This window comes from Streptomyces sp. I05A-00742, from assembly GCF_013055795.1.
GTDB lineage: Bacteria > Actinomycetota > Actinomycetes > Streptomycetales > Streptomycetaceae > Streptomyces.
On sequence record NZ_JABETO010000005.1, the window covers coordinates 114,369 to 169,324 of the forward strand.

Here is a 54,956-nt window from a genome sequence, read left to right on the forward strand (position 1 = left end):
AACGACCGCGGCACCCAGTACCGCTCCGCCGTCTACACCCACTCCCCCGACCAGCTCCGCGAGGCCGAGGCGTCCCGTGACGCCTACCAGCGCGTACTCCGCGGCTCGGGCTACGGCGACATCACCACGGAGATCGCTCCGGCGGGGCCGTTCCACTGGGCCGAGGATTACCACCAGCAGTACCTCGACAAGAACCCCGACGGGTACTGCGGGATCGGGGGGACGGGCGTGAGCTGCCCGATCGGCATCGCCGGTACGCCGGCCCCGGATGCCTGAGGAACCGCGCACCACCCGGTACCGGCTCTTCCGGACGGCCTGGGGCATCCGGATCGACCTGACGGCCTCGGCCGTCACCACCGCCGCACCACCGGCTCACGGTGAGCGGGTCGCGGACGGGGTGTGGCTCGACGCCGCCCCCGTCCTCACCCACCCGCCCACGGACGGCCGGGGCAACCGGCTCTCCCCCGACGAGGCGGCCTGGCTCCACCACGGCCTGTCCCTGGCAGCTCCGTTCCTCCCACCGGACCGCCACACCCTCGTCACGGTCCACCACGTCCGGTTCCCCGAGACGGACTACCAACCGGAGGGCCTGGCAGCGGCCCTGCTCCTCTGGGCCGAGCAGGAATTCGAGCTGCCGGCCCATCCGATCACGGTCACTTTCGACCGCTCCGCCAACCGCTACGTGTACGAAGGGGACTTGACCGCACGGCCGGGGGCCGCTCCGGGCAGCAGCGTGTAGCGGCCGGGTGGGTACGGTCCTCGTATGCCCGGCGCGCGCAGGTGGGTTGCCTAGTCCTTCGCCGTTCCGAACACGTTTCTGCCGCAGGCGCCATGTGCGAGACCGAGGACCGCCGAAGCCTGCTTCCCGGTGAGCTGAAGTTCCTGCTTGGTCTTTATGGCCTGGTCGACGAAGTCCTGCCCGCTGGCGAGGCAGAGCGCGTTGCCATGGGCGAGAAGCGTGTCGTCACTGATGCGGTCCAGCTCCGGCTGGCGTTTCCGGACTGCCCTGAGATAGAGCTTGGCCGACAGCCCCGTCAGGCCGCGCAATTCCGCAGGGGCCGCCGACGGGTTCCCGGACGGGGCAGCCGAGGCGGAAGCGGGCGCGGACGCCGATGCCGCCGAGGAGCCCGAGCCACTGTCATCGGACCCGCCGCACGCCGAGGCGCCGAAAGCGGCGGCCGTAAGACAGACGGCGAGCAGGGGCAGGCGTTTGCGCATGAATCTCCCTTGGTACGCGAGTGAACCGACGGATTCTCGCCCGTACCAACCAGCGTGCGCCATTCACCCCTGGTAATAGGCGCGCCCTCCTGACCGCTCGCCACGCCTGCACCAATTCCCCCTAGCGATCGTCATCCCAGGTAAGGCCGCTCCCGGTGCTCCAGGAAGTGACGGATGCGCAGTTGCTGTGTGTGGTGCATGGGGAGTTCGGCGATCTCGTCGGGGTGGACGAACCGCAGTTCGGTGGACTCGTCCGAGATCGCCGGCTCCCCGCCCGTCACACGCGCGATGATTCAGGTCGAGGAGTGGTGGTGTCGGCATGTGACCCGCCGCAATCTCTATCGGCATTGGGACGCCTGTCGGCGTGCGGGGATCGCTTCTCGGTCGGCCGACGACTTGACCTGGCTGATGCTGGCCTTCAAGGAGCTCGATCGCATCGAGCAGCGTAAGAAGAGGGCGTCACGCCGATGGACCGGGTGGAGGTTGCCGGAGCAAGGGCCGACCGCCTCCGCCCATGCCAACACCGAGGCCATCAGGGAGGAGTGAATGAGGAGGCACTCTTCCCCGTGCCGTATGTACCCTTCGGTGTGGACCTCATGATGCGACCCCTCAGGACCGCCGACAGCGCCGCCCTCGCCGATCTGCGTGAGCGGGTCCAGATCGCGGACGACACGGGCATGCACCTCGATGAGGAGGATGTCCGCGAGGAACTCGCCGACGCGAAGCTCGACATGGAGCGGGATACGGTCGGGGTTTGGCAGGACGCACGCCTGGTGGCGTACGCGGTGGTCCACAACCCGGACAGAGTGCGGGATGTAGTGCGCTTCGAGACCGGTGCCGCTGTCGATCCCGCATGGCGGCGTCGGGGGATCGGGACGGAGTTGGTCCGCTGGATGCGGGCGCGGGCACGGGTGGTGTGTGCGGAGCAACACGGCAAGGTGGATGGCGAGTTGCTGCTGTCCGGGGTGGCCACGAATGCCGGTCTGGCGGCGCTGGCGGAGAGCACGGGGTTTGTTCCCTGTGAGCACTGGTTCGATATGTCGTACGACTTGAGCGTCGGTACGGTGCGGGGCTCCGTCCCCCCTCCTCAGGGCCTGCGGCTGGTGCCCTTCGATGAGGAGCACGACGAGGCGACCCGGCTTGCTCACAACGAAGCATTCAGGGACCACTTGGATTTCGCCGAGGCCGATGAGGCGGAGTGGCACTCCTGGGGAACCGGAACTCGCTCGTTCCGGAAGGAGTTGTCTGCCCTTCTGCTCGACGCCGATGGCCGTGTGGTGGCCTACCTCCTCGCCGAAGAGTCCGCCGCCGATACCGCCGCCACCGGGCAGCGGTCGTGCACCGTGGCATTCCTCGGCACATTGCCGGCCCAGCGGGGGCGTGGAGCGGCCCGTGCCTTGCTGATCCACACTCTTGATGAGGCGCGGCGCCGTGGATATGAGCGGGCGGAGCTCGTCGTGGACACCACCAATGCCACCAACGCACTGGACCTTTACCGGAATGTGGGCTTCACGGTGGATCGGGAGTTCGTCACCTATGCCGGCCCGCTCGGCTGACTGCCGGACCTGCTGAGCGGCTACCCGGGAGAGCGATGGGCCGATCCCTTCAACGGCCCTCGCCGGGCGGTGTGCCGCAGCTCGGGCCGCCTGAGCCGTCGAACTGCACCGAGCTGAAGAAGTCCCGGTAGGCGGGGAAGAAGTTGCCCTTGCCGGTAGGGCCGGGCGAGGTGACGACTGTGCAGCCGGTGTAGTTCGCGTCCGACCAGAGGTAAATGGTGGAAGCGGTCCGGTTCCAGTCCGACTTGGCGCGGTCGTTCATGCCGAGTGCCGTGAGGTCCGGCGTGCTGCCTCGCAGCGTGATCATGTCGCCGGTGCCGTCGAGGCCGGAGAACATGCAGTAGTAGCCGCTGGGGCATCGGTCGTATCCGTCGGCCGCACGGGCCGTGGAGGCCGGCACCGCGACGGCCGTCGCAGCCGCCGCCGCCATGAGAAGCGCACGCGTTCTGTTCCTCATCTGCTGATGCTCCTTGATCTGATGCCTTATGGCTTGTGCCCAGTTGAAGAGCGCGGCTCATCCACGGCGCGAATTCATCCACGGCGCGGCTCATCCACGGCGCGGCTCTCAGCCGAACGTCACGCCGTGCGGGACATTGGAGCCGAAGGTCGCCGACGTGCCTCGTTCCATCACCAGGAGGGGACCCTCGCAGCCTTGTTCCGAGAACAGGGTGGCACGCCGGTCCGTGCTGTTGGTCGCGCTCTGTGCCCCGCTGATCAGGAGGAAGCACTCGCCGTCCTGGGGATTGTGCAGGGTGAAGTCGTCACCGTTCACGTTGATGTAGGTGAAGTCGCCGGTGGCGGCCCGGGCGTCGGGGGAGAGGCCCAGGGACAGGGTGAGCGCGGCGCCCAGGACAGCGGCTGTCCGCAGTGTCTTGCCGAGTGGTTGCATGGGGTTCCCCCTCCGTAGGTGCCCCACCACAGTCGGGCCTTTCGAAGAGCGTGTTAAGAGGCCGGATCCGATACCACCCGAACGAGGGAGGACGGCCAACTATCCCCCGGCCAGGCGGTTCACCGCCGCCACGACGGAGCCGACCCCGTCCTCCTCCCGGAGCCGCGCGGCCAGCGCGCGGGCGCGCGTCCGGTAGGAGGGGTCGGTGGTGGCCCGGACGAGGGCGTCGGTGAGGGCGGAGGCGGTGAGGCGGCGGAGGGGGACGGGGCCGGGGGATACGCCGAGGGCGGTCAGGCGGGCCGCCCAGAAGCCGGCGTCGAACTGGACGGGGACGGGGACGGCGGGGACGCCGGCGCGCAATGCGGCGGCCGTGGTGCCCGCGCCGGCGTGGTGCACGACGGCGGCCAGGTGCGGGAACAGCACCGCGTGCGGGAGCTCGTCGACGGTGAGCACGTCGTCGCCCTCGGCCTCCAGCCCGGTCCAGCCCCGCTGGACGATGCCCCGCGTCCCGGCGGCGCGCAGGGCACGGACGAACGTCGCGGTCAGGCGCTCGGGTTGGGGAAGGGTGGCACTGCCCATTCCCACGAAGACGGGCGGGGGGCCTGCCGCCAGGAAGTCCCGGACCCGTGGAGGGAGTTCGGTCCCCGGCGGGTCGTACGGCCACCAGTAGCCGTCGACGGTGAGTCCGGGGCGCCAGTCCGCCGGGCGCGGCACCACGAGGGGGCTGAAGCCGTGGTGCACGGGCCAGCACGCGCGTTCCCGGGCCCGGCGGGCCGCGCGCGAGCCGAGGGGCGGCAGTCCGAGGCGGGTACGGACGGTGCGGGAGGCGTCGGCGAAGATGCCGTCCACGGCCGCGGTCACGGCCCGGCCGGCCAGCCGGTTCGCGGTGGCGCCCCAGGAGCCGGCGGCGATGACGGGCGGGGCGAACGCGCCGGTGGGGGCGAGTGGTTGCAGGTGGACGCCGCGGCTGGGCAGGGACAGACCGACGCCGATGGTGTGCCCCAGGGCGGCGAGCGAACTCGACAGCAGCAGCACATCGGCTTTCTCGGCGGCCCGCAGCAGGTCGTCGGTCATCCGCGCGACGGCGTCCCTGGCCAGCTCCACCACCTGGGCCAGCTTTCCGACGCCGGTCGCGCTCCTCTGGAGCGCCCGGCCCCGCTCGGTGGCCATCTCGGCCCGCGGGTCCACCGGCAGCGCGTGGAAACCGAGCCCCGCGGCGGCGGCCAACGGTGCGAAGCGGGCGTGCGTGACGAGCGTGACCTCGTGTCCCGCCCGTGCCAGACCGTGCCCAAGGCCCGTGTAGGGCGCCACGTCACCACGCGAACCAGCGGTCATCAAGGCCACTCGCATGGCGCGCAGTATGCCGTGCGCGACGGCCCCCGTCTCCACGGCCCGGAGCCATCCCCTGATCGCCACCCGTTCGGCGCATACCGGCCAACACCGGCCGGCACCGGCCGACACCGTCCGAGCAGCGGGGAAAGCAGCACGCGGCGCGCGCCACACCCGCACACGGAATGGCCGAGCATCCACGCCAACTACCCTTATTTACGGCCTCATTTGGATGCGCCAGCAATACAACTCTTCGCTCGGCACGGATAGTTGAGCCGCCACATCCGTTCCGCGCCGGCCCGTGAGCTTCCCCACGGCGCCGCCCTCTGGGTCATCGTCATAGCAGTGAGCTAGCGTCACAGGCACCCCATCCGGTCAAGTCAAGTCCCCCAGATCGGGCCGGATATGAAGACGGGGAAGAAGGCGGCGAACGTTCCGATCGGCTGCAACCAACACCGGAACGCCCGCATGCCTTCTTCCCCGGCATACCACGCAAGGAGTATACGTGAAGCGCACAACGCTCCGCTCAGCGGGCATCACCGCGCTCGCCGCCGTCACCATCGGCGTCGCCGCCCCCACCGCGCTCGCCGCGACCGAGGACAACCGGCGGACGGTCGTCGCCGGCATCGACGACCCCACCCCGGAGGATCTGCACGTCATTACCCCGGAGGAGGCCCAGGAGGCCGCCCAGTCGCTGCTCGACAGCGATGAAGCGGAGGTCCAGGAGCTGCTCCAGTCCCTCGACACCGAGGAACTCGCCGACCTGCAGGCCGTCGCCGAGGGCCAGTCGGCCCAGGCGCTCCAGGTGAACTGGGGGAAGATCTGGAAGGTCCTGAAGAAGATCGGCGGCTTCGCCAAGGCCGTCAAGGGCTCCTACTCCAAGTTCAAGAAGTGGTACAACGGCCTGCCCTGGTGGAGCAAGGCACTGATCAGGACGGCGACCGTCGGCGTCCAGCTCTACGACGTCTACTGGCACTTCCACAACGTCGGCGTCGCTCCGGAAAAGGAAGCGGCGGCCAAGAGCTGAGTGAACGGGGCGGCCGAGGGCACTTCCCCCACGGCCCCCGACCGCCCCCCACGCCCCCGACCGCCCCAGCGACCCCCGGCACCGCACCGCACGACCCATAACAGCAACCACAGGGACACGGAGGAGAGCCATGACGTCCCCGGAAGCCGACGACAAGGCGAGCGAAGGCACCTGGGCCCTCGCGCTCCTGGCCCTGGTCCCCACCATCTGCCTGACGTTCCTCACCGACCTGGCCACGTTCTGGTACGTCACGGCCTGGGTCTTCTGGGGCCTCTCCGCGCTCCTGCTCGCGGCCGGCTGGGCGGAGGTGGTCCGCCACGGGGCCCGCGGCGCCACCGGCTGGACCATGTGCACGTTCGCCCACGGCATCCTCGCCTGGCAGGCGGCGCACCTGGTCACCTGAACCGGCGGCGGGTGGCGGGCGGGACTCCCCTTCACACTGTCCCGCCCGCCACCCGTCCGCCCCCTTCGCCCGCCCGAACCATCACCGGGCGGGCGAAGGACCTGACGAGCCGGAGGATCAGATACGGGCGAAGAGCCGGACTTCCGGCGAAGTGGGCCATTGACGAACGATGAAGAAGTCCGGAACGGTCGACGAAGCCGCCCCCACGTGCTGCGAACTCGAACTCCCGTTCCGTAATCTGAGCCGAGTGCTTCATCACGACGCGACCAGCCCACCGTTGAGTCATCGGCTGACCCCGGGGGACCGCCTGCGCATCGCCCGCCGGGCACGCAGGCTGTCCGCCGCCCAGTTGGCGCAGAAGGTTGCCATCTCCCCCAGCTATGTCCAGAAGTTGGAGTCGGGGAAGCGGAAGCCGTCGCCCGCCCTCGTCCTGGCGCTGGCGAAGGCGCTGCACCTGGGGCCGGAAGCCCTCACCGGGAAGCCGTACTACGGAGAACCGGAATCCGACGACGGTGTGCACGCCGTGATTCCAGAACTGCGCCGCGTCCTGCTGTGCTACGACACCCCCGACGGTCTGGACATCGCGCCCCGCCCGCTGCCGGTGCTCGCCTCGGAGGTCGACCAGGTGACGGCCCTGCGACGCGACGCCCGTTACGTCCCGATGGGACCTCTGTTGGCGGCAGTCATCACGGAGTTGACCCATATCGCACTCGATGCCGACGGGAAGAACCGGCACGAGGCATTCCGCCATCTGGCCCGCGCCTACCGGGCGGTGAACTCCCTGGCACACAAAACGGGCCATCACGACCTGTCGCACACAGCGCTCGAACGAGTGCGGTGGGCCGCGGACCTGTCCGGCGACCCACTGATGCGGATCACCGCCGGTTATCTGGTCGCCGGGGCGATGCTCCGCCACAACGCCTACGCCCCGGCGAGGCGTCAACTCACCTCCCTGCGCGCCGAACTGGAACGACTGCGTCCGGACCACTCGCCGAAGAGCGCGGTCGACGCCCTCGCCGTCGACGGAGCGGTGCTGCTGAAGCTCGCGGTGCTGGAGGCACGCGAGAACAGCCCCGAACGGGCGCACGCCCGGCTGCGGGAGGCGGACGAGGTGGCGCGGGCGGCCGGCGGCCACGACTCCCCCGCGTACGAGATGTCGTTCGGACCGACGAACGTCCGCATCCACGAGCTGCACACGCTGATCGTCACGGGCGACACCGAACGGGCCCTGGCGCGGCTGGCCGAGTGGTCGCCGGCCCCCGGCGGGGAGTGGACTCCCCCCGCGGCCACGGCGGGTGAGCGGTCGAGCCACCACTGCATCGACGTGGCCTCGGCGAAGCTCGCCGCGGGCGACAGGTCCGGGGCGTTCTCCGCCCTCAAGCGGGCGCGCAAGGTCGCGCCGAACCACACGCGGTTCCACCCGTCCGTCCGGGAGACCACCGCGGCCCTGTTGCGAATGGATGCAAATCCCCCCAATGAACTTGCCTCGTTCGCGAGTTGGGCGGGAATTGGGGCGTTCTAAGTTCCACGTCAAGAGGCCCCGCCGGAGGACACGCGGACAATCTGTCCGCACGCGGATACCTGCCAGGTGGAATGGTCTCCCACAGTTGTGGTGAGGAGACCATTCCATGTCCAGCGCCAATCCGGCGGCTCGTCCCCTCCCACCGCGCTGGATGCCCATCGGCGATGGCCCTCACCTGTGCTCGGCCGGGGAATGGTGGGACGCCGTGCGCGCGGTGGAGGTGATCGGCCGACGTGCGATCGGGATCCTCCGGGAGACCGGTGAGCCGGTCGGACCGGTGATCCTGGACCCCGAAGGGCCGGAGCCCCGTATGTACTTCCTCGTACCGGTGGGCACCGCGGCCCGCTGGGAGGAGCCCGGAACCGTGCCGCTCGGGCAGCGGTGCCACGTCCTCGTACCGTCCGCCGACGCCACCACGCCTCCCGGACTGCACTGGCACGTCCTTCCCGCCGCCCCCCGCTCCCCGCTGCGCCCGGACGCGCTGCGGCGGGCGCTCGGCCGGGCGCGCAGGGAACGGCAGGAGCTCGCGGAGGAAGTGGATTCCTGATGGCGCTGAGCTCACGTGGCACGCCGGGCCGGGGTGAGGTGCGGCTGCGCTTCGACCCCGCCGGCCTGGACGCCGACCTGCGGATGGTGCTGCTGGACCTGCCGGCGGGACGCTGGCTGTCGATGCGGGACCTGCTCGCGCGGACGGACCGCTCCCTCGGCTGGGGCCAGTGGGTCGCCCGCACCCAGGTGCTGGGGGCGGCGGCCGCCGGGACCGACGTGGTGCGGGCGTGGCGCGCGGAGGAACCGGACAGCGCCGACGCGTCGGTGATGCACGCGCGGGTGGCGGTGGAACGGACGGCACGCGCCCACCGCATGGGCCACCCGGACGTCCTGGGGCTGTGGGAAGAGGCGATCGAGGCCTGCCGCGTCGCGGCGTACACGGCCCCGGCGGATCCCGTGCCCTGGGTGTGTCTGCTGGCCCTGGCTCAGCTGGACGAGCGCCAGGAGGTCCCCGAGCACCGGCTGCCGTCCCCCGACCCCCTGCTGGCCACCGGCCCGTGGGACGTGCTGGGGCAGGTGGAGCGGCGCGACCCGGGGAACCGTGAGGCGTACCACCGCATGATGGCGCTGATGGCCTCACGGGCCGACGGCTCCTGGGGGCAGGCGCACCAGTTCGTCCGCTGGGCGCTCGACCGGGCCCCGCGCGGTTCGGCGCTGCTGGTCCTCCCCCTGTACGTCCGCGTCGGGCTCTGGCGCGACCAGCACGGCCCGGGCCGGGAGCTGGACATGTACTGGGCCGGTGACTACGCGGTGCAGGACGCCGAACGCGCCCTGCACGACTGGTTCGACGTGGTGGAACCGGCCGGGCACCCGTCCCTCTCCGTGCTCGACCTGAGCCATCTGGCCCACGCCTTATGGGCGGCCCACCGGTTCGACGCCGCCGCCCGGGTGTTCACGGCGATGGGCCCGTCCGCCGCCACCCGCCCCTGGGTGTACCGCGCGGACGACCCCCGCCGGCCGGCCGAGGACGCCGCGACGGAGTGGATCGTCCGGGCCCGCGCCCAGTGCGGTGCCCCCGTCCACGGTGATCCGCGCGGGGGCCCGCGCCGCTGAGCGGCGCGACCCGGCTCCGCCGGCCTCGAACCGGCCGGCCTCGAAATCCCTTTGTCCGCACGACGTTCCGTGGATCGCCGCGCCACGCGTCCCCACGGCCTTCCCGTTCGGCCACGACCCATCCTGTTCAGCGCTTCGGAGGTAGTCCTGTGTCCTATACGTCGAGATCACGAGCAGGAATGGGGCCGGACCGTGTCGCACAGCCCGACGAGGGCGAGCGGCTGCGGGACCTCGGCTACCAGCCGGTGCTGGCGCGGCGCATGGGCGGTTTCGGCAACTTCGCCATCAGCTTCAGCATCATCTCGGTGCTGTCCGGCTGCATGACCCTCTACGGGTTCGGGCTGTCCACCGGCGGTCCGTCGGTGATGATGTGGGGCTGGGCCGGCGTCGGCCTGATGGTGCTCTTCATCGGCATGGCGCTGGCCGAGGTCACCAGCGCCTATCCCACCTCGGGGGCCATGTTCTACATGGCCAACCGGCTCGGCGGGCGCCGCTGGGGCTACTACACCGGCTGGGTCAACCTGCTGGGTCTGCTCGGCAGCATCGCGGGCAGCGGCTACGGCGCGGCCCAGTTCATCGGCGCGCTGCTGCAGTTGCAGTTCGACTACGAGCCGACGCCCGAGTCGACCCTGCTGATCTTCGGCGTCATCCTCCTCGTCTTCGGGGTGCTGAACCTCTTCGGCGTGCGGATGGTGTCGTTCCTCAACTCGGTCAGCGTCTGGTGGCACCTGCTCGGTGTGGCCATCATCGTCCTGGTGCTGTGGATCGCGCCGGACAGCCACCAGTCGCCCTCGTTCGTCTTCACCCACTTCGTGAACAACACCGGCTGGGACAACCCGCTGTACGTGACGGCGCTCGGGCTGCTGCTGGCCCAGTACACGTTCACCGGCTACGACGCGTCGGCGCACCTCACGGAGGAGACCGCCAACGCCTCGACGGCCGCCCCCCGCGGCATGGTGCGCTCGATCTGGGTCTCGTGGATCGCGGGCTTCATCCTGCTGGCCGGTCTGACCTTCGCCATCTCGGACTACGCCGCCACGACGGAGGCGGCGGTGCCGCCCGCGCAGATCTTCATCGACGCCCTGGGCAACGACGGCGCGACGTTCCTGCTGCTGATCGTCATCGGTGCCCAGCTGTTCTGCGCCAACGCGGGCATCGCGTCGGCCAGCCGGATGACGTTCGCGTTCAGCCGCGACGGCGCGCTGCCGGGCTCCCGGCTGTGGCGCCGGGTCAGCAGCAAGACGCAGACCCCGTACCCGGCGGTGTGGCTGGCGGTCATCGGCCCCTTCGTCCTCGCCCTGCCGTCGCTGTACTCCACCACCGCCTACACCGCCGTGACGGCCATCAACGTCATCGGCATCACGCCGTCCTACGTCATCCCCGTCTTCCTGCGGCTGCGCCACCCCGAGCGGTTCACCCCGGGGCCCTGGAACCTGGGCCGGTGGAGCCGTCCCGTCGGCTGGATAGCCGTCATCTGGGTGGCGTTCGCCACCGTGCTGTTCTGCCTGCCGCAGACCAGCCCGGTCACCGTCGAGTCCATGAACTACGCCGCCGTCGCGCTGGTCGCCGCGCTGCTGCTGGCCACCGCGTGGTACCCGTTCGCGCGCAGCTCCCTCACGACGCCGACCTACGACACCTCGGCCCGCGGCACCCAGCTGATGGAGGACATCGTCTGATGACCCGCTCCACCGCGGGGGACAGCCACCCCCCGACCCCGCAGCACGGCCGGCTCACCCTCGACGCCCTGCGCGAGGAGATCCACCAGGGCCGCGTCCGGACCGTGGCCCTGGCCCTCGTCGACATGCAGGGACGGCTCAAGGGCAAGCGCTACGACGCCGGTCACTTCCTCCACTCGGTCGTCGACAAGGGCTCGGACATGTGCGCCTACGTGCTCGCGACCGACGTCGACATGCGCCCGCTGCCCGGGTACGCCCTGGCCTCCTGGGACACCGGCTACGGCGACCTGCACGTGAGCGCCGACCCGGACGCCGTCCGGGTGCTCCCCTGGTGGCCGGGGACCGCGCTGATCCACACCGACGCGACCATCGACGGCCGGCCCGTCCCGGTGGCCCCCCGGGAGATGCTGCGCCGGCAGCTCGCCCGGCTCGCGGACCGCGGTCTGACCGCCAAGACCGGGCTGGAGACGGAGTTCGTCCTCTACCGGGGGCCCTACGACCGGGCCCTGGACGGTCGGCGCGGCCTGCGGCCCGTCACCTCCCGCAACCTTGACCTCTCCCTCGACCACGACAGTCGCACGGACCGGTTCCTGCGGCGGCTCCAGTCGGCGCTCGGCGGCGCGGGCCTGCCGGTCGAGGCCGTCAAGACCGAGGCCGGGCCCGGCCAGGTGGAGATCACCTTCCCCTACGGGGAGCCGCTGTCGGCGTGCGACGGGCACACGCTCTTCAAGCACGCCGTGCGGCACGTGGGGACCCGGGCCGGGCTGGCGCCCACGTTCATGGCGGTCCCGGACCCCGGGGTGGGCAGCGGCCTCCACCTCCACCTGTCCCTGTGGTCCGACGACGAGCCGGTGCTGCCGGACCCGGACGGCAAGCCGTCCGCCCTGGCCCGGCACGCCGTCGCGGGGCTGCTGACCGTCCTCCCCGAACTGGCGCCCCTGTACGCGCCGAACGTCAACTCCTACCGCAGGTACGCGTCCGAGAGCTTCGCCCCGACCGGCTTCACCTGGGGCTTCGACAACCGGACCTGTGCCGTCCGCGTCGTCGGCCGCGGTCGCGGCCTGCACCTGGAGATCCGGCTGCCGGGCGCCGACGCGAACCCGTACCTGGCTCTCACCGCCGCCCTGGCGGCCATCGAGCACGGCATCGACCACACGCTCGAACCGCCGCCCGCCGCAGAGGGCAGCGCCTACGCGCAGGACGCCCCGCCGGTCCCGGCCACCCTGGCCGAGGCCCTGGACGCGTTCCGCAAGGGGGCCCTGGGCCGGAAGTTGCTCGCCGACGGCGTCGTCGAGCACTACGCCCGCGCCGCCGAGGTCGAACTGGAGGCGCTGGGCGACGCGGTGGACGCGGAGGCGGTCACCGAGGCCGAGCTGCACCGGTGGTTCGAAAGCGCCTAGGGTTCCGCTGAGGAACCCCGTCCCCGGCAGGTGGCGGGGCGGCGCGGCGGGAGGGACGACGGCGTGGCGGTGACGCCCTGGGAGGGGTTCCGGTACGGCCCGTGGCCGGGCACCGCCGTCGTCCCGCAGGCCCCGCCGGACGAGGAGACGCGCGCGGGCCAGGACCTGCCGCGCACGCTGCTGCCGGTGCCCGGCGAAGGGGTGGACAGCGGCCGGTGTTCGATCCGGCCGCTGTCCACCACCGCCCGGGCATGCGGCTGAGCGAACCGCAGTTCGCCGACCCCCGCACCCGCGAGGCGTGGTACGCGGCGCGGCGGAGGTCGTCGCCGCCCACCTCGGGGACCGGCTGGGCGACCCGTACACGGCGGCGGACCGGCTGGCGGCGGCGCCCGGGCGGTGATCCCGGGCGGCCGTTCCCCGGTCCGGCTCGTCCGGCGGCGGGAGCGGCCCGGGCGCGCCGTCCGGGGTGCCGTACCCGCCGTTGCTCCGTGCCGTGACCGTCCGTCACGTTCCGCTCGTCGCGTTCCCCACCCGGGCGCGCGCCGACGACCGGGTCGCGCGCCGCCAACTGCCGCCGCAAGCCCGGACGTCAGCCCGCCGGACGCCCCAGCCGCGCCGCGTCGGCCGCCTCCGTGCCCCGCGCCCAGCCCTCCGCGTCACGGCCGCGCAGCCGGTGCGAGGTGGTCTCGGGGAAGAGCCGGCCGGCCGTCTCGCCGACGGCGACGTCGCGGGCGGCGAGCACGGGCAGGACTTCCGGGCGGGTCTCCCGGGCGGTCACGTCCCGGGCGGCGGCAGAGAGCCGGTCGCCGATCCGGGCGGCGTAGGCGATCAGGAAGGACTCGCGGAAGTCCCGGGTGCGGCGCCCGCGCCCGCCGCGGTGGTAGGCGTCGGCGGCCCGGAGCATGGCGGCGTCCGCCTGGACCAGGAGGGAGGTGTACATCAGCTCGACCAGCTCCAGGTCGGCGTCGAAGCCGACGACGGTGGAGAAGCCGTACTCGCCCGACCACACCGCGTGGCAGTGGTTGGCCCCGGCGACGGCGCTCAGGAGGAGGGCCTTCGCGGACTCGTACGGGCCCTCGACCCCGAGCCTGCGGGCTCCCGGTCCCGCACCGGAGGGTCCGTCACCGGAAGGCCCGGCTCCGGCGGCCGCGAGCAGCGCGTCGTCGAGCGAGTGGCGCGCCATGAGCTCCTGCGCCTTGGCGGAGAACGCCTCGGCCTCGTCGGGGAAGTCCGTCGACTCGGCCTTGGCGAGCAGCGCCCGGATCCGGGCGAGCGTCTTCGGCTCGACGGCGGCGGTACGGCCGCCCGGGCCGGCGGGTGCGGCGGCGCCGGGGAGCGGGCCGACGGCGCCGATGTACGGCAGGGAGGCGACGATGCGCAGGGCGTCGAGCGCGAGGGCGACGGTCTCGAAGCGGCTGAGGCGCTCGCGTCGCGCGAAGGCGTCCAGGTACGCGCCGTCGTCCGGCCACCACACCGCGGCGTCCAGCTCGCGGAGCTGCCCGGCCCAGTGCGGGTCGAGCGTCCGGGCGTCGTAGCGGCGGGCCTCCGCCGCCACGGCGTCGAGGACGAAGCGGAGTGCGGCGGGCGACGCGTCCCGGCGGACCGGCCGGACGACGTCGGCGGGCTGCCAGCCGCGCTCCCACGCGCTCCGGAGCTCGGCGGCGGCCACGGCCAGCAGCGCCCGTCCGACGGCTTCCGGTCCTTCGGGCGCGGCGGCGAGGGCGGAGGCGTCGGCGTAGGCGGCGTCCTCGACGTCGGCCCCGCCGGGGCCGGCTTCCGCGGCGAGCGCGCGGAGGCGGCGCACGGCCGCCTCGACGGCCTGCCGAAGCGCGGTCTCCTCGGGCCGCTCACGGCCGCTGCTGCGCTTGCCCACGGGGGTCTTCCTCGTTCTCGTCCGGCCGTGCCGGTGGTTCTCCGGCCGTGCCGGTGGTTCTCCGGCCGTGCCGGTGCCGGTGGTGCGACGCCGCCGGGCGGCGGCCGCGGTCGCGGCCGCCGCCCGGCGGAAGGGGGTCGTGACGACAGGCTCGGACGGGGATCAGGCGCCGGTCGCGCTGCCCTTGATCCAGTCCTGCCAGCTCATGTTCCAGCCGTTGAGGCCGTTGTCCGGGGAGATGGTCTTGTCGTCGGAGTTCTTCACCACGACGACGTCACCGATCTGGGAGTTCTTGAAGAACCAGGCGCCCGGGGTGTTCGGGTCGTCGGCGCCCTGCTTGTCCTGCAGACCGACGCAGCCGTGGCTGGTGTTCTCACTGCCGAAGATGCCGCGGCCCCAGTAGTTGCCGTGGATGAACGTGCCCGACGTGGACAGCCGCATCGCGTGCGGGACGTCCTTGATGTCGTACTCGCCCTTGCCGTCGGCCTTGGAGAAGCCCACCGTGGAGCCGTCCATACGGGTCTCGACGAACTTCTCCGAGATCACCATCCGGCCGTTGTAGGTGGGGTTGGAGGGGCTGCCCGCCGAGATCGGGATGGTCTTGATGACCTTGCCGTCGCGCACCACGGTCATCTGGTGGGTCTTGGCGTCCACCGTGGAGACCTGCGAGTAGCCGACGTGGAACTTGACCGTCTTCTTCTGGATGCCCTTGATGCCCGGGGCGGCCATGACGTTGTCCAGGTCCATCTTGAGGGTGACCTCGGAGTTGGCCTTCCAGTAGTCCTGCGGACGGAAGTCCAGGCGCTGGTCGTTGAACCAGTGGCCGACGACCTGCTGGCCGCTGCTGGACGTCACGTTGATGTGGGACTGGACGGCCTTGCGGTCCTTGATCGGCTTGTCGAAGTTGATCGAGACCGGCATGCCGACGCCGACCTTCTGCCCGTCCTCCGGGGTGAAGGAGCCGATGAAGCTGTTGTCCGGCGAGACCGTGGAGAACGAGGAGTGCTCCGTGGCCCGGCGGTCCTTGTCGTCCTTCGCCTCGGCGACGATCTTGTACTTGGAGGACCGCTCCAGATTGTTCTTGAGCTTCCAGCTCTTCTTGTCCGCCGAGAGGGAACCCTCGACCGGGCGACCCTTCGCGTCCGTCATCTTGACGCTCGTGAGTTCACCGTCGCTGACGGTGACCTCGACGGCATCCGCGCTGACGCCCGCGTTCGCCGTACCACCCTTGGGCGTGATCTTGATCTGTGCCTTGGAGGCGTCCTTCGCGGCCGCGGCATCGACGTTCTGCTGCGTCTTCTCCTTGCCGGAGCCGCCGCCCTTGCCGTCGTCGCCGCCTCCGCCGCAGGCGGCGAGGGTGAGCACACCACCGAGCACGGCGGCCGCGGCCACCAGGCCCTTGCGGCACTTGCCGTCCTTCATCACACGCATCTCCATCGCTCTGGACCCCGAAATCCCCGAACCGGGCCATGGGAGCAGCTCTCCGCCCCCGGCCTCCCCCGGCAGTACCGGGGCGTACCGCGCATGCCCCATCGGTCCCGGCTACTGCTAGGGAACGCCTGACCCGATTCGCCCGTTCCACCCTTGCGGAAAGTGTGGGGAAGACCACGCCAGTAAAGACCCTCGGGGCGCCTGCGCCCAAGCCGGGGTCCCGGTGAATCCGCGACGGCGGGGGCCGGGGCGGTGCCACGCCTTCCCCACCGCCCGTGCGTATCACTAACATCTGTTCGGCCGGGGCCCGTGCGGAGCCGGCAAGGAACGCCGGCCCCTGATCTCCGCCGCTGCCGAGGGGATGCTCCGTGACCGCTCGCCGCCCGCTGCTGACCGCTGTCGCCGCCGGGGTGCTGCTGTGCGCGGGCTGGCTGGTGCCGGCCGCGAACGCGACGACCGGGCACCCCGAACCGTCCGCACGCCCCACCGGCGTCGCGGCCCACCGGGCGGACCCGCAGGGCGCCGGGCAGGCGCGCGGCGGCGGACAGCGGCTCGCGGACTCCGGCAGCGTGGACACCACGCCGTACGTCTACGGCGGTCTCGCCTTTATGACGGCCGGAGGGGCCCTGGTCACCGGCGCCGTCCGGCGGTCGCGGACGGCGGGGCGCTGACCGGGCCCTTCGGGCTCAGCCCAGCGGACCCGTCACCGGCTCCACGGCCGCCACGAGCCGCCCGGACCGGACGAACGCCTCGGCCGCCGCCAGATCGGGAGCGAGGAACCGGTCCTCCCCCGGCCCCTCCACGCCCGCCTCGCGCACCGCGCGCAGCACCGCCGCCGTGGCCGGGGACGGCGTCAGACCGGTCCGCAGCTCGACGGCGCGGGTGGCGGCCACCAGCTCCACGGCGATCACCCGGGTGAGGGCCCCCAGGGCGGTCCGCAGCTTGCGCGCCGCCGACCAGCCCATGGAGACGTGGTCCTCCTGCATCGCCGAGGACGGGATCGAGTCGACCGACGCGGGGACGGCCAGCCGCTTCATCTCGCTGACCAGGGCCGCCTGCGTGTACTGGGCGATCATGAGGCCGGAGTCGACCCCGGGGTCGGCCGCCAGGAACGGCGGCAGGCCGTGCGAACGGTTCTTGTCGAGCAGCCGGTCGGTGCGCCGCTCCGCGATGGAGGCCAGGTCGGCGGCGGCGATCGCCAGGAAGTCGAGGACGTACGCGACGGGCGCGCCGTGGAAGTTGCCGTTGGACTCGACGCGGCCGTCGGGGAGCACGACGGGGTTGTCGACGGCCGCCGCCAGCTCCCGGTCGGCGACCAGCCGGGCGTGCGCGAGGGTGTCGCGGCCCGCGCCGGCCACCTGGGGCGCGCAGCGGATCGAGTACGCGTCCTGGACGCGCGGCGCGTCGTCCTGATGGTGTCCGGTCATCCCCGAACCGCCCAGCACCCGCAGCATGTTGTCGGCGCTGGTGCCCTGCCCGGGGTGCGGGCGGATGGTGTGCAGCTCGGGGGCGAGGACCTTCTCGGAGCCGAGCAGGGCTTCCAGGGAGAGCGCGGCGGTGATGTCCGCGGAGGTGATGAGGCGGGAGAGGTCGGCGCAGGCCATGACGAGCATGCCGAGCATGCCGTCGGTCCCGTTGAGGAGGGCCAGCCCCTCCTTCTCCCGGAGCTCGACGGGCTCGATGCCGTGCGCGGCGAGCAGCTGGGCGGCCGGGGCGACGACGCCGTCCGGGCCCTCCGCCTCGCCCTCGCCCATGAGCGTGAGCGCGCAGTGCGAGAGCGGCGCCAGGTCGCCGGAGCAGCCGAGCGACCCGTATTCGTGGACGACGGGGGTGATCCCGGCGTTGAGCAGCGCGGCCATGGTCTCGATCACCAGCGGGCGGACGCCCGTGCGCCCGGAGGCGAGGGTCTTGAGGCGCAGGAACATCAGCGCGCGGACGACCTCCCGCTCCACCCGCGGGCCCATGCCGGCGGCGTGCGAGCGCACGATGTTGCGCTGGAGCTGTGCACGCAGCTCGGGGCTGATGTGGCGGACGGCGAGGGCGCCGAAGCCGGTGGAGACGCCGTAGACGGGGTCCGGCTTGGCGGCCAGGTCCTCCACGATCTGCCGGGACGCGGCGACGGCGGCCAGGGCCTCGGGGGACACGACGACGCGCGCGTCGTGGCGCGCCACGGCGATCACGTCGTCCGCGGTCGTTCCGGAGGTTCCCACCACCACGTCGGTGACTGCGCGCATCTGCATATCCATATTCAGGCACCCTAGAGACTGAATCGCCTTCTGTCACTAGGTGGATGACATGTGGCCGTTCCGTCGGCTTCGCCGGCTGTCCAGTCCAACGCCGACGGGGGCCGGGGCATGCCGCACCGCCTCCACAGGGTCCGAGCAGGGCTCCTACGGCCGTCGCCCGCGGATCCTGCGCCGCTCGGTGCGCGGCGGCTCCGGCGGGCGGTCGGCGAGGCGGACGACCGGGTCCTCGCGGCCGCCGTCACGCCCCGCGACGACCGGTTTCTCGGCGCCGGCGGCCTTCGCGCGGTACTGCGCCGCGTCGGCGAGGCGGAACAGCCGGCGGGCCGTACGGACCGGTCCGATGGGGTCGCCCGTGGAGGCGATGCCGCAGGCGACGCCCTCGCCGAGCTCCAACCGGCGGGCGCGCAGGCACAGTTCCTCGGCCGCCCGGACCACCTCGTCGGCCGGCGGGCCGACGGTCAGCAGGCAGAACTCGTCGCCGCCCAGGCGGGCCGCGAGCGCCCCGGGCAGCCGGGCCCCGCACAGGGACAGGAGCGAGCCGAACCGCTCCAGCAGCCGGTCGCCCTGGGCGTGGCCGAGGGTGTCGTTGACCCGCTTGAGTCCGTTGAGGTCGCAGACGACCAGGCTGACGACGGTGCCGTCCGCGAGATGCCGCTCGACCGCCTCGTCCAGCCGCGCGTCGACCGCGCGGCGGTTGCCCAGACCGGTCAGCGGATCGGTGTAGGCGAGCCTGCGGGCCTCCTCCAGGCGCTCGTTCTGCACGATGCCGGCCGCGGTGACGGCGGCCAGGACGGTGGCGAAGTCGGCGTCCGCGCGGCCGAAGACCGGCGCTCCCAGGGGCCGCGCCACGTACAGCTCGCCCCAGGCCCGGCCGTGCAGCACGATGGGGGCGATCACACAGCTGCCCCGGTGCCGGCGGCGCAGCACCTCGATCCGGTGGGGCGCCGGGGAGGAGTCCCCCGCCGATGCCGGCCGCTCCAGGCTCTCCACCCAGGCGTGCGGCCGGCCGCCCACCCACTCCTCGTGCAGGAACTCGGCGACCTCGGGGAAGTTGTGCACGGGGTACGACTCGTCGGCGGGGAACCGTTCCTCGTCGGAACCGCGCTCCCCCGCGTTCACCAGGACCCGCAGCCGGCCACGCTCGCGCTCCCAGACCGAGACCGCGGCGAAACAGCCGTGCAGGGCGCGCAGGGCGCCCTCCGCGGCGGCGGCCACCCCGTCGAGGGGGGAATGCGCCGCCGCCATCGCCTGTGCCAGCTCCACCACGGCGGACAGGCGGTCGTCACGATCCGCGTCACCAGCCACCCGAGCCCTCACATTCCACCGCTGTGCGCAGCCCTCGCAATCCAGCGTAGGAATGGTGCGCTCGTTCCGCCTCGCGGGGATCCCTCACAGGCCGCGTCGTCCCGCTTCCCTCCCGCGTCCCCCGGTCGTCCGGCGTCCGTCACTCCCCCGGCCAGTCCGGGGTCCGCTTCTCGTTGAACGCCGCGACGCCCTCCGCGCGGTCCCCGGAGAAGGCCACGGTGCGCCAGGCGGCGTCCTCGACCTCCAGCCCGGCCCGCAGGTCCAGGCCGTGCCCCAGCCGCAGGGCGCGCTTGGCCGCGCGCAGGCCGACGGGCGAGTGGGCGGCGATCCGGGCGGCGAGGGCCAGCGCCTCGTCGCGGTCCTGCCCCGCCGGCACCAGCCGGTCCACGAGGCCCAACTCCCGTGCCTCGGCGGCCGGAACACGGCGCGCGCTGAAGATCAGCTCGGCGGCGCGGGCGGCGCCGACCCGGCGCGGCAGCAGCTGGGTGCCGCCCCCGCCGGGGATCACGCCGACCGACACTTCGGGGAGGCCGACCACGGCGGTCTCGTCCGCCACGATGATGTCGCAGGACAGCGCGAGTTCGAACCCGCCGCCGAGGGCGAAGCCGTGCACGGCGGCGATGGCCGGCACGGGCAGGTCCAGGACGCCGGTGTAGGCGGCGCGGGCGTGCGGGCGCTGGCGCGACAGGTCGGCGTCGGTGAAGGAGTTGCGCTCCTTGAGGTCGGCGCCCACACAGAAGGCCCGCTCGTGCGTGGAGGTCAGGACGACGGCGCGGACGGCCCGGTCGGCGGCGAGCGCGGCGGTCGCCTCCGCGATCGAGCGGCCCAGCTCCGTGGACACCGCGTTCATGGCCTTCGGCCGGTCGAGCACGAGCTCGGCGACATGGCCGTCCTCATGCGTGCGGACGGCGACCCACTCACCAAAGCGCTGTTCGCTCACGCGATCTCACCCTCTCCTCGGCTGTGGCCCCGATCATGCACCGACCGCCGTGGCGCGTGCCATACCCGGAGGGGGTTGCCCGGCAGGTCCGGACCTGGTCCGGACCTGCCGGGACGCGGTCCGCCGTCAGTCCCCCGCCGGGCCGACCCGGCAGGCGACGTGGCCCCAGCCCTGCGGGTTCTTGGCGATGGGCTCGCCCGCCGCGTAGGACTTGCCGCAGGAACACCGGCCGGGGAACTTCGCCTTGAGCGCCCCGCGCCCGCCCTTCGCGGACTTCCCGGCGGCGGCCGCGCCCTCCCCCGCCCCGCCGGCCCGCCGCGGCTTCGGCGGCGCGGCGCGGGTCAGGTCCGGCACGGGGAGGTCCAGGTCGCCGTGGGCGGTGCCCGCGGCCCGCTGGGAGACCGCGGCGTCGCTCGCGGCCTGGTCGGCGATCGCGTTCAGCGGGTCGCCGCCCACCTGGTGCGCCGGAACGTAGCGGAACTCGACCGCGCGGCCGGCCAGCAGCCCGTCGATGCTCCGGACCAGGTCCTGGTTGGCGACCGGCTTCCCGGCGGCGGTCTTCCAGCCGTTCCGCTTCCACCCCGGGAGCCACTTGGTCACGGCGTTCATCGCGTACTGCGAGTCCAGGCGGACCTCGACCGGGACCTCCGGGTCGGTGGCCTCCAGCAGCCGCTCCAACGCCGTGAGCTCCGCGATGTTGTTGGTCGCCCGGCCCAGCGGACCGGCCTCCCACCGCTCCGGCCGCCCCTCGGAGCCGGCCACCACCCACGCCCAGGCGGCCGGCCCGGGATTCCCCTTCGAAGCGCCGTCACAAGCGGCGATGATGCGATCGAGCATGCCTCCGATGATGTCAGGCACGGACCGGTGCCGGGACCGGACCGGTGCTCCACGCCCCCGAGAAGCCACCCGCGCCACGTCACCCCGCCACCGGAACCGCCTCCACCTCCGCCCCCGCCTGGTCGAACGGCTGCCACACCCCGCGCCCGGCCAGGAACGACCGCACCGCGTCCGCGGGTTCCGCCGCGGCCCGCCCCGGCCTCCAGAGCCGTACGGCCGCGGCGTCCGGTATGCCGTCGTGGACCGTGCCGTCGAGGCCCGTGAAGCCCCCGCCGGCCGCCGGGAGCCCGGCGGTCCAGATGCCGTCCGGCCCCTCGTGCTCCCAGACCAGCCCCCGGGCCACGACGCCCGTGACCGGGTGGTCCCGGTAGTAACGGGCCCACTCCGCGTACGTCCACGTGCGGTCCTCGCCCAACAGGGCGCGCAGTCGCAGCCGTTCCTCCCCGAACGTCTTCTCGATCCCCTGGGCGTGGAGCCGCGCCGCGTCCACGTTGTGCTCCAGATACCTCTCCTTGAAGCCGCGCGGCGAGCGGAACGGGCCGACGGTACGGGTCGTGGCGCCGTCGCCTCCGATGTCGGTCCAGTCCACGGTGACGCGGCCGGTCGCACCGAGGGAGATCAGCGCCTCGTACGGGACGTTGACCCACACCGCGCCCCGGCCGCGCGGAGCGAGCAGCACCGTGCCGTCGGGCCCGAGACCGTGCGCCGGAACGGTCCGTTCGGCCAGCCGGTGCGGCGGGACGCCGAGCCGCGTGGCGGTCTTCTTGACCGCCCTCACCAGGGCCCTGTGGCAGTGCGAGTGCCCGGGCACCTCCCGGTGCAGCGTCCAGAGCGCGTCCATGGCGGAGAGGTCGCCGAGCGCTGTGAAGGCCGCGCCCGCGAGCTCGTCGTCGCGCAGGTGGAAACCGTCCAGCGCGGCCGAGTTCTTGCGGCCCACCGCCATCAGCTCCCCGGCGAGCGCCTGTATCTCCTCCGGCCCGGCGCCCTTGCCACCCAGGTATCCGGCCGCCAGCGTGAAGCCGACGGCCAGATCGCGGGTGGGCGTGGAACTCAGCCACTCCAGGGGGGCATGGGGGTCGGTCCGGTCGTGGAGCGAGCCGCCCGCGGCCAGTTCGCGGACCGCGTCGCACACCAGGGCGCGGGCGCCGGGCGCCTTCAGCAGCGCCTTGGTCCGCCGCTTCCACGGGCCGTCGGTCTTGCAGCGCCAGGTCCAGAACTCGCCGCAGGCGGCGAGGTGGTGCACCAGATCGGTCAGCTCCGGGGGCAGCCCGGCCACCCGGGGCCGCATACGGCGCGCCCAGGCGTTGCCGGGCTCCAGCAGGTCCTCAGCTCGTACCTTCACACGGCAGATTCTGGCAGCGCCCACTGACAACGGCCCCCGAGCGGCCTGCGGGACGGACGCGGCCGCCGGCTACTTCCCGTCCCGCCGCGCCAGCAGCCACGGCTCCACCACGCCCAGCCCGCGCACCGGACGCTGCCACATCGGCTGCAGCGCGAACCGGTACCCGGCCGCGCCCTCGCCGTCCGCGCCGGACGCCACCTCCGCCTCGGACTTGGGCGCGTCCCCGTGGCGCATGAGCTCCTGCGCCAGGGCGCCGTCGACCAGCACCGAGTCCTTCGGCGCTATCGACGTCAGCCGGCTCGCCAGGTTCACCGTCGTCCCGAAGACGTCGCCCATGCGCGTCGTCACCGTGCCGAAGGCGATACCCACCCGCAGCTCGGGCATGGTCTCGTCGTGGGTGAGGGTCTCGATCAGCCGCAGGCCGATCTCCGCGGCCGTCCCCGCGTCGTCGGCCGCGTACAGGACCTCGTCGCCGAGGGTCTTGATGAGCCGGCCGCCGTGCGCGGCGACCAGGTCCGCGGCCGTGGTCTCGAACGCCTCGACGAGTTCGCCGAGCTCCTCCTCCTCCAGCCGCCGGGTCAGCCGGGTGAAGCCGACCAGGTCGGCGAAGCCGACGGCCAGCCTGCGGTCGACCATCTCCGCGTCGTCCTGGGCCTGGACGACCCGGCCCGTCGCGGCGGCGAGCTGGCGCCGCCAGACGTAGACGAGGAACTCCTCCAGCTCGGGCAGGAGCAGCTCGACCAGCGGATAGGTGATCTCCGCCCGGGTGAGACCCGGCTCCTGAGGCTCGGTCAGGCCCTCCAGGAAGGAGTCGATCTGCCAGTCGGCGAGCCGGGCCGTGGTCTGGCCGGTGGAACGGGCCACCTGGACGGCCATCGGCTCACTCAGCAGCCCCGCCTCGACCAGACCGGCCAGCCGGCGCAGGGCGAGGACGTCCGCCTCGGTGAGCGCCTTGGCCTGGCCGATGTCGGCGAAGCCCATGGCGCGCCAGAAGCGGGCGGCCAGGTCCATGGAGACGCCCGCGGCACGGGCGGCCTGGAAGGGGGTGTACCGCCGCTCGGCGCCGAGGATCAGCGCCTCCAGCCGGAGGGCGAGCGGGTCGCCGCCCTCTTCCCCGGCGGAGTCGATCTCCGCGGGCCCTTCGGTCCGCGCGTTCCCCGTCCGGTCCGGGGCGCCGGCCCCTTGCGCGGCCCGCTCTTCCCCGTCAGCACCCTCAGCCCCCGCGGCCTCAACGGCACGGGAGGTTCCCCCACCGTCGGCGGTCACCGCCCGCCCCCTGTCCGATCCGTGCGCACTGCCCTGCCGATCGCCGCTCGCTCGCTTTCCGGGCACAACGATACGGCAGGTGTGCCCTAGCTCACTCTTCCGACGACGCCGGACGCAGATGGACGATGTCGCCGGCGTCCACCGGCTGCTGCACCCCGTCGGCCGTGGCGAGCACCAGCCGGCCGTCCCCGTCCACCGCCACGGCCTCCCCGACCAGTGCCCGGTCACCGGGCAGTTCGGCCCGTACCGTGCGGCCCAGCGTGGCGCAGCCGGCCGTGTACGCCTCATGGAGCCGGCAGGCCGCCGAGTCGCCGCCGACGCCGCGCCAGGTGGTGTACCAGTCCTCCAGGGACCTCAGCACGGCGCGCAGCAGCGGGTCGCGGTCGAGCCGCCCGGCGCCGGCGAGGGCCAGGGAACCGGCGGTGGGCACGGGGAGTTCGGCGGCGCGCAGCGAGACGTTGACGCCGATGCCGACGACGACCGAGTCGCCGGCCCGTTCGGCGAGGATGCCGCCGGTCTTGCGCTCCACGCCGTCGACTGTGACCAGGAGGTCGTTGGGCCACTTCAGGGACGTGTCGACGCCGGCGGCCCGGGCCAGGGCGGAGGCGGTGGCGACGCCCGCCAGCAGCGGCAGCCAGCCCCAGCGGTCGGCCGGTACGTCCGGGCCCGGGGTGAGCCGGACGGAGAAGAACAGGCCCGAGCGGGGCGGCGCCGACCAGGTGCGGTCCAGCCGACCGCGCGCCGCGGACTGCTCCTCGGCGACCAGCACCGCGCCCTCGGGCCCGTCGGCCGCGGCGAGGTCGGTGTTGGTGGAGCCGGTGTTCGCGACCACGTCGAGGGAGGTCCACAGCCCGTCGGGGCGCACCAGCGCGCGCCGCAGCGCGGGGGCGTTCAGCGGGGGCCGGTCCAGGTCGGACCAGCGGCTTCCGGAGGTGTCGGGCGGTGTCATGCCGCCAGCCTAGAAGCCCCGCGGGTGTGGCCAACGCCGCACTGCCGGAACGCATCCGCGCCGATACGCTACGACCCGGTAGCCCTTGATCCGGCCCTCGCACACCGCCGGTTCACGGACGTCCCGTGCACGCCGTCGCCCACCCTTTCCCACTCCCACGCATCCCGGACCACCGACCACCTCAGGACACACAGGAGCCGCAGCCCGATGTCCGAGTCAGCCGCCCAGTCCGCCGATCGCCGTGCCGACGCCGAGAGCGTCGGCAGGGCCGACAGCATCGATATCCACACCACCGCGGGCAAGCTCGCCGATCTCCGGCGCAGGATCGACGAGGCGACGCACGCCGGTTCCGCGAGGGCGGTGGAGAAGCAGCACGCCAAGGGCAAGCTGACCGCCCGGGAGCGGGTCGAGCTGCTGCTGGACGAGGGGTCGTTCGTCGAACTCGACGAGTTCGCCCGCCACCGGTCCACCAACTTCGGCATCGAGAAGAACCGGCCGTACGGGGACGGCGTCGTCACCGGCTACGGCACGGTCGACGGCCGGACGGTCTGCGTGTACTCGCAGGACTTCACCATCTTCGGCGGTTCGCTGGGCGAGGTCTACGGCGAGAAGATCGTCAAGGTGATGGACTTCGCCCTGAAGACCGGCTGCCCGGTCGTCGGCATCAACGACGGCGGCGGCGCCCGGATCCAGGAGGGCGTGGTGGCCCTCGGCCTGTTCGCCGAGATCTTCCGCCGCAATGTGCACGGCTCCGGGGTCATCCCGCAGATCTCCCTGATCGTCGGCCCCTGCGCGGGCGGCGCGGTCTACTCCCCCGCGATCACCGACTTCACGGTGATGGTCGACCAGACCTCGCACATGTTCATCACGGGACCGGACGTCATCAAGACCGTCACCGGTGAGGACGTCGGCTTCGAGGAGCTCGGCGGCGCGCGGACGCACAACACGACCTCGGGCGTGGCCCACCACATGGCGGGCGACGAGAAGGAGGCCATCGAGTACGTCAAGGCGCTGCTCTCCTACCTGCCGTCGAACAACCTCTCCGAGCCGCCCTCCTTCCCGGACGAGGCCGACCTGGGGGTCTCGGACACCGACCGCGAGCTGGACACGCTGATCCCGGACTCGGCGAACCAGCCGTACGACATGCACACGGCCATCGAGCACGTGCTGGACGACGGCGAGTTCCTGGAGACCCAGGCCCTGTTCGCGCCGAACATCATCACCGGCTTCGGCCGGGTCGAGGGCCGGCCGGTGGGCATCGTCGCCAACCAGCCGATGCAGTTCGCCGGCTGCCTGGACATCAACGCCAGTGAGAAGGCCGCCCGTTTCGTCCGCACCTGCGACGCGTTCAACGTCCCGGTGCTCACCTTCGTGGACGTCCCGGGCTTCCTGCCCGGCACCGACCAGGAGTACAACGGCATCATCCGGCGCGGCGCCAAGCTGATCTACGCCTACGCGGAGGCCACCGTCCCGCTGATCACGGTGATCACCCGCAAGGCGTTCGGCGGGGCGTACGACGTGATGGGCTCCAAGCACCTGGGCGCCGACCTGAACCTGGCCTGGCCGACGGCCCAGATCGCCGTCATGGGCGCCCAGGGCGCGGTCAACATCCTGCACCGCCGGGCGCTGGCCGCCGCGGAGTCGGACGAGGAGCGTGAGGAGCTGCGCGCCCGGTTGATCGCCGACTACGAGGACACGCTGCTCAACCCGTACACGGCCGCCGAGCGCGGCTACGTGGACGCGGTGATCATGCCGTCCGACACCCGCCGCCACATCGTCCAGGGCCTGCGCACGCTGCGTGACAAGCGCGAGGTGTTGCCGCCCAAGAAGCACGGGAACATCCCGCTGTAGCGATCGGCTGTACGAAGGGGGCCGCCGGCGCTGAACAGCGCGGACAGCGCGGCCGGCGCGTGAAGCGTGAAGGGAGCTTCAGGTGATCAAGGTGCTACGCGGCAATCCCACGCCCGAGGAGCTGGCCGCCGCACTGGCGGTGGTCCAGGCCCGTGCGGCGGCCGGGGCGGGCGCCGCCGCGCCCGACGAGGAGGTCCGCCCCGAGTGGGCCAGCCCGGCCCGGCTGACCCGGGCCCGGCGCGCGCCGGCCCCCGGACCGCGGTCCTGGCGTACGTCCTACTGGCCCGCCTGAGCCGTCGAGACGCGCCTCACACCACGGCCTGAGTACCCGTACTCAGGCCGGAAGGGCGCGTCGGCCGCACCATGAGGGCGTGCTGTGGTCCGACCCGTCCGACAAACCCCCCGACGAGCTGCGCGAGGCCCAGGCCATGCTGCGGCGGGCCGGGATCTTGCTGGCCGTCGGCATGGTGGTGCTGTTTCTGGTCCTCGGCGTGCACTGAGGAAGCCCCATAGGAGGAAACCCCAGAAGCCACAGCTTTCACACAGGTTTGTTCCGGTCGCAACCAAAACCGCCCGGTTCCGCATCCTCCTCCGGGGGATCACCGCGAACCGGGGAGTGGTCACGCCATGAACAAGCCCGTACGACACATAGCGCTCTTCACCGGCCTCCTGGTGCTGGCGCTGCTCGTCCGGAGCACCTGGGTCCAGTTCGTCCAGGCCGACGAGCTCGCCCATCACGACAAGAACCGCCGGGTGAAGATGGCCGCCTACGCCCAGCCGCGCGGCGACATCATCGTCGGCGGCAAACCCGTCACCGGCTCCGCGCCGACGACGGGGAGCGACCTGAAGTACAAACGCACGTACAAGGACGGGGCGATGTACGCCCCGGTGACCGGCTACTCGTCGCAGATCTACGCCAACAGCCACCTGGAGTACGTCTACGACCGCTTCCTCTCCGGCACCGACGACCGGCTGTCCCTCCGGAACCCCGCCGACCTGCTGACCGGGAAGCGGGCCGAGGGGGGCGACGTGGTCACCACCATCGACCCGAAGGCCCAGAAGGCCGCCTACGAGGGCCTGGCCAAGTACAAGGGCGCCGCCGTGGCCATCGAGCCCTCCACCGGCAAGATCCTCGCCATGGCCTCCACGCCGTCCTACGACCCCTCGGTCTTCTCCGGGGAGAGCAACAAGGGCAGCAAGGCGTGGCAGGCGCTGGAGAAGGACAAGGACAAGCCGCTCTCCAACCGGGCGATCAAGGAGCTGTACCCGGCGGGCTCCACCTTCAAGATCCTCACCGCCGCGGCCGCCCTGGACCACGGGCTCTACCACGACATCGACACCCCGACCGACTCGCCGTACCCGTGGAACCTGCCGGACACGGTGACGCCGATGAAGAACGAGAACGAGAGCGCGCCCTGCCGCAACGCCTCGCTCAAGGTCGCGATGCAGTACTCGTGCAACAACGTCTTCGCCAAGATCGCCGCCGAGCTGGGCAAGGACAAGATGCGCGAGACGGCCGAGAAGTTCGGCTTCAACCAGGACCTCTACATGCCGGTCTCGGTCGTCAAGAGCGTCTACCCGAAGGACACCAACCGGCCGCAGACCGCCCTCACCGGCATCGGCCAGGGCAGCCTGGCCGCCACGCCCTTCCAGATCGCCATGATGACCGCGGCGCTCGCCAACGACGGCAAGCTGATGAAGCCGTACCTGGTGGACTCGCTGCGCGCGCCGGACCTGTCCACGGTCGAGCGGCACCAGCCGGAGGAGATGACGCAGGCCGTCTCCCCGGACACCGCGAAGAAGGTCCAGCGGATGATGGAGTTCACGGCCCAGGAGGGCACCGGCAAGGCGGCGCTGATCGACGGGGTCACCGTCGGCGGCAAGACGGGCACCGCGCAGCACGGCGTCAACAACAGCAAGATTCCGTACGCCTGGTTCGTCTCCTACGCCAAGAAGGCGGACGGCTCCCCGGTCGCGGTGGCCGTCTTCATCGACCCGGAGGGCTCGGGGGTCGACCGGGACGACGTGTCGGGCGGCGGACTCGCCGGGCCCATCGCGAAGAAGATCATGCAGGCCGTGCTCGCGAAATGACGCGCGGGCCGGACGGAGGGCGCGGCGCGGGTGGACGGGAGCGGGCGGGCGGGACGGGTCCCTTAGCCTGGCCCGTATGACTGCTGCCACGCCCGCCCGCCGCCTCGTCCTCGCCTCCCAGTCCCCCGCCCGCCTCGGCCTGCTGCGCCAGGCCGGGCTGGCCCCCGAGGTGATCGTGAGCGGTGTGGACGAGGACGCGCTCACCGCCCCCGACCCGGGGACGCTGGCGCTGGTGCTGGCCGAGGCCAAAGCCGCGGCGGTCGCCGCCAGGCCCGAGGCCGCGGGGGCGCTCGTGGTCGGCTGCGACTCGGTGCTGGAGCTGGACGGCCGGGCGCTCGGCAAGCCGGCCGACGCCGAGGACGCCACGGCCCGCTGGAAGTCCATGCGGGGACGCTCCGGTGTGCTGCGGACCGGTCACTGTGTGATCGACACGGTGACCGGCCGTCGCACCTCGGCGACCGCCTCCACGACGGTCCGCTTCGGTGAGCCGACCGACGCCGAGATCGCCGCCTACGTGGCCTCCGGCGAACCGCTGTACGTCGCCGGAGCCTTCACCCTGGACGGCCGCTCCGCCCCCTTCGTCGAGGGCATCGACGGCGACCCGGGGAATGTGATCGGCCTGTCCCTCCCGCTGCTCCGCGGGCTGCTGGCGGAGCAGGGGATCGCGATCACCGATCTGTGGGTGTGACACCCGTACCGCGCGCGGGCGCGGTGGCCGGAGGGATCAAAGAGGCAGCTTCTCGGTGACCTGGCCGACCTGCTTGAGCTGGTTCAGCTCGTTCAGCTTGCCCAGTTCGTTGACGGCGTCCGGGTAGATGCTGGTCGGCGGGTTCTTCGGCGGGGTCATCGCCTGGGGCGGCGCGGCGGGGGCCTTCTGCGGGCCGGACGCCTGCTGGGGAGAGGTCGTCCTGTGCTGACCGGACGCCTTCTGCTGCCCGCCCTGCTTCTGCTGACCGGACGCCTTCTGCCGGCCCGTCGTCTTCTGCTGGCCGGTCGTCTTCTGCCGAGCGGACGACTTCTGGGAGGTGTCCGTCCCGTTCGGGGTGTCGGTCGCGGGCGGGGCGGTGACGTCGTCCGCGCTCGCCGTGGGCCCCTTCGGCTGCGGCAGCGGCAGCGGTGCGGCGGACGCGGTGGCGGCGGAGGTCACGGAGAGAGCGGCCCCGGCCAGGGCGACGGCCGCTGCGATGCGCTTGATCATGACTTCTTCAACGATGTCATGGCATATCGGTCACTGCACCGGAACGTTCCGGGCGCCCGGCACCCCCGGGAACACCCCGGAATTCGCACGCACTTCGGGCCACCGCCGACTGCGTACGAGTCGTGGCCCCGAACCTCCGCGCCCCGATCCCGCTCGCCCCCAAGGCAGTTGACCGACCCACACAACACCTCCCTCGCAGCGGCCTCTCCCACCCCGCACGCCACTCCCGGCCTACCCCCGGGTAACCTCCCGGGCCCTCAGAAACCCCCGCCCCGCCCTCCGGCCGGACGGCCGCACCGCAAACTTTCCGTCGCCCGTTCGTAGGGACTCCACAAAGATTCCGCCCCGGCGCTCCCGGACGTTCGCCGAGACCTTGACCACATCAAGATTCGACCGGCGCTCCGGTGGAGGCGGCGTACCGTGGGACATCAGGGGTCTCCGGCATGCGCGGGGCGCTCGCCTCACGCTCCGTGTGGGCAAGGTCACCCTCGACGTCGGGTCGGCACAGAGTGTCGCCAGTACCTAAACTCACCTTGTTTCAAGGAGGGAGCCATCGTGCGCAAGGTGCTCATCGCCAATCGTGGCGAAATCGCTGTCCGCGTTGCTCGTGCGTGCCGGGACGCCGGGATCGCAAGTGTGGCGGTCTACGCCGATCCGGACCGGGACGCCCTGCATGTCCGGGTGGCCGATGAAGCGTACGCGCTGGGCGGTGACACCCCTGCGGCCAGCTATCTCGACATGGCCAAGGTGCTTGCCGCGGCGGCGGAGTCCGGGGCGGACGCGATCCACCCGGGTTACGGCTTCCTCTCCGAGAACGCCGAGTTCGCGCAGGCCGTCATCGACGCGGGGCTGACCTGGATCGGCCCGCCCCCGCACGCCATCCGCGACCTGGGCGACAAGGTGGCGGCCCGTCACATCGCCCAGCGCGCCGGCGCGCCGCTGGTCGCGGGCACCGCCGACCCGGTCTCGGGGGCCGACGAGGTCGTCGCGTTCGCCGAGGAGAACGGCCTGCCGATCGCCATCAAGGCCGCCTTCGGCGGTGGCGGGCGCGGTCTGAAGGTCGCCCGCACCCTGGAGGAGGTCCCGGAGCTCTACGACTCCGCGGTCCGTGAGGCGGTCGCCGCCTTCGGGCGCGGCGAGTGCTTCGTCGAGCGCTACCTCGACCGCCCCCGGCACGTCGAGACCCAGTGTCTGGCCGACAAGCACGGCAACGTCGTGGTGGTCTCCACCCGTGACTGCTCCCTCCAGCGCCGCCACCAGAAGCTCGTCGAGGAGGCGCCCGCGCCGTTCCTGACCGACGAGCAGAACGCCGAGCTCTACCGCGCCTCCAAGGCGATCCTGCGCGAGGCGGGCTACGAGGGCGCGGGCACGTGCGAGTTCCTGGTGGGCCAGGACGGCACGATCTCCTTCCTGGAGGTCAACACCCGGCTCCAGGTCGAGCACCCGGTCACCGAGGAGGTCAGCGGCCTCGACCTCGTCCGCGAGATGTTCCGCATCGCGGACGGCGAGGAGCTCGGCTACGACGACCCGCCGCTGCGGGGTCACTCGTTCGAGTTCCGCATCAACGGCGAGGACCCGGGCCGCAACTTCCTGCCCGCCCCGGGCACCGTCACCCGCTTCGACGCGCCCTCCGGCCCGGGCGTCCGCCTGGACGCGGGCGTCGAGGCCGGCAGCGTCATCGGCCCGGCCTGGGACTCCCTGCTGGCCAAGCTGATCGTCACCGGCGCCACCCGGGAGCAGGCGCTCCAGCGCGCGGCCCGCGCGCTCGGCGAGTTCCAGGTCGAGGGCATGGCCACGGCCATCCCCTTCCACCGCGCGGTGGTCGCGGACCCGGCGTTCGCGCCCGCCGACGGCACCCCGTTCAAGGTGCACACCCGCTGGATCGAGACCGAGTTCACCAACACCATCGCCCCCTTCGCGGGTGCGGCGGCGGAGGACGAGGAGGAGGCGCCCGGCCGCGAGACCGTGGTGGTCGAGGTCGGCGGCAAGCGCCTGGAGGTCTCCCTGCCGTCCTCGCTGGGCATGACCATCGCCCGCACGGCCGCCGCGGGCGGGGCCCGTCCCAAGCGCCGCGCGGCGAAGAAGGCCGGCTCGGCCGCCTCGGGCGACGCGCTGACCTCGCCCATGCAGGGCACGATCGTCAAGGTCGCGGTCGAGGAGGGCCAGCAGGTCGACGCCGGTGACCTGGTCGTCGTCCTGGAGGCCATGAAGATGGAGCAGCCCATCAACGCGCACCGGGCGGGCACGGTCAAGGGCATCACCGCGGAGATCGGCGCGTCGGTGTCGTCCGGAGCGGTGATCTGCGAGATCAAGGACTGACGGGTTCGCCCGTGCGAGAGGGCCCCGGTCGCATCCTTGATGATGCCGGCCGGGGCCCTCTCGCGTTACGCGTCAGACGACGCGTCCGAGGTTGGTGATACGCACCGTGTCCTCACTCACCAGGTAAAGCACCCGCCAGGCTCCGACCGCCAGTCGGTGGTATCCGGACTCCCCCAACGGTGAGGCGCCTTCCGGGCATGGATCATCGGCCAGTTCCCGCACGGCTGCCACGCACAGCTTGGCTCCCGTGGGGTCGCCCGGACGCAGTCGGCGAAGGGCGCTCACGCTGTGGTGCTCCCACACCACGGTCCAGGTCACGCAGCCGGCTTCCCCTCCGCGGCCTCGTCCGCAGCCAGCAGCGCTTCGACCTGGTCATGCGGGATCCACCGGCTCCCGGGATCTTCCGCGACGGCCTTGGCCTGCGCCAGGTCCACCTCGTCCCGAAGCCGCTGATACTCCTTCAATTCCTCTATCGGGACGAGAACCGCCGCCGGCTTGCCGTACTCGGTGATGACGATGTGCTCGTGCCCGTGCCGCACGCGGCCCACGAGCTGCCCGAGCTGGTTCCGGGCTTCCACGAGTGGATACGTGTCCATGCACAAAACAGTACCGTCAAGCGCCTGCGTACAGAGTCGCCCGTTCGTATGAAATGAACCCGCCGGGCATCCCCCGCCCCCGTGACATCCTTGACACCGCGGGGGAGCGACCGGGGAGGACGGGACGGACATGACGACCGAGGCGGCACCGCCGTCACCACGACCCATGCGCGCGGACGCCCGCCGCAACTACGAGCGGCTGCTCACGGAGGCCCGCACCGCCTTCACGGAGCACGGCACCGACGCCTCGCTGGAGGACGTCGCGCGGCGGGCCGGGGTGGGCATCGGGACGCTGTACCGCCATTTCCCGAGCCGGACGGCGCTGATGTGCGCGGTGTTCCAGGGCGAGGTGGACGGGCTGCTGGCGCGCTCGCGGGAGCTGCTGGCGGCGCCGGAGCCGTGCCGGGCGCTGGTGGACTGGCTGCGGGCCGTCGTGGCGCACGCCAGTACGTACCGGGGGCTGGCGAGAGCCCTGATGGCCGCGCAGGGCGACGAGGCGTCCGACCTGGCGCGGTGCAGCCTGCCGATGCGCGAGGCGGGCGGCACGCTGCTCGCGCGGGCGCAGCAGGCCGGCGTGGTCCGCCCCGATCTGGGCGTCACCGACCTGTTGCAGCTGACCAACGCGATCGCCCTGGCCGTGGAACAGGCACCGGAGGACCCGGAGTTGGGCGACCGTCTGCTGAAGCTGACGCTGGAGGGGATCCGGCCGGGCGCCGGGAGGGCCTGACCTCCCGGGGCGGCGGATCCGGTGCCCCTCCGGCGCCCTACCGCCGCCGCGGCGCCAGGTCCGCCACCCGGGCCGACTGCTGCTCGCCCAGGGAGACGGCTCCCCGCAGCTGCGCCTGCACACCGGGCGGGCCGCCCTGGACCGGTCCCGAGTACGACTGGCCGTGCGGGCCGCCATGGCCGCCGTGCCCGCCGTGCCGTCCGCCCTCTGCCAGTGGATGGCCCCGCCGCTGCCCCGGCAGCGGCGGCGCGTCCCGGCGGCGGGCCGGTGGGCCTCCCTCCCCGTGGGTGCCCACGGTCCCCGGGCCCGACCCCGCGCCGGGCCCCGCGACCGCGATGTGCACGCCCTGGTCGGCGAGAGCCTGGAGCTCCGTCGACGCCCGCTCGTCGTGCGGCGGGGGCTCGTCGGTCACGAGTCTGGTGATCACATCGGTCGGCACCGTCTGGAACATGGTGTCGGTGCCGAGCTTGGTGTGGTCCGCGAGGACCACGACCTCGGCCGCGGCCTGCACCAGCGCCCGGTCGACGCTGGCGGAGAGCATGTTGGACGTGGACAGGCCGCGCTCGGCGGTCAGCCCGCTCCCGGACAGGAACGCCCGGGACACCCGCAGCCCCTGGAGGGACTGCTCGGCGCCACTGCCGACCAGCGCGTAGTTGGAGCCGCGCAGGGTGCCACCGGTCATCACGACCTCGACCCGGTTGGCGTGGGCGAGCGCCTGGGCGACGAGCAGGGAGTTGGTCACCACGGTCAGCCCCGGTACACGCGCGAGCCGGCGGGCCAGCTCCTGCGTGGTCGTACCGGCGCCGACGACGACGGCTTCGCCCTCCTCGACGAAGCTCGCCGCGAGATCGGCGATGGCCGTCTTCTCCGCGGTCGCTAGATGGGATTTCTGCGGGAAGCCGGACTCCCTGGTGAAACCACCCGGCAGCACCGCACCGCCGTGCCGGCGGTCGAGCAGTCCTTCGGCTTCGAGCGCCCGTACGTCACGCCGCACGGTCACTTCGGAGGTCTGGACAACGCGGGCGAGCTCACGCAGCGATACCGCTCCGTTGGCGCGCACCATTTCGAGGATCAATTGACGACGTTCTGCAGCGAACACGAAACCGACAGTAACGCCAACGACCATCTGCTTTCAGCAGGTTGCACCAACTAACGGAAGTTGTTCGTCGCGCAACCCAAGAAGTGGTATAGGGAACCGGAAGGAGAGGCGCCTCCTCCGGTCCCCCCGGCCTCAGCTCTCCCGCTGCGCCTTGCGCGTGTGCAGCTGACGCGCCACTTCCGCGACAGACCCGGACAGGGACGGGTACACCGTGAACGCGTTCGCGATCTGTTCCACGGTCAGATTGTTGTCGACCGCGATCGCAATCGGATGAATCAGCTCGCTGGCGCGCGGGGCCACCACCACGCCGCCGACCACGATGCCCGTGCCGGGACGGCAGAACATCTTGACGAATCCGTCCCTGATTCCCTGCATCTTCGCGCGGGGATTGCGCAGCAGCGGCAGCTTGACGACCCGGGCGTCAATCAGGCCCTTGTCGACGTCGGCCTGGGAATACCCGACCGTGGCAATCTCCGGATCCGTAAATACGTTCGCAGATACAGCCTTGAGGTTGAGCGGTGCCACCGCGTCACCCAGGAAGTGGTACATCGCGATCCGGCCCTGCATGGCGGCGACCGAGGCGAGGGCGAGCACACCGGTGCAGTCGCCGGCCGCGTAGACGCCCGGGGCGCTCGTGCGCGAGACCTTGTCGGTCCAGATGTGCCCGGACTCCGTCAGCCGGACGCCGGACTCCTCCAGGCCCATGTCGGCGGAGTTCGGGATCGAGCCCACCGCCATCAGGCAGTGCGTGCCGCTGATGACCCGTCCGTCGGCCAGGGTGACCTCCACCCGGTCGCCCACCCGCTTGGCGGCCTGCGCCCGCGAGCGCGCCATGACGTTCATGCCGCGGCGCCGGAAGACGTCCTCCAGCACGGCGGCCGCGTCCGGGTCCTCGCCCGGCAGCACCCGGTCGCGCGAGGAGACCAGGGTGACCTCCGAGCCCAGCGCCTGGTAGGCGCCCGCGAACTCGGCGCCGGTGACGCCGGAGCCCACCACGATGAGCTCCTCGGGCAGCGCGTCCAGGTCGTAGACCTGGGTCCAGTTGAGGATCCGCTCGCCGTCCGGCAGCGCGTCCGGAATCTCCCGGGGGTGGGCGCCGGTGGCGATCAGCACCGCGTCGGCGGACAGCGTCTCCTCGGCGCCGTCGGCCGCCCGCACGATCACCCGGCGGGTGCCGTCGGCCTCCCGCACCGGGTCGAGCCGGCCCCGGCCGCGCAGCACCCGGCCTCCCGCGCGGGTCACGGAGGCCGTGATGTCGTGCGACTGGGCCAGCGCCAGCCGCTTCACCCTGCGGTTGACCTTCCCCAGGTCCACCCCGATCACGGCGCCGTCGTCGACGGTGATCCCCAGCTCCTCGTACGACGAGTCGAAGGAGGTCCTCACCTCCGCCGTCGCTATGAGCGTCTTCGAGGGCACGCAGTCGGTGAGCACCGACGCCCCGCCCAGACCGTCGCAGTCGACGACGGTCACCTCCGCACCGAGCTGCGCGGCGACGAGCGCCGCCTCATAGCCGCCGGGTCCGCCACCGATGATCACGATCCGAGTCACGTACTCCATTGTCCCGCACCCATCAAAGCGACTCCTTCCGGGGCCTCCGGTGGTTCCGGCCGCCGCGCGACGGCGTACGTGCTCCCTTCGAGACTGCCATCCCAAATGCGGTCCCGCCTCACTCCCGTACCCTCAGAACCATGTCGCTCTACGCCGCGTACGCCGGCAACCTCGACGCGCGGCTGATGACGCGCCGCGCCCCCCACTCGCCGCTGCGCGGCACGGGCTGGCTCGCCGACTGGCGCCTGACCTTCGGCGGGGAGCAGATGGGCTGGGAGGGCGCCCTGGCCACCGTGGTGGAGGAGCCGCAGTCACAGGTCTTCGTCGCCCTCTACGACATCGCTCCGATGGACGAGGAGTCGATGGACCGTTGGGAGGGCGTCGGCCTCGGCATCTACCGGCGCATGCGCGTCCGGGTGCACACCCTGGACGGCGAGGAGACCGCCTGGATCTACGTCCTCAACGGCTACGAGGGCGGCCTGCCCTCCGCCCGCTACCTGGGCGAGATCGCGGACGCGGCGGAGTCGGCGGGGGCGCCGCACGACTATGTGATGGAGCTGCGCAAGCGGCCGTGCTGAGGCACGACAGCCCGTCCGGCGTTTGAGGACAGCGCGCGAAGCGCGCTTCGGGGGGTGCGGGGGCACAGCCCCTGCAAGAAACGGTGAAAGGGCGGGGTTGGGGCACCCTCCCGCGCCTCGCGGAACTGCACCCGCAGGGCCACCTTCCGGACCTCTCGTGGGATACGACGAAGGAACAGTCGCAAGACCGTAACCTGCGACATCTACGCGCGTAGGCGCCGACCGGTTACCCTCGTCCGCGTGAACGCATCAGTTACTCCGGACATCCAGGCCGACCCGTACGCCGCGGCCGACGCCGCCGCCGCCCGCCTGCGCGAGCTCACGGGCGCCGAGACCCACGACGTCGCCCTGGTCATGGGCTCCGGCTGGGTTCCCGCCACCGAGGCGCTCGGCACCCCCGAGACCGAGTTCCCGGTCACCGAGCTCCCGGGCTTCTCCGCCGCCGCCGTCGCCGGCCACGCGGGCACCGTGCGCTCGTACAAGGTCAACGACAAGCGCGCGCTCGTCTTCCTCGGCCGTACGCACTACTACGAGGGCCGCGGCGTCGCCGCCGTCGTGCACGGCGTGCGCACCTCCGTCGCCGCCGGCTGCAAGACCGTCGTCCTGACCAACGGCTGCGGCGGCCTGCGCGAGGGCATGCGCCCCGGCCAGCCGGTGCTGATCAGCGACCACATCAACCTCACGGCGACCTCGCCGATCGTCGGCGCCAACTTCGTCGACCTCACCGACCTGTACTCGTCCCGCCTCCGCACCCTGTGCAAGGAGGTCGACCCGACCCTCGAAGAGGGCGTGTACGTCCAGTTCCCCGGCCCGCACTACGAGACGCCGGCCGAGATCAAGATGATCCGTACCCTGGGCGCGGACCTGGTCGGCATGTCCACCACCCTGGAAGCGATCGCGGCGCGCGAGGCGGGCGCGGAGGTGCTCGGCATCTCCCTCGTCACCAACCTGGCCGCGGGCATGACCGGCGAGCCCCTCAACCACGAAGAGGTGCTCCAGGCCGGCCGTGACTCGGCCGCCCGCATGGGCTCGCTGCTGGCGCAGGTGCTGCCCCGCCTGTGACGGCCCGCCGCCCGGAGGCGCGGGCCCACCCACGGCGGGCAGCCGGTGGGCGGGCCCGCGCCTCCGGCGCGTGTCGAGCCCCTTCCGGCCGGGCGTGAGCCCTTCCCGGTGAATCGGGGAACACACGTACCAGTGCCCCCGGACGCCACCGCCGCCCGCCCGCGCCGTACCCGCACCACACACCGCACCGCACGCATCGCATCGCATCGCACCAGACAACCCCCGGAGGAACATCGTGGAGCAGGAGCGAGACCTCCTCACCCGAGCCCGGACCTGGCTCGCCGAGGACCCCGACCCCGAGACCCGCGCCGAGCTCGCCGAGCTGATCGACGCCGAGAACCTGCCCGAGCTGGCGGCCCGCTTCGCCGGCACCCTGCAGTTCGGCACCGCCGGCCTCCGCGGCGAGCTGGGCGCGGGCCCGATGCGGATGAACCGCGCCGTGGTCATCCGGGCGGCGGCGGGCCTCGCCGCGTACCTCAAGAAGCAGGGCAATCCCGGCGGCACCGTCGTCATCGGCTATGACGCCCGTCACAAGAGCGCGGACTTCGCCCGCGACACGGCGGCCGTCATGGTCGGCGCGGGCCTCAAGGCGGCGCTCCTCCCCCGCCCCCTGCCCACCCCGGTCCTCGCCTTCGCCATCCGCCACCTGGGTGCCGTGGCCGGTGTCGAGGTGACCGCCAGCCACAACCCGCCGCGCGACAATGGCTACAAGGTCTACCTGGGCGACGGCTCCCAGATCGTGCCCCCGGCCGACGCCGGGATCGCCGCCGAGATCGCCGCCGTCGCGAGCCTGGACGACGTGCCCCGCCCGTCGGCCGGCTGGGAGACCCTCCGCGACACCGTCGTCGAGGCGTACCTGGAGCGGACGGACGCCGTCCTGACCGCCGGTTCCGCCCGCGACGTGCGCGTCGTCTACACGCCGCTGCACGGCGTCGGCCGCACCGTCCTGACCGCCGCCTTCGCCCGCGCCGGCTTCCCGGCCCCGGTCGTCGTCGCCGAGCAGGCCGAGCCGGACCCGGAGTTCCCGACCGTCGCCTTCCCCAACCCGGAGGAGCCGGGCGCGATGGACCTGTCCTTCGCCACGGCCCGCGACGCGGCCGCCCGGGGCGAGGCGCCGGACATCATCATCGCCAACGACCCGGACGCCGACCGCTGCGCCGTCGCCGTGCCCGACCCCGCCTCCGCCGAGGGCTGGCGGATGCTGCGCGGCGACGAGGTCGGCGCGCTGCTGGCCGAGCACCTGGTGCACAAGAACGCGATCGGCACCTTCGCGACGACGATCGTCTCGTCGTCCCTGCTCTCCCGCATCGCCGCCACGAGCACCGGCACCTCCTACGAGGAGACCCTCACCGGCTTCAAGTGGCTGGCCCGCGCCGACGGCCTGCGCTACGCCTACGAGGAGGCGCTGGGCTACTGCGTGGACCCGGAGGGCGTCCGTGACAAGGACGGCATCACCGCCGCCCTGCTCGTCGCCGAGCTGGCCGCCGAGCTCAAGGAGAAGGGCCGCACCCTCACCGACCTCCTCGACGACCTGGCCGTCGAGCACGGCCTGCACGCCACGGACCAGCTCTCGGTCCGCGTCCAGGACCTGTCCCTGATCGCCGACGCCATGCGGCGGCTGCGCGAGCAGCCCCCGTCCGCCCTGGCCGGCCTCGCCGTCGCCACGGCGGAGGACCTGGCCGAGGGCTCGGCCGCACTGCCGCCGACCGACGGCCTGCGGTACCACCTTTCGGGTGACGCCGAGGGCACCGTCTCGGGCGCCCGGGTGATCGTCCGCCCGAGCGGCACCGAGCCGAAGCTCAAGTGCTACCTGGAGGTCGTCGTCCCGGTCGGCTCCGCGACGGCCCTCGCCGACGCGCGGCGCCGGGCGGCGGACGTCCTCGCGGCGATCAAGAAGGACCTGGCGGAGGCGGCGGGTATCTGACCCGTCGCAGGCCCTGTTCCCGGCGCACGGGGGCGGGGCCTTCGCCGTCGCTCGCCTACGGTTCCTGCTGAACGGCCTGGACGGCCTGGACGGCCTGGACGGCCTCAGCGTCGACGCGGACGTCGATCAGGTCACTGACCACGACGCCGCCCCGGTCGACGGAGTCGTTCCAACTGACGCCGAAGTCCTGCCGGTTGATACGCGTCCTCCCGGTGAACCCGGCACGCCGCCGGGGACCGAGGTCACGCCCGTCCTCCCACCACGGGGTGTCCCACTGCCCCAGATAGGTCATGTCGAGCGTCACCGGCCGCGTCACGCCCCGCACCGTGAGGTCACCGTCGACCGCGAACTCGGTGGCGCTCAGCTGCCTCACCTGCGTTCCGGTGAACGTCCAGGCCGGGTGATGCTCGACGTCGAAGAAGTCGGCGCTGCGGAGATGGGCGTCGCGCTGCGGTTGTCCGGTCCACACCTGCGTGGCGTCCATGGTCACCTCGACCCGCGCGTTCTCCGGGTGGTCGGGATCGACTTCGAGGGAACCGTGAACGTCCTTGATGTGCCCGCGCACGTACGTGACCATCATGTGGCGCGCCCGGAATTCGACACCGGTGTGGCCCGGCTCGAAGAACCATCTGGTGATGTTGCTGCTGGCCATGGCGGCTCCACGGGCACCGTCGTGCCCTTGCCGCCAGGGTAGTACCGGGACGGAAAGGGATGCATTCCGGCGGGGAGAACCCCCACGTCAGGCGGCGCCGGGGACAGGAAGGCGGTCTCTCAATTCCCGTCCCCCACAGCCGCATCGCGATTCCCGTCCCCGGCCGAGTGGTGACGGAGCCCGTCACCACTCGATGAGGACCGCCCCGCCGCAACCGGCCTTGCCCGCCTTGCCCGGCTCTCCGGGGTACCCGCGGAAACCGTTCCGCCCCTTGCCGCCGTTGCCGGTGTGCTTGTTGCCGTTGCCGCCCTCTCCGCCGAAGCCCGAGTCGCCGCCTTCGCCGCCGGTTCCGCCCGCTCCGCCGCAGCCGTACTTGCCCGGGGCCGTCCCGCCGGCTCCGCCGGCCCCGCCCGCGCCGCCGCCCGTGATCGTGCCGCCGCGGTTTTGAAACTGCCCGTTCTCGCCGCGCGCACCGGCGCCGCTGGTGCCGCCTTTCTTCCCTGCGGCTCCGTGGACGCCCTCGATGGGCAGAGCTTCGCAGCCCATCCCGTTCGCTCCCGACCCGCCCTGGCCGCCGTTCGCACGCCCGGACGGACCGCCGCCCTTCCCTCCGTAGCCCTTGGAGGTCTTGGCGTTGTAGCCACCCTCGGCGCCACCACCACCCGAGGGCGAAAGCCCTGTGCGACCAGGCTTTCCACCCTCGGCATGCGCCGCGCCGCGGTCGAGGCTGTACGAGTAGCCAACCGCGTAAGCGACCGAGTTGCTTCCGCTGCCGCCTTCCTTGCCCCCGCTCCCCTTGGAGCCGTTCGTGCCGTCCTTGCCGCCTCCCCAAGCGGTGGCACCGCCCCCGCCTCCGCTGCCGCCACTGCCGCCACTGCCACCCGCTCCTGGGGTGCCCGCTCTGCCGACGTGGCCCGAGACGCTCCTGCTGCCCTTCTTCAGCGGGAGGTGGCACTTCACAAAGGCTCCGGCGCTGCCACCGCCACCACCTCCACCGCCGCCGCCCCCACCGCCACCACCGCCGCCGCCACCGCCACCACCGCCATCGCCGGCGTCGCCGCCACCGCCCCCACCCCCGCCACCGGACCCTCCGGCTCCGCCTGCCCCGCCACCGCCTCCACCCCAGAGCGAAACGGTGACCGCAGTCACAGTCACCCCCTTGGGCACTGTGAAGCTGTAATCCCCGGGCTTTGTGAACAGCTTGGAGCCGTGGGGCGCGTCGGCCGCTCGTGCGGACGGTGCCTGACCACCGGCCAGGAGACTCAGCGCGGCCACTCCCGAGAGCGCCGCCACCAAAGCCGGCCGGAGCCCCCGACGGTCGGGCGCCTGCCGTTCGTTCATCCCGTTCATCTCATTCATTGAGACCGCTTCCCTTCGTCGTCGGGTGGGCCCCGGCCGGAGCCGGGACGGGCCGGAGCACGCCCGGCTGCAAGCGTGCTCCGGCGATGTCTCCGCGAGCGGACGACTCAGAGGGAGCCGACCGTGCCGGACGCACCACCGGCCGCACTGGACACGACCGACTTGGCGGTGTCGGTGGCGTTCGCCAACGGCCCGCTGGGAGCTTGGGGCGCGACAGCGCTGCCGGCGGACGAACCGGAGCTCGACGAGTCGCCGGCGGAGTCCGACGACGATGACGCCTTCGGGTCGTACGAGTACGTCGTCACCTCGGAGTGGGCCTTGGTGAGCTTGCCGGGCGCCGGCGAGACGACCAGCACCGGCCCACCGCCCCGCCCGTGGTCGTCCGCGTGCGCGGCGGTGGCCTGGCCGAGGATGAGGCCGGAGGCGGCGACGGTCAGGAAGGCGGCGGTCAGCCGGGAACGGCGAAGAGCGGATACGATTCTCCTTTGGGGGTTCACTAATTCCTGAGAATTCTTATCCGGAGGGCACGCGGAACGCATGGCGCAGGGAATGCGGAAGCACGGCCCTTCACCGCCCTCCGAAGGGTGCGGAGCGGAAACGAGGGGAAACTTTTCCGCCGCGAGCACGGTATTTATCGGCCATTCAGATTGCACGTCAAGTCACACAGTCCGACCCCGGAGAGCGCATTCGCACGTGAATGCGACACCAGAACGCCGTCCGCAGCGAAGCCCCGCCTACGGAGATACCCGGAACTCGCCGGCACACCCACTGACACCTGTCCGACCAGCCCGGAGGCCGCCGCACCGACACCGCGAAAGCCCGCCCTCCCCCACCCCGCTCACAAGCCGCAACGCTCACCCCACCCCTCCGTCAACTCCCCACCACTCAGCCCCCGCTGGAGGAAATGAGCGCACGGAAGTTGAACTGTGGCCCCCTTCCTCTCCCCGCCCCTGCCCGACGGCCACCGCTCCGTCACTCGTCCAGGCAGTCGGCCAGCCGACGGCAGGTGCGACCGAGGTCGTCCATGTACATCGCCGCCGCTGTCCGGCCGGGTTCGGCAACACGGTCGAGGTCGTCCTCCACCCGGTGAATCAGCGCCGTCCACTGAATCCACGCCATCGTCCCCTGCTCCACCTCCTCCGCCCGACTACGAGCCACCCGCAACATGCGCCGCACGTGCTTGCGCAACGTCACGGTGATCTCCCGCACTTCGGCGGCCCGGGGCGGACGCGCCCGCACTTGGAGGGCGCGGCGGACGGTGGCACGGATGGTGACGAGGTCGAGGGGCTCGACGTCGCCGGTCATCAAGGTCATGACCGGCGGGTGCGGGTCGTCGCTGCGGCTGCGCGAGGGCTCGGCCGGTGGCATGGTGATCGCCTGGTTCCGTTCTGGTACGGGCGCATCGCCGGACGCGTGCGCCGGTTCGCCGGACGGCATCGGGTTTCACATCCCGGGTGCCACCGATTCCATCGCGGCAAGGCTGCAGGGACCACCGGCGATTCCACAGGGACGCAGCGTCCTACTTTTCGGCGCTTCGCCAATCCCCTTCCACGATCCCCAGGAACTCGGCCAGCCTGCGCAGCCCCGGCGGGTGCGCGGGGCCGGACATCAGGTCCGTGACAGTGGCGACGGCCAGGGTGTGGTGCCGTATCCAGGCCGGGGCCGTGCGGTGCAGCTTCTCCAACGTGCGGACCGCTTCGGGTACGTTGCCGAGATCCGTGTGGGCGCGGGCCAGGTCCAGGAGCAGCCAGGTCCGCCAGGACGGCGGGATGTCGGCGCTCAGCCGCATACCCCGGGCGAGGCGGACGGCCTCCTGCGGGTGGGCGTGCTGGACCGCCAGGCGTACGCGTTCGATGCGCACGGAGGACCGGCTGAAGACACTGACCAGTTTGCCGTTGGGCGCCGGGGGCATGGTGGCCAGGCGGCCCGCTGCCTGCTCGGCCGTGCGCATCATGTCGTCGGCAGTGCCGTAGTCGCCGGATCGGGCGGAACTGGTGGCGGCGGACATCAGCAGGCCGCCCCAGACGCGTACGCCCTCGGCGCGGTGCACGTGGTCCCGCTCGACGCCGTCGGCCGCGTGAACGGCCAGGTTCATCGCGTCGTCCAGCCGGTTCTGACGCTGGTACGCCCAGGCCATGGAGTTGCAGATCATCGCGGGGAGCAGGGGATCCCGCGACGCCTCGGCGGCAGTGATCGCCCGCTCCAGGGCGAAGATCGCGAGGTCGGTCTTGCCCAGGCGGATCGACAGGTGCCCGCCGAGCTGTAACGTCTTCGCCAAAGCGGCCTGGCCTGCGGCTCTTTGGCGATCGTCCCTCACGGACGCGGCCAGCCGGCTGTCCGCGATGACCCCCGGCAGCACCTCCATGAGACGCCCGAACTCCGCGTCGTGGTACAGCGTCCACGCCTCCTCGATCGCGGCCCGCAGCAGCGGCAACGTCAAGGTCTCGACCCCGTCCGGTTCGGGGGGCACCGCGAACAGCGGGGGCGCGATCGCCCGTCTGACGGCCACCAGTTGAGGCGGCTCGGCCTGCCCCGTGGAGGCGACACCGGGCGGATCGCCCAGCAGCGCCGTGACCTCCACGCCGAGCCCCTTGGCCAGAGCGTGCAGAGTCGGCAGCCTGGCCGAGTGCTTCCGCCGCTGCTCCAGCTTCCGCACCACATCCACCGACACCCCGGCCCGCCCCGCCAGCCCCTCCTGCGTAAGCCCGGCCATCCGCCGCAGCCTTCCCACACGATCACCCAGGTGTTCGCTTCCCATCCTCCGACGCTACGCCTCCACGGGGAGGGCGTGACTGTTGTTCACCTGTGGCCGCATACCGATCCGCCCAGGCAGTCGAGCGGTTCGATTCGCGCGCTTCGCACCAAGTCGAGGAGGTCATGACATGACTGACCATTCCGCCGGCCCCGCAGTCACGGACCGGAGAGTCCTGACGGGAAGCGCCTACAACACAGACCGCGATCTGGCCGCCCGCCAGTCGCTCTACGCATGGCAGGCGCCCCGCTACGACCTGCCCGGCATCGTCGCCGATCGAGTTCACCACGTCCGCGGAACCGTCGTCGATGTCGGCTGCGGGAACGGCACGTTCATCAGGCGGCTGCGCGAAGTGCGGCCCGACCTGCGCTTGCTGGGGTTCGACATCTCCGCCGGGATCCTCGGTCCCGTCCCTCGCCCCGTGGCAGTGGCCGATGCGGTGCGGTTGCCGCTGCGTGCGAACAGTGTCGGTGGTGTTTTGGCTCTGCACATGCTCTACCACGTGCACGACATCCAGGCCGCGATCCGCGAATTGGCGCGGGTGATGACGGACGACGGCACAGTGATCGTGTCGACCAACAGCGCGCGCGACAAGGCGGAACTGGACGAGCTGTGGCGTCAGGCGGCCGGCCGGTCTCTCGGGGTGGAACGGGGACCGGCCCGTCTCTCGCTGAGCTCGCGCTTTCCGGTGGAGCGGGCCCACGAGTTGCTCGGCGCCGTGTTCAGCCGTATCGAGCTGCTGGAGCTACCGGGGATCATCACCGTTCACAAGCCCGATCCCGTCATCGCGCACATGGAGTCGTACCGTGCGTGGGCCGACCAACGCGAAGTCCCGTTCCAGGAAACCATCGGTCACACGCGCGCCATTCTGAGCGCGCATCTCGACAGGCATGGGAGTTTCGACATCACGTCTCTCGGCGGCCTGTTGATCTGCAGGCCGTGAAACCTCCGCGCCCGCTGGTAGCCCTGAATTCCTCGTACCGAACGGCGTAGTGCCACGCCGCATCACGAATCTGGCAGGCCCGCAGCACCTCCGTGGGCTCCGTGACGAGCTCCATGCCCACGGTGCGCTCGCCGTCGAAGTGGAAACGAGCCACTGTTCGCGAGTCGAACAGCCAGAAGTCGGAGAGGTTCACTCCGTACCGTTCGGCGTCGTCACGCCAGAGACACCGGATGCCCTCGCCCGCTGCGACGTTGGTGCGACCGCAGGCCAGCAGGTAGCGCTGTCCCGTCGTCGGCGGGTTGTCGACGAGCCGTACCCGTTCGAATCGCTTTCCGGACGCCACCATGCGCCGCACGTTGTCGAACCACCGATGTCCGACCTCGCCCGCTGTGTCGCCGGTCCGCAGGAACTCCTGGTACGACGGCATCGCCTGGTCCGAGGCGTAGCCGGTGCGCGTCTCCAGTCGCCAAGCCGTGTGCTCGAAGCCGTCGTTGATGAACTCGGCGATCCGCTCCTGCGGTACGAACTCCGGCACTCGAGCAGCCCCCTTGGGAACGAAGCAACCGGATCGCGCTCGCCGCGACCCGGTGGGCCGCCAACCGGCCGCGCCCGACGCCTACTTAAAGAACGGGAGAGAGAAACCAATACCCACCCAACCACCCGTGTCACTCCATCAGGTGACGCGGTGGCTCGTGGGAGGGACCGCGCGGTACGGTCGCGGCGACAACCTGAAAACGACGACGGCCCCCGCCGGGACGGCAATCCCGGGCGAGGGCCTGATCATCGAGGAAGCGAAGACCTTCCCCATGACTGAGACGCAGTCTAGCGCGCAGGCGCGCGCCGGAGTGGTTCACCTCCGGCACCGGCACACTTCTCATTTCACGATCGTGGGCAACCACTTGGCCCAGCATCCCGACTTGTCGCTGGTGGCGATCGGCATCGGGGTCCATGTGCAGTCGCTGCCGGACGGGGCGCACGTCGGCATCAAGGACCTCACGCGGCGCTTCCGGGAGGGCGAGGTCACCATCGCGCGCGCCCTGCGCGAGCTGGAGCGGGCCGGGTACTTGGAGCGCAGGCGGGTGCGTACCGAGGGCGGGCAGGTGGTCAGCGTCACGCGCTGGTACGAGCGTCCGGGCGCCCTCAACTCCGCGCGGGTGGCGGCGGCGAGGGTTGTCGCGCCCGTTGCCCCCGTCGTGCGCGCCGCCGCACCGGCACCGGAGCCCGCACCCGCGCCCACACCCACGCCCGTCGACCTCGAAAAAAGGTGGCTGCGGGCGGAGGAAAAGCCTCAAACGCCGCATATCCCTCCCCCGCGTGCACCGAAATCTCCACACGCTGACGCCGAAGAGCCCACCAGCACCCCCGCCGCCCCCGATCAGCCCGCCGCCGACCTCCTCGCCGCCCTCCGCCGCCACGACCCCCGCCTTCTCCTCTCCGAGAAGGACGTCGTACGGCTCGCCCCGGCGGTCCGCGCCTGGCTGGACCGTGGGGTCGGGCCCGTCCAGGTCACCCGCACGCTCACGGCGGACCTGCCCGTCGGCCACATCGCCTGGCCCGCGAGACTCCTCCAGTACCGGCTGACGCACTGGCTGCCACCGGCTCTGCCCACCGGGCCAGCCGGACTGCTGGGGCCGCCAACGCCCTCGGCAGCCGGGGCGGAGCCCGCCAGGCCCGCCGCACCCCGCCCCCTGCGGACCTGCGACGGATGCGAGCGCGCGTTCCGTCCGGCAGGCTCCAGTACCGGAAACCTGTGCAGGGACTGCCGGGAAGCGCAAGGCATCCGGGACGATGGCGCGCAATCCACCCCCCTCCCCCACGGTCAGATGACGGCGTAGAGCACCACGCACAGCACCAGCCCCACCACCGACGGCACGATCACCTCATAGGCCCAGCGGACGGAGCTCTCCCCCTGGGCACCCTCCCGCTCGGCGCAGCGCTCCGCGAGCTCGCGGAGGTCGTCGATGGCCTGGTCGGAGGGCGAGCGCGGCGTGGTGTCCGTGGTGGGGACGGTGACGCGGTCGGCGAGGCCCTCGGCGGCGGAGCGCTGTTGGCGGCGGGCGGCGCGCTTGCGCTGGCGGAGGGAGACGGGGATGGCCCAGAGCTGGTACTTGGCGCCGTCGGTGAGCACTTCGCTGGAGTAGCCCGCGCGGACGGTGGCGACACGGGACCACGGGAGGGTGATCGTCCGGAAGGGATTGCGGATCAGGAGGCGGTCCTCCGAGGCCGACACCGCCGGGCGGATGGTGAACGCGACGACCAGGGGCACCAGGAACAGCAGTCCCGCCAGGGCCAGCCAGGGCGTCCGCCCCCCGCCGCGCACGATCGCGTCGCCGCCCAGCCAGGCCGCCAGCGCCAGCAGCAGCACGCCACTGGCGATGCCGGCGGACGAGCGGTATCTGCGATCGGCGAATTCCGGAGCTTCTGGAGACCTCGTCATGTGCCGATTCTGCCGGACCCCGGGCCGCCCGGACGTTGCAGTACGGCAACGTCGTACCGCCCGTACCAGCAGGAACACATCGGCCGGGAGAACGCCGAACACCGGAGCGGGCCGCTGGTGACGACGGCCCGCCCCGGTGGCGGTGATGCAGGGGAGGTGCAGGGGTGTTACTTCACGTGGTTCACCACGACGCAGCCCTTGGGCAGCTTCGGGAACAGGGCCGTGCCGTAGCCGCCGGCGGAGTCGCCGCCCTCCGTCTTGAACACGAGCTTGGGCCGGGCGCTGTCAGCGTTGGTGATCTTGGCGTAGATACCGGCGCTCTTGGGGAGCGAGGGGTGCTTGCGGTCCAGGTGGCCGAAGACCGGGGCGCGGGTGCCCATGTCCAGGAACCACACCTCCGGGCCGCGGGGGGTGTTGTACATCTCCGCGAGGGCGCCCGCGCCGATGTCCGTCTCCTTCTTCACGACGCACTGGCCCGCCGGGCGGACCGGGCCCTGACCGCTGCTGCCCTTGTCCTTGAGCGCCGTGACCTTGCCGGTGCGCGCGTTCAGCTTGACCAGGTACGCGCCGCCCTTGCCCACCAGCTTCTGGGGGTGCTTGGCGTCCAGGACGGCCACGAGGTTGTCGTTCCAGACGACGAACGCCTTGTGCTCGTAACGCCACGCCTGGTAGACGACGGCGCGGTTGCCGTGGCCGCCCGGGAGCTTGGTGTTGCCGACATGGGTGCCGCCGCGCGCCTGGTGGAAGCCCTTGTCCAGGCCGAGCCCGAGGTCCTTCTCACGCAGCGAGCCGACCTTGCCCGTGAGGACGTCGATCTCGATGAAGACGTGACCGTGGGACAGGTAGGGCCGCTTGGCGTCCAGGGTCCCGAGCTTCGCGCCCTTCGAGGTGAAGATGTCCGCCCGGTACTGCTTGGCGCCCTTGTAGATCTTGGCGACGCTGCCGTCCAGCAGCTTCTGGGTCTTCACCGGCTTCTGGGCCTTCACCGAGGACTCGGCCGCGGCGGCAGGGGTGTGGGGGGCCGCGAACGCGGTGGAGACCGGTGCGAGCACCGCTCCCGCCACGACGGCGGAGGCGAGGGCGATGCGCAGGGGGTTACGACGACGTGACATGCGTGGCTCCTGGTGACGAGCGCTGGAAAGGTAGACGATCCGCATGCCGCTTTCCTCATGGTGTGGGGCCGGTGAGTCGGGCGGGGCTGCTGAGAAAGAATCTATGGATCTTGTGTCATCGCCTGATCATTCGAATGTCACGGGACGTCGACAGCGATCGGAGGGCACCTCTCCACCGAAAGAGAGGGCGCCCTCCGCCGTCGAACCGGCCCCCCCTACACCCCCGGAGGGGGTGACACGCGCTACGCGCGTAGATATGCTCATCCGGTGACCATGCATCCTTCCATGGAAGTCCCTTCCCCCGGCAACGAAGCCGCGGAGCGACTGGCGTCGATGGCCGGCGTGACCGCCTCCGACGGCACGTTGCGCCGTTTCCTGCACGGGCTCCCGGGAGTAGACCCGGTCGGGCTCGAAGCCCGCGCCGCGGCGCTCGGCACCCGTTCGATCAAGACCACGGCGAAGGCGTACGCCATCGACCTGGCCATCTCCATGATCGACCTGACGACCCTGGAGGGCGCGGACACCCCGGGCAAGGTCCGGGCGCTGTGCGCCAAGGCCCTCAACCCGGACCCGACGGACCGCGAAACCCCCCGCACCGCCGCGATCTGCGTCTATCCCGACATGGTGGCCACCGCCGCCGAGGCCCTGAAGGGCTCGGACGTCAAGGTCGCCTCGGTCGCCACCGCGTTCCCGGCCGGCCGCGCCGCGCTGCCGGTGAAGCTGGCCGACACGGCCGACGCCGTGGCCGCGGGCGCCGACGAGATCGACATGGTGATCGACCGGGGCGCCTTCCTCGCCGGCCGGTATATGTCCGTCTTCGAGGAGATCAAGGCCGTCAAGGAGGCCTGCCGCCGCCCCGACGGCACCGCCGCCCGGCTGAAGGTGATCTTCGAGACCGGCGAGCTGTCGACGTACGACAACATCCGCCGCGCCTCCTGGCTCGGCATGCTGGCCGGCGCCGACTTCATCAAGACCTCGACCGGCAAGGTCGCGGTGAACGCCACCCCCGCGAACACCCTGCTGATGCTGGAGGCCGTACGCGACTTCCGCGCCACGACGGGCGTCCAGGTCGGCGTGAAGCCGGCCGGCGGCATCCGCACCACCAAGGACGCGATCAAGTTCCTGGTGCTGGTGAACGAGACCGTGGGCGACGAGTGGCTGAGCAACCAGTGGTTCCGCTTCGGCGCCTCCAGCCTCCTCAACGACCTGCTGATGCAGCGCCAGAAGCTGAGCACCGGTCGTTACTCCGGCCCCGACTACGTGACGGTGGACTGACCGCTATGACCTTCACCTACACCCCGGCCCCCGAGTCCCGCGCTGTCGTCGACATCGCCTCCTCCTACGGGCTGTTCATCGACGGCGAGTTCCGCGAGGCGTCGGACGGCAAGGTCTTCAAGACCGTCTCCCCGTCCACCGAGGAAGTCCTCTCCGAGGTCGCGCAGGCCAACGAGGCCGACGTGGACGCGGCCGTCAAGGCCGCCCGCAAGGCGTTCGAGAAGTGGTCGGCGCTGCCCGGCTCCGAGCGCGCCAAGTACCTCTTCCGCATCGCCCGCATCATCCAGGAGCGCTCCCGCGAGCTCGCCGTCCTGGAGACGCTGGACAACGGCAAGCCGATCAAGGAGACCCGCGACGCGGACCTCCCGCTCGTCGCCGCGCACTTCTTCTACTACGCGGGCTGGGCCGACAAGCTGGAGCACGCGGGCTTCGGCGCGAACCCGCGTCCGCTCGGCGTCGCCGGCCAGGTCATCCCGTGGAACTTCCCGCTGCTGATGCTCGCGTGGAAGATCGCCCCGGCGCTCGCCGCGGGCAACACGGTCGTCCTGAAGCCGGCCGAGACCACCCCGCTGTCGGCCCTGTTCTTCGCGGACATCTGCCGCCGGGCCGGGCTGCCCAAGGGCGTCGTCAACATCCTGACCGGTGACGGGTCCACGGGCGCCGCGCTCGTCGCGCACGAGGGCATCGACAAGGTCGCCTTCACCGGCTCCACGGCGGTCGGCAAGGCCATCGCCCGGACCGTCGCCGGTACGGACAAGAAGCTCACCCTGGAGCTGGGCGGCAAGGGCGCCAACATCGTCTTCGACGACGCCCCGATCGACCAGACCGTCGAGGGCATCGTCAACGGCATCTTCTTCAACCAGGGGCAGGTCTGCTGCGCCGGTTCGCGCCTGCTGGTGCAGGAGTCGGTCCAGGACGAGCTGCTGGACGCGCTGAAGCGCCGGATGTCGACCCTCCGCGTCGGCGACCCGCTGGACAAGAACACCGACGTCGGCGCGATCAACTCCGCCGAGCAGCTGGCCCGTATCACCGCCCTCGCCGACAGCGGCGTGACGGAGGGCGCCGAGCGCTGGGCCCCGGCCTGCGAGCTGCCGTCGAACGGCTACTGGTTCGCCCCCACGCTGTTCACCAACGTCACCCAGGCCCACCGGATCGCCCGCGAGGAGATCTTCGGCCCGGTGCTGTCCGTGCTGACCTTCCGCACCCCCGCGGAGGCCGTCGCCAAGGCGAACAACTCGGAGTACGGCCTGTCGGCCGGCATCTGGACGGAGAAGGGTTCGCGCATGCTCGCCGTCGCGAGCAAGCTCCGCGCCGGTGTCGTCTGGGCCAACACGTTCAACAAGTTCGACCCGACCTCGCCGTTCGGCGGTTACAAGGAGTCGGGCTTCGGCCGCGAGGGCGGCCGTCATGGTCTGGAGGCGTACCTCGATGTCTGATCGCTTGAGCGTTCTCAAGACCTACAAGCTGTTCGTCGGGGGCAAGTTCCCCCGGTCCGAGAGCGGGCGGGTGTACGAGGTGACCGACTCCAAGGGCAACTGGCTCGCCAACGCGCCCCTGTCGTCCCGCAAGGACGGGCGTGACGCCGTCGTGGCGGCGCGCAAGGCGTTCTCCGGCTGGTCCGGCGCGACCGCGTACAACCGCGGCCAGATCCTCTACCGCGTCGCCGAGATGCTGGAGGGCCGCCGCGACCAGTTCGTCGCCGAGGTCGCCGACGCGGAGGGGCTGACCAAGGCCAAGGCCGCCGCGCAGGTGGACGCGGCGATCGACCGCTGGGTCTGGTACGCGGGCTGGACCGACAAGATCGCCCAGATCGCGGGCGGTACGAACCCGGTGGCCGGGCCGTTCTTCAATGTCTCGTCCCCCGAGCCGACGGGCGTCGTGGCCGTCGTGGCGCCGCAGGAGTCCTCGTTCCTCGGCCTGGTGTCCGTGATTGCCCCGGTGATCGCCGCCGGTAACACGGTCGTCGTGATCGCGTCCGAGAAGGCGCCGCTGCCGGCGCTCTCCCTCGGCGAGGTGCTGGCCACGTCCGACGTGCCGGGCGGCGTCGTCAACGTCCTCTCCGGCCGGGCGGCCGAGATCGCGCCGTCGCTGGCCGCGCACCAGGACGTCAACGCGATCGACCTGGCCGGTGCGGACGCGGAGCTCGCGACCGCGCTGGAGGTCGCCGCGGCGGACAATCTCAAGCGCGTTCTCCGTCCACAGGCTGTGGACTGGGCCGCGACGCCGGGCACCGGGCGCCTGATGGCGTTCCTGGAGACGAAGACGGTCTGGCACCCGACGGGGTCGCTGGGCGTCGGCGGTTCGTCCTACTAGCCGCACCGGGGCCGGACGACGCCAGGAGGGCGGGACCGATCGGTCCCGCCCTCCTGATGCTTCCCCGGCGTCTCAGCGCGGCAGCAGCGCGAGCCCCGGCAGGTCCTGCACCTTCCCGCCGTCCGACATCGTCCCCGTGATCGCCCGCGTGCTCACCGGCTTGAAGTCCCCGACCTGGGTGCCCACCGCGTTGTTGAGCGGGTCGACGCCGGTCCTGGCGAACGGGTTGACGGGCAGCGTCCGCAGCACCGGGGCGAGCGGGGCCACCGCGTGCTGGAGGCCGATCTTCGCGCCTTCGGCCGCGGCCGCCAGGTCGATCTGACCGAGCTGTGCCTGGGCCGACGAGCCCAGTGGGCGGGCGCTCGCCTCGGTCGCGCCCGCGACCGCGATCGCGGCGCCCGCGGTGAGGGTCAGTCCCACCCGCACCAGGGAGTGCGGGGGACGAGCGGAGGGACGGAGCGCGTGACGTGCGTGCGGGGCCATGACCACCTGCCGAGCCGTGAGCCGGAACCATTCAGCCACGCAGCGTAGTTGAGTTGTCACGTTCAGCGCATGCGCCTACCCAGGGGGGTCCCCCGTCCGGGCCAATGCGTCACACTGGTGTTCCGTGACTGCCCTCCCGTCCTCGGCGCCGTGCGCCCGCGTGATCCTGCTGACCGGCCCGTCCGGTTCCGGCAAGTCGTCCCTCGCCGCCCTCACGGGGCTGCCCGTACTGAATCTCGACGACTTCTACAAGGAGGGCACGGACCCGACGCTCCCTCAGCTGCCGGACGGCGCGGGCGCCGACTGGGACTCGCCGCTGTCGTGGGACGCGGACGCGGCCGTGGCCGCCATCGAGGCACTGTGCCGGACGACGCGCACCGCCGTGCCGCTCTACTCCATCGCCACCAGCGCGCGGACGGGCGAGAGCGTGCTGGACATCGGCCGCACGCCGCTCTTCGTGGCGGAGGGCATCTTCGCCGCCGACATCATCGACCGGTGCCGTGAGCTGGGCGTCCTGGCCGACGCGCTGTGTCTGCGCGGCCGCCCTTCGACGACCTTCAGGCGGCGGCTGGCGCGCGACCTGCGCGAGGGCCGCAAGCCGGTCCTGTACCTGCTGCGGCGCGGACTGCGGCTGATGCGCGACGAGCGGGGGATCGTGTCCCGGCAGGCCGCGCTCGGCGCGTTCCCCTGTGGCAAGGACACCGCGATGGGCCGCATCGCCGCCGCGGCGGCGGGCCGTTGCGGGACGGTCGCGGCGACCCCGGCCCCGGGCAGGACCCCGGACCGGGCCCCGGCCCGCAACGCCGGCGTCTGAGACCGGGAGACCCGAAGAACCCGGACACGCGGAAGTGGGCGGGCAGACCCCCCGGCCGCCCGCCCACTCCCTGTCCCCCCCTCTATCCCCCCTCTTGTTCCCCCCGTGGTCCCCCGTGGTCCCCCGTGTCCCCCCGAGCCGTCCTAGGCCACCAGCTCGCCGAACGACTCCTCGACGCCACGGCCGGAGCCGATGGCCTCGTCCTCGCGCAGCCGGCGCAGCGAGCGCCAGATGCTGCTCTTGACCGTTCCGACGCTGATGCCCAGGATCTCCGCGATCTCCGGGTCCGTGCGGCCCTCGTAGTAGCGCAGGACCAGCATCGTGCGCTGGAGCTCGGGCAACCGGGCGAGCGCCTGCCAGAGGACCGCGCGCAGCTCGGTGCCGCGCATCGCGTCCTGGTCGCCCGCCGTCTCCGGCAGCTCCTCGGTCGGGTACTCGTTGAGCTTGCGCCGACGCCAGGCGCTGATGTGCAGGTTGGTCATGGTGCGGCGCAGATAGCCGCCGACCGCCGCCTTGTCGGTGATGCGGTCCCAGGCGCGGAAGGTGGAGAACAGCGCGCTCTGGAGCAGGTCCTCGGCCTCGTGGCGGTCGCCGGTGAGGTGGTAGGCGGTGGCGTAGAGGGAGGCCCGGCGTTCCTGGACGTAGGCGGTGAACTCCGCCTCCGCCCGGGAGGCCGACGTACGGTCCTCCCGCCGCTCCTCCGTCTGCCGCCGGGCGCCGGAGTCGCCGTACACGGTGGCGTCGATGGCCGTGAGGTACACACCCGGCGTCCGGCGTCCGGTGCCGCGGGCACACCCCCGTACCCCCGCGGCACCGGACTTCTCCAGGCTCCGCCCGGTGTCGTGCAGACGCGTGCGAACTGCGCTGTTGGTGGTGCTGTGCAGTGTGTTCATGTCGCGCCCCCCGTCGGTGGAGCCAGCTTGGTCCGGTGTGGTTCCGGACTGCTTCTCGCCCGGTGACCAATAGCTTGGTGGGCCAGTTTCATGGCGTTGTCCGCCGACTGTCACAGCCG

General features: G+C 72.0%; 58 protein-coding genes and 1 pseudogene (1 of these 59 only partly in view). 29 read left to right on the forward strand and 30 right to left on the reverse strand.

All coding sequences use genetic code 11. From position 1 onward, the window contains the following. Both msrA and HN013_RS06695 read left to right on the forward strand, forming a co-directional pair. Window positions 1-276, forward strand: partial view of a peptide-methionine (S)-S-oxide reductase MsrA gene (gene msrA / locus HN013_RS06690; protein ID WP_171164019.1) — the end only. 399 nt of this gene lie to the left of the window's left edge; the window shows 276 of its 675 coding nt (coding positions 400-675); its start codon lies beyond the left edge, outside the window; it ends in the stop codon at window positions 274-276. Next, on the forward strand, window positions 269-739 hold the full coding sequence (locus tag HN013_RS06695; protein ID WP_171164021.1) for a hypothetical protein: 471 nt from the start codon (window positions 269-271) through the stop codon (window positions 737-739). The genes msrA and HN013_RS06695 overlap by 8 nt, the downstream gene beginning before the upstream one ends. Window positions 740-789: 50 nt before the next feature. On the opposite strand, the gene HN013_RS06700 is transcribed toward HN013_RS06695, so the two are convergent. Then, complete coding sequence (locus tag HN013_RS06700) at window positions 790-1,218, reverse strand: hypothetical protein (protein ID WP_171163833.1); 429 nt, start codon at window positions 1,216-1,218, stop codon at window positions 790-792. A 131-nt stretch (window positions 1,219-1,349) separates the two neighbouring features. After that, a pseudogene (locus HN013_RS06705) lies at window positions 1,350-1,505 on the reverse strand (DNA mismatch repair protein MutT); the annotation flags it as partial. Between the two features lies 1 nt (window position 1,506). Here HN013_RS06705 and HN013_RS06710 point away from each other — a divergent pair. Both HN013_RS06710 and HN013_RS06715 read left to right on the forward strand, forming a co-directional pair. Further along, the gene (locus HN013_RS06710; protein ID WP_171164023.1) at window positions 1,507-1,764 is read left to right on the forward strand and encodes a hypothetical protein; all 258 of its coding nucleotides are present in this window, start codon (window positions 1,507-1,509) and stop codon (window positions 1,762-1,764) included. Continuing rightward, the gene (locus tag HN013_RS06715) at window positions 1,761-2,774 is read left to right on the forward strand and encodes a GNAT family N-acetyltransferase (protein ID WP_171164030.1); all 1,014 of its coding nucleotides are present in this window, start codon (window positions 1,761-1,763) and stop codon (window positions 2,772-2,774) included. Before HN013_RS06710 ends, HN013_RS06715 begins: the two co-directional genes overlap by 4 nt. Window positions 2,775-2,823: 49 nt before the next feature. On the opposite strand, the gene HN013_RS06720 is transcribed toward HN013_RS06715, so the two are convergent. The 3 genes from HN013_RS06720 to HN013_RS06730 all read right to left on the reverse strand — a co-directional run bounded on the left by HN013_RS06720 (window position 2,824) and on the right by HN013_RS06730 (window position 5,013). Beyond that, complete coding sequence (locus tag HN013_RS06720; protein WP_171164032.1) at window positions 2,824-3,231, reverse strand: peptidase inhibitor family I36 protein; 408 nt, start codon at window positions 3,229-3,231, stop codon at window positions 2,824-2,826. 108 nt (window positions 3,232-3,339) lie between these two features. After that, window positions 3,340-3,663 (reverse strand): hypothetical protein, encoded by a 324-nt coding sequence (locus HN013_RS06725; protein WP_171164034.1) that lies wholly within the window; start codon window positions 3,661-3,663, stop codon window positions 3,340-3,342. Window positions 3,664-3,762: 99 nt separating this feature from the next. Further along, window positions 3,763-5,013: a glycosyltransferase gene (locus HN013_RS06730; RefSeq protein WP_249374797.1), complete on the reverse strand. Its 1,251-nt coding sequence runs from the start codon at window positions 5,011-5,013 to the stop codon at window positions 3,763-3,765. A 484-nt stretch (window positions 5,014-5,497) separates the two neighbouring features. On the opposite strand from HN013_RS06730, the gene HN013_RS06735 reads away from it, so the two are divergent. From HN013_RS06735 to HN013_RS06770, 8 genes are all read left to right on the forward strand, one after another. Further along, on the forward strand, window positions 5,498-6,019 hold the full coding sequence (locus HN013_RS06735) for a hypothetical protein (RefSeq protein WP_171164036.1): 522 nt from the start codon (window positions 5,498-5,500) through the stop codon (window positions 6,017-6,019). A 130-nt stretch (window positions 6,020-6,149) separates the two neighbouring features. Further along, entirely contained in the window at window positions 6,150-6,422 is a 273-nt protein-coding gene (locus HN013_RS06740; RefSeq protein WP_171164038.1) for a hypothetical protein, read from the forward strand. A gap of 247 nt (window positions 6,423-6,669) precedes the next feature. Beyond that, window positions 6,670-7,944: a helix-turn-helix transcriptional regulator gene (locus tag HN013_RS06745; protein WP_312018523.1), complete on the forward strand. Its 1,275-nt coding sequence runs from the start codon at window positions 6,670-6,672 to the stop codon at window positions 7,942-7,944. Between the two features lie 106 nt (window positions 7,945-8,050). Then, window positions 8,051-8,491: a hypothetical protein gene (locus HN013_RS06750; protein WP_171164040.1), complete on the forward strand. Its 441-nt coding sequence runs from the start codon at window positions 8,051-8,053 to the stop codon at window positions 8,489-8,491. Then, the gene (locus HN013_RS06755) at window positions 8,491-9,546 is read left to right on the forward strand and encodes a hypothetical protein (protein WP_171164042.1); all 1,056 of its coding nucleotides are present in this window, start codon (window positions 8,491-8,493) and stop codon (window positions 9,544-9,546) included. The genes HN013_RS06750 and HN013_RS06755 overlap by 1 nt, the downstream gene beginning before the upstream one ends. 179 nt (window positions 9,547-9,725) lie before the next feature. Next, on the forward strand, window positions 9,726-11,222 hold the full coding sequence (locus tag HN013_RS06760) for an amino acid permease (protein ID WP_171164044.1): 1,497 nt from the start codon (window positions 9,726-9,728) through the stop codon (window positions 11,220-11,222). Continuing rightward, a complete protein-coding gene (locus tag HN013_RS06765) occupies window positions 11,222-12,622 on the forward strand; it encodes a glutamine synthetase family protein (RefSeq protein ID WP_171164045.1) in 1,401 nt (466 codons plus the stop codon). Before HN013_RS06760 ends, HN013_RS06765 begins: the two co-directional genes overlap by 1 nt. Window positions 12,623-12,685: 63 nt before the next feature. Continuing rightward, window positions 12,686-12,883, forward strand: coding sequence for a hypothetical protein (locus tag HN013_RS06770; RefSeq protein ID WP_171164047.1), 198 nt, complete (start codon window positions 12,686-12,688; stop codon window positions 12,881-12,883). A gap of 328 nt (window positions 12,884-13,211) precedes the next feature. On the opposite strand, the gene HN013_RS33865 is transcribed toward HN013_RS06770, so the two are convergent. After that, window positions 13,212-14,495 carry a DUF2786 domain-containing protein gene (locus tag HN013_RS33865; RefSeq protein WP_171164050.1) on the reverse strand — a complete coding sequence of 428 codons (1,284 nt, stop codon included), beginning with the start codon at window positions 14,493-14,495 and terminating at the stop codon, window positions 13,212-13,214. Between the two features lie 162 nt (window positions 14,496-14,657). After that, window positions 14,658-15,932: an Ig-like domain-containing protein gene (locus HN013_RS06780; protein WP_171164052.1), complete on the reverse strand. Its 1,275-nt coding sequence runs from the start codon at window positions 15,930-15,932 to the stop codon at window positions 14,658-14,660. Window positions 15,933-16,294: 362 nt separating this feature from the next. Between HN013_RS06780 and HN013_RS06785 the strand changes: the two genes are divergently transcribed. Then, on the forward strand, window positions 16,295-16,597 hold the full coding sequence (locus HN013_RS06785) for a hypothetical protein (RefSeq protein WP_171164055.1): 303 nt from the start codon (window positions 16,295-16,297) through the stop codon (window positions 16,595-16,597). Between the two features lie 15 nt (window positions 16,598-16,612). Here the strand turns inward: HN013_RS06785 and hutH are convergent, their stop codons facing one another. From hutH to HN013_RS06820, 7 genes are all read right to left on the reverse strand, one after another. Next, window positions 16,613-18,166 carry a histidine ammonia-lyase gene (gene hutH, locus HN013_RS06790; RefSeq protein ID WP_398978669.1) on the reverse strand — a complete coding sequence of 518 codons (1,554 nt, stop codon included), beginning with the start codon at window positions 18,164-18,166 and terminating at the stop codon, window positions 16,613-16,615. Window positions 18,167-18,316: 150 nt separating this feature from the next. Continuing rightward, complete coding sequence (locus tag HN013_RS06795; protein WP_171164346.1) at window positions 18,317-19,417, reverse strand: GGDEF domain-containing protein; 1,101 nt, start codon at window positions 19,415-19,417, stop codon at window positions 18,317-18,319. Between the two features lie 199 nt (window positions 19,418-19,616). Further along, complete coding sequence (locus HN013_RS06800; RefSeq protein WP_171164059.1) at window positions 19,617-20,417, reverse strand: enoyl-CoA hydratase/isomerase family protein; 801 nt, start codon at window positions 20,415-20,417, stop codon at window positions 19,617-19,619. 126 nt (window positions 20,418-20,543) lie between these two features. After that, window positions 20,544-21,254, reverse strand: coding sequence for a ribonuclease H (locus HN013_RS06805; protein ID WP_171164061.1), 711 nt, complete (start codon window positions 21,252-21,254; stop codon window positions 20,544-20,546). A 79-nt stretch (window positions 21,255-21,333) separates the two neighbouring features. Next, a complete protein-coding gene (locus HN013_RS33870) occupies window positions 21,334-22,596 on the reverse strand; it encodes a DUF4132 domain-containing protein (RefSeq protein WP_171164063.1) in 1,263 nt (420 codons plus the stop codon). A 69-nt stretch (window positions 22,597-22,665) separates the two neighbouring features. After that, window positions 22,666-23,862 carry an adenylate/guanylate cyclase domain-containing protein gene (locus HN013_RS06815; protein WP_171164064.1) on the reverse strand — a complete coding sequence of 399 codons (1,197 nt, stop codon included), beginning with the start codon at window positions 23,860-23,862 and terminating at the stop codon, window positions 22,666-22,668. Between the two features lie 91 nt (window positions 23,863-23,953). Further along, window positions 23,954-24,811, reverse strand: a complete 858-nt coding sequence (locus HN013_RS06820) for a biotin--[acetyl-CoA-carboxylase] ligase (protein WP_171164066.1) — start codon at window positions 24,809-24,811, stop codon at window positions 23,954-23,956. A 207-nt stretch (window positions 24,812-25,018) separates the two neighbouring features. Between HN013_RS06820 and HN013_RS06825 the strand changes: the two genes are divergently transcribed. From HN013_RS06825 to HN013_RS06840, 5 genes are all read left to right on the forward strand, one after another. Continuing rightward, the gene (locus HN013_RS06825) at window positions 25,019-26,662 is read left to right on the forward strand and encodes an acyl-CoA carboxylase subunit beta (RefSeq protein WP_212764042.1); all 1,644 of its coding nucleotides are present in this window, start codon (window positions 25,019-25,021) and stop codon (window positions 26,660-26,662) included. Window positions 26,663-26,744: 82 nt separating this feature from the next. Further along, window positions 26,745-26,954, forward strand: a complete 210-nt coding sequence (locus tag HN013_RS06830; RefSeq protein ID WP_171164068.1) for an acyl-CoA carboxylase epsilon subunit — start codon at window positions 26,745-26,747, stop codon at window positions 26,952-26,954. A 79-nt stretch (window positions 26,955-27,033) separates the two neighbouring features. Beyond that, window positions 27,034-27,162: a morphogenic membrane protein MmpB gene (gene mmpB / locus HN013_RS33615; protein WP_283247524.1), complete on the forward strand. Its 129-nt coding sequence runs from the start codon at window positions 27,034-27,036 to the stop codon at window positions 27,160-27,162. A gap of 127 nt (window positions 27,163-27,289) precedes the next feature. Further along, window positions 27,290-28,753 (forward strand): penicillin-binding protein 2, encoded by a 1,464-nt coding sequence (locus HN013_RS06835; RefSeq protein ID WP_171164070.1) that lies wholly within the window; start codon window positions 27,290-27,292, stop codon window positions 28,751-28,753. A gap of 76 nt (window positions 28,754-28,829) precedes the next feature. Next, the gene (locus HN013_RS06840) at window positions 28,830-29,441 is read left to right on the forward strand and encodes a nucleoside triphosphate pyrophosphatase (protein WP_171164072.1); all 612 of its coding nucleotides are present in this window, start codon (window positions 28,830-28,832) and stop codon (window positions 29,439-29,441) included. 36 nt (window positions 29,442-29,477) lie between these two features. On the opposite strand, the gene HN013_RS06845 is transcribed toward HN013_RS06840, so the two are convergent. After that, window positions 29,478-29,951, reverse strand: coding sequence for a hypothetical protein (locus HN013_RS06845; RefSeq protein WP_171164074.1), 474 nt, complete (start codon window positions 29,949-29,951; stop codon window positions 29,478-29,480). A 555-nt stretch (window positions 29,952-30,506) separates the two neighbouring features. On the opposite strand from HN013_RS06845, the gene HN013_RS06850 reads away from it, so the two are divergent. After that, a complete protein-coding gene (locus tag HN013_RS06850; protein ID WP_171164075.1) occupies window positions 30,507-32,270 on the forward strand; it encodes a biotin carboxylase N-terminal domain-containing protein in 1,764 nt (587 codons plus the stop codon). Between the two features lie 72 nt (window positions 32,271-32,342). On the opposite strand, the gene HN013_RS06855 is transcribed toward HN013_RS06850, so the two are convergent. Further along, window positions 32,343-32,588: a type II toxin-antitoxin system RelE/ParE family toxin gene (locus tag HN013_RS06855; RefSeq protein ID WP_171164077.1), complete on the reverse strand. Its 246-nt coding sequence runs from the start codon at window positions 32,586-32,588 to the stop codon at window positions 32,343-32,345. Next, window positions 32,585-32,866 (reverse strand): type II toxin-antitoxin system Phd/YefM family antitoxin, encoded by a 282-nt coding sequence (locus HN013_RS06860; RefSeq protein ID WP_171164079.1) that lies wholly within the window; start codon window positions 32,864-32,866, stop codon window positions 32,585-32,587. Before HN013_RS06860 ends, HN013_RS06855 begins: the two co-directional genes overlap by 4 nt. A gap of 130 nt (window positions 32,867-32,996) precedes the next feature. Here HN013_RS06860 and HN013_RS06865 point away from each other — a divergent pair, with 130 nt between their 5' ends. Next, window positions 32,997-33,593 carry a TetR/AcrR family transcriptional regulator gene (locus HN013_RS06865; protein WP_398978681.1) on the forward strand — a complete coding sequence of 199 codons (597 nt, stop codon included), beginning with the start codon at window positions 32,997-32,999 and terminating at the stop codon, window positions 33,591-33,593. A gap of 37 nt (window positions 33,594-33,630) precedes the next feature. Here HN013_RS06865 and HN013_RS06870 read toward each other — a convergent pair whose 3' ends face one another. Continuing rightward, window positions 33,631-34,656 carry a DeoR/GlpR family DNA-binding transcription regulator gene (locus HN013_RS06870; RefSeq protein ID WP_249374809.1) on the reverse strand — a complete coding sequence of 342 codons (1,026 nt, stop codon included), beginning with the start codon at window positions 34,654-34,656 and terminating at the stop codon, window positions 33,631-33,633. 168 nt (window positions 34,657-34,824) lie between these two features. Continuing rightward, window positions 34,825-36,249, reverse strand: coding sequence for an NAD(P)H-quinone dehydrogenase (locus tag HN013_RS06875; protein ID WP_171164083.1), 1,425 nt, complete (start codon window positions 36,247-36,249; stop codon window positions 34,825-34,827). A 131-nt stretch (window positions 36,250-36,380) separates the two neighbouring features. On the opposite strand from HN013_RS06875, the gene HN013_RS06880 reads away from it, so the two are divergent. From HN013_RS06880 to HN013_RS06890, 3 genes are all read left to right on the forward strand, one after another. After that, window positions 36,381-36,818: a gamma-glutamylcyclotransferase gene (locus HN013_RS06880; RefSeq protein WP_171164085.1), complete on the forward strand. Its 438-nt coding sequence runs from the start codon at window positions 36,381-36,383 to the stop codon at window positions 36,816-36,818. A 240-nt stretch (window positions 36,819-37,058) separates the two neighbouring features. Beyond that, window positions 37,059-37,880 carry a purine-nucleoside phosphorylase gene (locus HN013_RS06885; RefSeq protein WP_171164087.1) on the forward strand — a complete coding sequence of 274 codons (822 nt, stop codon included), beginning with the start codon at window positions 37,059-37,061 and terminating at the stop codon, window positions 37,878-37,880. A gap of 235 nt (window positions 37,881-38,115) precedes the next feature. Next, the gene (locus HN013_RS06890) at window positions 38,116-39,804 is read left to right on the forward strand and encodes a phospho-sugar mutase (RefSeq protein WP_171164088.1); all 1,689 of its coding nucleotides are present in this window, start codon (window positions 38,116-38,118) and stop codon (window positions 39,802-39,804) included. A gap of 55 nt (window positions 39,805-39,859) precedes the next feature. On the opposite strand, the gene HN013_RS06895 is transcribed toward HN013_RS06890, so the two are convergent. The 6 genes from HN013_RS06895 to HN013_RS06920 form a co-directional block, all read right to left on the reverse strand. Continuing rightward, complete coding sequence (locus HN013_RS06895) at window positions 39,860-40,456, reverse strand: YceI family protein (protein ID WP_171164091.1); 597 nt, start codon at window positions 40,454-40,456, stop codon at window positions 39,860-39,862. Window positions 40,457-40,639: 183 nt separating this feature from the next. Then, on the reverse strand, window positions 40,640-41,002 hold the full coding sequence (locus HN013_RS06900; RefSeq protein WP_171164093.1) for a hypothetical protein: 363 nt from the start codon (window positions 41,000-41,002) through the stop codon (window positions 40,640-40,642). Window positions 41,003-41,412: 410 nt separating this feature from the next. Then, window positions 41,413-41,568 carry a hypothetical protein gene (locus HN013_RS32305; RefSeq protein WP_212764091.1) on the reverse strand — a complete coding sequence of 52 codons (156 nt, stop codon included), beginning with the start codon at window positions 41,566-41,568 and terminating at the stop codon, window positions 41,413-41,415. Between the two features lie 354 nt (window positions 41,569-41,922). Beyond that, window positions 41,923-42,312, reverse strand: a complete 390-nt coding sequence (locus HN013_RS06910) for a hypothetical protein (RefSeq protein ID WP_312018524.1) — start codon at window positions 42,310-42,312, stop codon at window positions 41,923-41,925. A 475-nt stretch (window positions 42,313-42,787) separates the two neighbouring features. After that, window positions 42,788-43,129: a DUF6415 family natural product biosynthesis protein gene (locus HN013_RS06915; protein ID WP_171164095.1), complete on the reverse strand. Its 342-nt coding sequence runs from the start codon at window positions 43,127-43,129 to the stop codon at window positions 42,788-42,790. Window positions 43,130-43,334: 205 nt separating this feature from the next. Further along, on the reverse strand, window positions 43,335-44,573 hold the full coding sequence (locus HN013_RS06920) for a helix-turn-helix domain-containing protein (RefSeq protein WP_171164097.1): 1,239 nt from the start codon (window positions 44,571-44,573) through the stop codon (window positions 43,335-43,337). A gap of 124 nt (window positions 44,574-44,697) precedes the next feature. Here HN013_RS06920 and HN013_RS06925 point away from each other — a divergent pair, with 124 nt between their 5' ends. Further along, window positions 44,698-45,510 (forward strand): class I SAM-dependent methyltransferase, encoded by an 813-nt coding sequence (locus HN013_RS06925; RefSeq protein WP_171164099.1) that lies wholly within the window; start codon window positions 44,698-44,700, stop codon window positions 45,508-45,510. Here HN013_RS06925 and HN013_RS06930 read toward each other — a convergent pair. Continuing rightward, window positions 45,473-46,045: a DUF6879 family protein gene (locus tag HN013_RS06930; RefSeq protein ID WP_171164101.1), complete on the reverse strand. Its 573-nt coding sequence runs from the start codon at window positions 46,043-46,045 to the stop codon at window positions 45,473-45,475. The genes HN013_RS06925 and HN013_RS06930 overlap by 38 nt on opposite strands. A gap of 352 nt (window positions 46,046-46,397) precedes the next feature. Here HN013_RS06930 and HN013_RS06935 point away from each other — a divergent pair, with 352 nt between their 5' ends. Beyond that, on the forward strand, window positions 46,398-47,345 hold the full coding sequence (locus tag HN013_RS06935; RefSeq protein ID WP_212764043.1) for a hypothetical protein: 948 nt from the start codon (window positions 46,398-46,400) through the stop codon (window positions 47,343-47,345). On the opposite strand, the gene HN013_RS06940 is transcribed toward HN013_RS06935, so the two are convergent. Beyond that, window positions 47,330-47,947 (reverse strand): PH domain-containing protein, encoded by a 618-nt coding sequence (locus HN013_RS06940; RefSeq protein ID WP_171164103.1) that lies wholly within the window; start codon window positions 47,945-47,947, stop codon window positions 47,330-47,332. The two genes, HN013_RS06935 and HN013_RS06940, sit on opposite strands and share 16 nt — an antisense overlap. Before the next feature lie 167 nt (window positions 47,948-48,114). Continuing rightward, window positions 48,115-49,059 (reverse strand): hypothetical protein, encoded by a 945-nt coding sequence (locus tag HN013_RS06945; RefSeq protein ID WP_171164105.1) that lies wholly within the window; start codon window positions 49,057-49,059, stop codon window positions 48,115-48,117. Between the two features lie 285 nt (window positions 49,060-49,344). Here HN013_RS06945 and deoC point away from each other — a divergent pair, with 285 nt between their 5' ends. The 3 genes from deoC to HN013_RS06960 are packed head-to-tail and all read left to right on the forward strand — an operon-like array spanning window position 49,345 to window position 52,647. Then, entirely contained in the window at window positions 49,345-50,334 is a 990-nt protein-coding gene (gene deoC / locus HN013_RS06950) for a deoxyribose-phosphate aldolase (RefSeq protein WP_312018535.1), read from the forward strand. Between the two features lie 5 nt (window positions 50,335-50,339). After that, complete coding sequence (locus tag HN013_RS06955) at window positions 50,340-51,770, forward strand: aldehyde dehydrogenase family protein (RefSeq protein WP_171164107.1); 1,431 nt, start codon at window positions 50,340-50,342, stop codon at window positions 51,768-51,770. Continuing rightward, window positions 51,763-52,647 (forward strand): aldehyde dehydrogenase family protein, encoded by an 885-nt coding sequence (locus HN013_RS06960; RefSeq protein WP_171164109.1) that lies wholly within the window; start codon window positions 51,763-51,765, stop codon window positions 52,645-52,647. Before HN013_RS06955 ends, HN013_RS06960 begins: the two co-directional genes overlap by 8 nt. Before the next feature lie 72 nt (window positions 52,648-52,719). Here HN013_RS06960 and HN013_RS06965 read toward each other — a convergent pair whose 3' ends face one another. Next, the gene (locus tag HN013_RS06965; protein WP_312018525.1) at window positions 52,720-53,169 is read right to left on the reverse strand and encodes a hypothetical protein; all 450 of its coding nucleotides are present in this window, start codon (window positions 53,167-53,169) and stop codon (window positions 52,720-52,722) included. Window positions 53,170-53,254: 85 nt separating this feature from the next. Here HN013_RS06965 and HN013_RS06970 point away from each other — a divergent pair, with 85 nt between their 5' ends. Next, a complete protein-coding gene (locus tag HN013_RS06970) occupies window positions 53,255-53,944 on the forward strand; it encodes an ATP-binding protein (RefSeq protein WP_312018526.1) in 690 nt (229 codons plus the stop codon). 143 nt (window positions 53,945-54,087) lie between these two features. Here the strand turns inward: HN013_RS06970 and HN013_RS06975 are convergent, their stop codons facing one another. Continuing rightward, window positions 54,088-54,837, reverse strand: coding sequence for a SigE family RNA polymerase sigma factor (locus tag HN013_RS06975; protein ID WP_171164111.1), 750 nt, complete (start codon window positions 54,835-54,837; stop codon window positions 54,088-54,090). Window positions 54,838-54,956: the final 119 nt, after the last annotated feature.

Excerpts from the sequence above, each read along its gene's own strand:
- HN013_RS06915 (WP_171164095.1), bottom strand. The coding sequence starts at position 43,129 with ATGACCTTGATGACCGGCGACGTCGAGCCCCTCGACCTCGTCACCATC.
- HN013_RS06835 (WP_171164070.1), top strand. The coding sequence starts at position 27,290 with ATGAACAAGCCCGTACGACACATAGCGCTCTTCACCGGCCTCCTGGTG.
- HN013_RS06895 (WP_171164091.1), bottom strand. The coding sequence starts at position 40,456 with ATGGCCAGCAGCAACATCACCAGATGGTTCTTCGAGCCGGGCCACACC.
- HN013_RS06700 (WP_171163833.1), bottom strand. The coding sequence starts at position 1,218 with ATGCGCAAACGCCTGCCCCTGCTCGCCGTCTGTCTTACGGCCGCCGCT.
- HN013_RS06820 (WP_171164066.1), bottom strand. The coding sequence starts at position 24,811 with ATGACACCGCCCGACACCTCCGGAAGCCGCTGGTCCGACCTGGACCGG.
- HN013_RS06805 (WP_171164061.1), bottom strand. The coding sequence starts at position 21,254 with ATGCTCGATCGCATCATCGCCGCTTGTGACGGCGCTTCGAAGGGGAAT.
- HN013_RS06725 (WP_171164034.1), bottom strand. The coding sequence starts at position 3,663 with ATGCAACCACTCGGCAAGACACTGCGGACAGCCGCTGTCCTGGGCGCC.
- HN013_RS06920 (WP_171164097.1), bottom strand. The coding sequence starts at position 44,573 with ATGGGAAGCGAACACCTGGGTGATCGTGTGGGAAGGCTGCGGCGGATG.
- HN013_RS06710 (WP_171164023.1), top strand. The coding sequence starts at position 1,507 with ATGATTCAGGTCGAGGAGTGGTGGTGTCGGCATGTGACCCGCCGCAAT.
- HN013_RS06900 (WP_171164093.1), bottom strand. The coding sequence starts at position 41,002 with ATGGGCTGCGAAGCTCTGCCCATCGAGGGCGTCCACGGAGCCGCAGGG.
- HN013_RS06695 (WP_171164021.1), top strand. The coding sequence starts at position 269 with ATGCCTGAGGAACCGCGCACCACCCGGTACCGGCTCTTCCGGACGGCC.
- HN013_RS06840 (WP_171164072.1), top strand. The coding sequence starts at position 28,830 with ATGACTGCTGCCACGCCCGCCCGCCGCCTCGTCCTCGCCTCCCAGTCC.
- HN013_RS06875 (WP_171164083.1), bottom strand. The coding sequence starts at position 36,249 with ATGGAGTACGTGACTCGGATCGTGATCATCGGTGGCGGACCCGGCGGC.
- HN013_RS06955 (WP_171164107.1), top strand. The coding sequence starts at position 50,340 with ATGACCTTCACCTACACCCCGGCCCCCGAGTCCCGCGCTGTCGTCGAC.
- HN013_RS06765 (WP_171164045.1), top strand. The coding sequence starts at position 11,222 with ATGACCCGCTCCACCGCGGGGGACAGCCACCCCCCGACCCCGCAGCAC.
- HN013_RS06960 (WP_171164109.1), top strand. The coding sequence starts at position 51,763 with ATGTCTGATCGCTTGAGCGTTCTCAAGACCTACAAGCTGTTCGTCGGG.
- HN013_RS06975 (WP_171164111.1), bottom strand. The coding sequence starts at position 54,837 with ATGAACACACTGCACAGCACCACCAACAGCGCAGTTCGCACGCGTCTG.
- HN013_RS06845 (WP_171164074.1), bottom strand. The coding sequence starts at position 29,951 with ATGATCAAGCGCATCGCAGCGGCCGTCGCCCTGGCCGGGGCCGCTCTC.
- HN013_RS06880 (WP_171164085.1), top strand. The coding sequence starts at position 36,381 with ATGTCGCTCTACGCCGCGTACGCCGGCAACCTCGACGCGCGGCTGATG.
- hutH (WP_398978669.1), bottom strand. The coding sequence starts at position 18,166 with ATGCAGATGCGCGCAGTCACCGACGTGGTGGTGGGAACCTCCGGAACG.
- HN013_RS06825 (WP_212764042.1), top strand. The coding sequence starts at position 25,019 with ATGTCCGAGTCAGCCGCCCAGTCCGCCGATCGCCGTGCCGACGCCGAG.
- HN013_RS06750 (WP_171164040.1), top strand. The coding sequence starts at position 8,051 with ATGTCCAGCGCCAATCCGGCGGCTCGTCCCCTCCCACCGCGCTGGATG.
- HN013_RS06940 (WP_171164103.1), bottom strand. The coding sequence starts at position 47,947 with ATGACGAGGTCTCCAGAAGCTCCGGAATTCGCCGATCGCAGATACCGC.
- HN013_RS06755 (WP_171164042.1), top strand. The coding sequence starts at position 8,491 with ATGGCGCTGAGCTCACGTGGCACGCCGGGCCGGGGTGAGGTGCGGCTG.
- HN013_RS06740 (WP_171164038.1), top strand. The coding sequence starts at position 6,150 with ATGACGTCCCCGGAAGCCGACGACAAGGCGAGCGAAGGCACCTGGGCC.
- HN013_RS06730 (WP_249374797.1), bottom strand. The coding sequence starts at position 5,013 with ATGCGAGTGGCCTTGATGACCGCTGGTTCGCGTGGTGACGTGGCGCCC.
- HN013_RS06925 (WP_171164099.1), top strand. The coding sequence starts at position 44,698 with ATGACTGACCATTCCGCCGGCCCCGCAGTCACGGACCGGAGAGTCCTG.
- HN013_RS06760 (WP_171164044.1), top strand. The coding sequence starts at position 9,726 with ATGGGGCCGGACCGTGTCGCACAGCCCGACGAGGGCGAGCGGCTGCGG.
- HN013_RS06945 (WP_171164105.1), bottom strand. The coding sequence starts at position 49,059 with ATGTCACGTCGTCGTAACCCCCTGCGCATCGCCCTCGCCTCCGCCGTC.
- deoC (WP_312018535.1), top strand. The coding sequence starts at position 49,345 with ATGGAAGTCCCTTCCCCCGGCAACGAAGCCGCGGAGCGACTGGCGTCG.
- HN013_RS06865 (WP_398978681.1), top strand. The coding sequence starts at position 32,997 with ATGACGACCGAGGCGGCACCGCCGTCACCACGACCCATGCGCGCGGAC.
- HN013_RS06780 (WP_171164052.1), bottom strand. The coding sequence starts at position 15,932 with ATGGAGATGCGTGTGATGAAGGACGGCAAGTGCCGCAAGGGCCTGGTG.
- HN013_RS06870 (WP_249374809.1), bottom strand. The coding sequence starts at position 34,656 with ATGGTGCGCGCCAACGGAGCGGTATCGCTGCGTGAGCTCGCCCGCGTT.
- HN013_RS06720 (WP_171164032.1), bottom strand. The coding sequence starts at position 3,231 with ATGAGGAACAGAACGCGTGCGCTTCTCATGGCGGCGGCGGCTGCGACG.
- HN013_RS06860 (WP_171164079.1), bottom strand. The coding sequence starts at position 32,866 with ATGGACACGTATCCACTCGTGGAAGCCCGGAACCAGCTCGGGCAGCTC.
- HN013_RS06795 (WP_171164346.1), bottom strand. The coding sequence starts at position 19,417 with ATGGCGGCGGCGCATTCCCCCCTCGACGGGGTGGCCGCCGCCGCGGAG.